Origin of the sequence: Pseudomonas sp. nanlin1 (assembly GCF_045571515.1) — a bacterium.
Classification (GTDB): Bacteria; Pseudomonadota; Gammaproteobacteria; order Pseudomonadales; family Pseudomonadaceae; genus Aquipseudomonas.
In genome coordinates, this window is sequence record NZ_CP124218.1 from 5,268,575 (window position 1) to 5,324,764 (window position 56,190).

Here is a 56,190-nt window from a genome sequence, read left to right on the forward strand (position 1 = left end):
GCAGGTTCACCGGTAGCGTGCAGGTGTTGCACAGTGTGGAAATCTCGGCAGGTGTGACCATGCCGGCGGCGAACAGGCCGTTGGCGCCTGCTTGTGCGTAAAGCGCTGCACGCCGGATGATTTCATCCAAACGCTGGGCGGCGGGCACAAGGTTTTTGAGATAGACATCACTGCGCGCATTGATGAATAGATTGATGCCATGCTTGTTGGCTACTTCTCGAGCAACTTCAATTTTGCGCACAAGTACTTCTGGTGATGCGGTACCGTCTTCGATGTTGATACCCACGGCACCTGCGGTGATAACCGTTTCGACAACGCTGGCGACGTGCTGGAGATCGTCGGAGTAACCTGCCTCAATGTCTACGGTCAGGGGGACGCGCAGTATTCGCGTCATAGATTCAACGCTGGCCGCCAGCCGCGTAAGGGGCAGTTGGTTGCCATCTGCATAACCCTGCGCCCACGCCATGCCCGCACTGCTGGTGGCAATCGCGGCGGCCCCCAATGACTCTACGACTTTTGCCCCGCCTGCATCGCTGACATTGGCCAGGATCAAAAGACCATGGTTGTGTAACTCATGAAAATTATCGTCCCGTGATTTCATAACACTTTCCTGTCTGAAATTTGCCACCTAATGACCGCAGGCAAGCGACTGGAGATAGAAAGCCTGCCTTCGGAGTAGCTGCGTTAAATCGTCAAGCGTCCACGCTAGGAGACCACCCCAATAGGCGCTTGGCTTTTTCGTTGCTGACGGTGGGGCTGTCCTGAGTGATATTGAAAATACCACTTTGCTCTGTTTGCAACGCTAGCAGCGTGGCGCGTGCAGCGGCTTCTACGTGCACCGGGCTGGGGCCCGTCGGCTCGTCAGTGCCAGTGTCGGGCCCGTATAACTGGCCATAGCGCAAGACGGTTGCGTTCAATGTAGGCTCGCTCAGCACTTGCTTTTCCAAGGCCGCCACACCCCCCACGCTTATGCCACGGCTGCCTTGTGCCTCCAGGTCCAGAGGAGAGGTTTCGAGATAAGGGGTGTCGCCTGGACGGTAGGCCCAGGCGATGCTTTGAGCTATCAGACGGGTAACGCCAGCAGCTCGAGCGGCGGCTACCAGATTACGCGTTCCTTCTGTACGGATACGTGCGTTGTTCTCGACTGCTTTTGCCATCAATTCGGGACTTAGGCCACGGGGCAGATCTGTCAGTTGATGAATAACAGCCCATGGCTGTATGCGGACCAACTCTTCGTTCAAACGCTCGGCGTCATAGACATCGACCACTACTGCCGTAGCACCTGCGGCCTCAATGTCCTTCACTTTTTCGGCGCGACGGGTAGCGCCATATACGCGGTAGTCCGCAGCCACCAAGAGCTTGAGCAGCGCTCTGCCGATTACACCGGATGCGCCGGGTACAAAAACTTTACGCGACATTGCACTCATCTCCTTGAGGTTTCTTTGGGACGCAAGCAGGCCGAAGACCAAGACTTCGCTCAAGCATCTTAGCCGCTTCCCCTAGGAGCCAAAACGCATAAAACAGATCGTGACAAGAGTGCAGTGACCTGGACTACCTGGCTGCCGCCGCACCACGCATCGTTGAACCGGCCGCGGCATATCAGATTTGGTGTGGGTAGGAGGGGGCCGGGCGGCGCTCCGCTTGCCCCCGATCTTTTGCCTTTCTGTAATGAAAATGTAATATTCGCATTCGAACTATAAAAATAAGACCGGAGTCTGCCCAATGTTTGCCTTCTTCCGCCCCGCGCCCCATCGCGCGCGCCTGCCCGCCGAGCAAATCGATTCAACCTACCGCCGCCTGCGCTGGCAGATTTTCGCCGGTATCTTCATTGGCTATGCGGGTTACTACCTGCTGCGCAAAAACTTCTCCCTGGCCATGCCGTACCTGATCGACGAGGGCTATACCCGAGGTCAACTGGGTGTGGCGATGTCAGCAATCGCGATTGCCTACGGCTTGTCGAAATTCCTCATGGGGCTGGTGTCGGACCGCTCCAACCCGCGCTACTTTCTGCCCTTTGGCTTGCTGGTCTCGGCCGGGGTGATGTTTATCTTCGGTTTCGCGCCTTGGGCCACGTCCAGTGTGACCATGATGTTTATTCTGCTCTTTATCAACGGTTGGGCCCAAGGCATGGGCTGGCCGCCGAGCGGGCGCACCATGGTGCACTGGTGGTCGCAGAAAGAGCGTGGTGGAGTGGTGTCTGTGTGGAACGTCGCCCACAACGTCGGCGGTGGCCTGATCGGCCCATTGTTTCTGCTGGGCATGGGCCTGTTCAACGACTGGCACGCTGCGTTCTATGTACCTGCCGCTGTGGCATTGCTGGTGGCACTGTTTGCCTTTATGACCATGCGCGACACCCCGCAGTCGGTTGGCCTGCCGCCGGTAGAGGAATACCGCAATGACTACCCGGCCGGCTACGACGCCAGCCACGAAGAAGAATTCAGCACCAAGGAAATCTTCATCAAGTATGTACTGCGCAATAAGATGCTCTGGTACATCGCCCTGGCTAACGTATTTGTTTACCTGCTGCGCTATGGCGTACTGGATTGGGCGCCCACCTATTTGAAAGAAGCCAAGCACTTTACGGTGGACACGACTTCCTGGGCTTACTTCTTTTATGAGTGGGCAGGGATCCCCGGTACGCTGTTATGCGGCTGGATGTCGGACAAAGTCTTTCGCGGCAACCGGGGCTTGACCGGGGTGGTGTTTATGGCGTTGGTCACAGTGGCCACCCTGGTGTACTGGCTTAACCCACCGGGCAACCCGACTGTGGACTTGATCGCGCTGTTCTCTATCGGCTTCCTGATTTACGGGCCGGTCATGCTGATCGGCCTGCAAGCCTTGGAGTTGGCACCGAAGAAAGCTGCCGGCACGGCCGCTGGTTTTACCGGTTTGTTCGGTTACCTGGGCGGTTCGGTCGCTGCCAGTGCGGCAATGGGCTACACCGTTGACCACTTTGGTTGGGACGGCGGGTTTGTCTTATTGATCGGTGCTTGTCTGTTGGCCATTGCGTTCTTAGTGCCTACGCTGTGGCACAAGCACCAGGTCAGTAACGCGCGCTAACTTAATAAACAACCCACTCACTTAATAACAAGCACGCGTACGTTATTAAGTGAGTTCCATACCCGATTCACCCGGGCACCCTGTGGTGGAATGACAGCGTTTGATACGCGCTTCCAAGTTACGGTCGGGCATTTCATGGGTGCGCAATGCACTAATGGTTTGCTCTACGTATTCCCGAGTGCTGCCAAAGCGCCCACTTGCGCTGGCCAATACTTGGGTCAGCAGGTTGTCTGGCAAGTTGCCGGCGTAGCTGGGTAAATGCCGCTCCAGGACAAAGCCTAGGGCCTGAACCTTGGTGCCGTCTTCAAGCCGGCAGTTCAGCCAGTGGGGGCGATAAGAGGGGTACGGCATCTCGCGCTTCCACAAGGCCAGCAAGGAATCTTCGAGCTGGTCTTCCGGCAAGCGATAAGCAAAGCCGCTGCAGGAGCCGCCGCGGTCCAGCCCAAACACCAGGCCAGGGCACTCCGGCGTGCCGCGATGCTCATGGGACCACAGATAAAGCCCGCGGTGATAACCATGTACCCGCGCGCGGCGGCGCTCCACAGCGGTGCATTCGGGGCGCCAGATGAGCGAGCCGTAGGCGAACAACCAAACCGGGCCGCCTTTGTGGCGACGCATGGTTTTATCCAGCGAGTGGAGCAGTTGCTCGTGGGTCAGCTGCGGCCCGAGGTCAAGCGTGGGCGGGTAGATAACATTCAAGTCTGCAATTTCGATAGCCGACATAAGCAGTCGCCTGTATTCCCCGTGAATTCACAAGTGCGAACTCACTCTAACCGATAAGCCAATATCTATTTATACCGTACGGCAGATGGCACCGGGAAAACAAGTTTTTTATTTTGCTTATAATCGCTAAAGTTTTGATTGGTTATAACGCCCCGAAGTTGCACAGGGCGTTAGCTGACGCACCAAAGTTAAACGCTTGCGCCCCAGCTATCGGCAAAGTGAGGCAATGGGCTCAAGATCGCGGCTCAAGAGCGGGGCTCATGAGCGCGGCGCATAGGCAAACACATCGGCGCGCATTTGGTGGGCGCTCATACCGGCGGCGACCAGGGCATCGAGGGTGGCATAGACCATATTCGGCGAGCCGCTGGCATACACGTACACACTGGACAGATCAGCCATGTCCTCACAAATGGCCTCGTGTAACAGCCCGCAGCGCCCTTCCCAACCACACAGGTCGCTGACCACTTTATGCAGGTGCAGGTTGGGAATCTGCGCCCACTGTTCCCACTGCTCGATCTGGTAAAAATCTTCAGGGCGCCGCGCACCCCAATAGAGGTGCACCGGATACGCAAAACCGCGGGCCCGGCACTCTTCGATCAGGCTGTGCATCTGCGCCATTCCGGTGCCTGCCGCGATCAGCACCAACGGCCCCGCTGGTAGTTCGGCCAGGTGTGTATCGCCATAGGGCAAGTGCACCCGTGCCATACCGTCGCGCTGCAACTGGGCCAAGAGGCTTTGCGCGCTGGCCTCACGGACCAGCACGTGCATTTCCAGCTCGCGGCCCGAATGCGGGGCCGAGGCCAAGGAGAACGCCGACTTTTCGCCATTGTCCCGCTCGATCATCAAATACTGCCCTGCGTGATAGCGCGGCGCCTTGCCAGCCGGCGCCCGCAAGCGCACCCGCCAGACATCGCCGCCCACCTCGACGCATTCGCTGACCTGGCACGCCAGGCTACGCACCGGCAGCTCGCCCAAGGCCAGCACGCCGTCCCAGAGCAGCTCGCAGGGCTCCAGAGGCTCGGCGATGCAGGTGTACACCTCGCCGTGATCGAGCACTTCGCCGCCCTGCTGCACCCGGCCAGTCACCAACAACGCCGAGCACACGTGGCAATTGCCGTTGCGGCAGCTCTGCGGGCACTCATAGCCCAGGCGCTGGGCAGCCGCCAGAATTCGCTCGCCCGGCAAGGTTTCCAGCACCGCGCCGCTTGGCTGCAAGGTCACACGCATCAGTCTATTCCCAGCTGGTTCCACAGTTCATCGATACGGCGCGTTACCGCCTCGTCCTTGACGATCACCCGGCCCCACTCGCGAGTAGTTTCACCGGGCCATTTATGGGTGGCGTCCAAGCCCATTTTCGAACCCAACCCCGACACCGGTGACGCGAAATCCAGGTAATCGATGGGTGTGTTGTCGATCATCACCGTATCGCGTTTGGGGTCCATGCGCGTGGTGATCGCCCAGATCACGTCGTTCCAGTCTCGGGCATTGATGTCGTCGTCCGTCACGATCACGAATTTGGTGTACATGAACTGACGCAAAAATGACCAGACCCCGAGCATCACCCGCTTGGCATGCCCTGGGTATTGTTTCTTCATGGTAACGATCGCCATGCGGTAGGAACAACCTTCCGGTGGCAGGTAGAAGTCAGTGATTTCCGGGAACTGCTTTTGGAGGATCGGCACGAACACTTCGTTCAATGCAACCCCCAGAATCGCCGGCTCATCCGGCGGCCGGCCGGTGTAGGTGCTGTGGTAGATAGGTTTGACCCGGTGCGTCATGCGCTGCACGGTGAATACGGGAAAACTGTCGACTTCGTTGTAGTAGCCGGTGTGATCGCCGTAGGGCCCTTCGGGCGCCATTTCACCCGGGTGGATCACCCCTTCGAGGATGATCTCCGCTGTGGCCGGCACCTGCAGGTCGCTGCCGCGGCACTTCACCAACTCGGTACGATTGCCCCGCAACAGACCTGCGAAGGCGTATTCGGACAAGCTGTCGGGCACCGGCGTCACCGCGCCAAGGATGGTCGCGGGGTCAGCGCCAAGCGCCACGGCCACCGGAAATGGCTGGCCAGGGTGCTTCTCGCACCAGTCGCGGTAATCCAGCGCGCCACCGCGATGGCTCAGCCAACGCATGATCACCTTGTTGCGGCCGATCACCTGCTGGCGGTAGATACCCAGGTTCTGGCGCTCTTTGTTCGGCCCTTTGGTGACGGTCAAGCCCCACGTGATCAGGGGCGCAACATCGCCCGGCCAGCAGTGCTGGACCGGCAGCGAGCCCAGGTCGACATCTTCGCCTTCGACCACGACTTCCTGGCACGGCCCATCCTTGACCACCTTGGGGGCCATGGAAATGATCTTTTTGAAAATGGGCAGCTTGGACCAGGCGTCCTTGAGGCCCTTGGGCGGCTCGGGCTCTTTTAAAAACGCGAGCAATTTGCCGATTTCGCGCAACTCGCTGACGGCTTCGGCGCCCATGCCCAACGCGACACGCTGCGGTGTGCCAAACAGGTTGCCGAGCACCGGAATATCGAAGCCGGTCGGCTTTTCGAACAGCAGCGCCGGGCCCTTGGCCCGCAACGTGCGGTCGCACACCTCGGTCATTTCCAGAATCGGAGAGATGGGTACCTGAATACGTTTGAGTTCGCCACGTGCTTCCAGGCCGCGAATGAAGTCGCGCAAATCGCGATATTGCATGAATGAGCCTCGTGTTCGCCGGGGTTGGCAGTGTACCCCGCTTGCCAGACAGCAAAAAGCCGGGTTTCCCCGGCTTTTTGAATAGCGCGTGTGTTACTTGCGCTTCATCGACAAGAAGAACTCGTCGTTGGTTTTGGTTTGCTTGAGCTTGTCGATCAAGAACTCGATGGCCGCCACTTCGTCCATCGGGTGCAGCAGCTTGCGCAGGATCCACATGCGTTGCAACTCATCGTCAGCGGTCAACAGCTCTTCGCGGCGGGTGCCCGAGCGGTTGATGTTGATCGCTGGGAAGACGCGCTTCTCGGCGATCTTGCGGTCCAGGGGCAGTTCCATGTTACCGGTACCCTTGAACTCTTCGTAGATCACTTCATCCATCTTCGAGCCGGTCTCGACCAGCGCGGTGGCGATGATGGTCAGCGAGCCGCCTTCTTCGATGTTACGCGCGGCGCCGAAGAAGCGCTTTGGCTTCTCCAGGGCGTGGGCGTCGACACCACCGGTCAATACCTTGCCGGAGCTCGGGATCACGGTGTTGTAGGCACGCGCCAGGCGGGTAATGGAGTCGAGCAGGATGACCACGTCTTTTTTGTGCTCGACCAGGCGCTTGGCCTTCTCGATGACCATTTCGGCCACTTGCACGTGACGGGTGGGCGGCTCATCGAAGGTCGAGGCAACCACTTCACCGCGTACGGTGCGCTGCATCTCGGTCACTTCTTCAGGGCGCTCATCGATCAGCAGAACGATCAGGTGAACTTCCGGGTTGTTACGCGTGATGTTCGCTGCGATGTTCTGCAGCATGATGGTCTTACCGGCTTTCGGCGGTGCGACGATCAGGCCACGCTGGCCTTTACCGATCGGCGCGCACAGGTCGATCACGCGGCCGGTGATGTCTTCGGTAGAGCCGTTACCGGCTTCCATCTTCATGCGCACATTGGGGAACAATGGCGTCAGGTTCTCGAAGAGGATTTTGTTCTTCGCGTTTTCTGGACGGTCGTAGTTGATCGTGTCGACCTTCAACAGTGCGAAGTAACGCTCGCCTTCCTTGGGAGGGCGGATCTTGCCAACGATGGTGTCGCCAGTGCGCAGGTTGAAGCGGCGGATCTGACTAGGCGAGACGTAGATGTCATCGGGGCCAGCCAGGTAGGACGCATCAGCCGAACGCAGGAAGCCGAAGCCGTCCTGGAGAATCTCCAGCACGCCATCACCGGAGATTTCCTCGCCACTTTTGGCGTGCTTTTTCAATAGGGAGAAAATCACATCTTGCTTGCGCGAACGGGCCATATTTTCTATGCCCATCTGTTCGGCCATTTCGAGCAGATCGGTAATCGGCTTTTGCTTGAGTTCAGTCAGATTCATAAGGGAATGACGTAATCATGTATGGAGGGGAGAAATTAAGCTTTGGGCTTAATGAGGCCGCGCCGCAGAGAAGGCGACAGGATCGCGTACAGTTCGAGTAGGAGTGCGTCGGCGACGGCGTGCAGGGGGCAGAGGAGGAACCAATGCGAGGCCGAATGTATCACCTGGATTTCTGAGAGTCTAGTAGGCCGCAATGGAAAAATTCGGCTTTTTAGTTCGTCAGAACCCGCACAGGGGCAACGGTGTAGACCGCCAGCCCCTTAAACCCCGCTAAGCGCGGGGTCGACCCGCATCAGATGTTGGCGTCGAGAAACGCGGCCAGCTGAGACTTGGAGAGTGCGCCGACCTTGGTCGCTTCGACGTTGCCGTTCTTGAACAGCATCAAGGTAGGGATACCACGCACGCCGTGCTTGGCGGGGGTTTCCTGGTTTTCATCGATATTGACCTTAACCACGGTCAACTTGCCCTTGTAGGTCTCGGCAATTTCGTCCAGAACCGGTGCAATCATTTTGCATGGGCCACACCACTCGGCCCAGTAGTCGACAAGCACAGCGCCGTCAGCCTTGAGTACATCGGCCTCGAAACTGGCGTCGCTGGCGTGCTTGATAAGGTCGCTGCTCATGGAGTGTCTCCGTCGTCATATGCTTAAAAACGTTGCCTATCATAGTCGCACCGGCCCCCTACAGGAAGCCAGTGGCTATTGATGATAACTATGACCGCACGTGATACAGATAATTACCGAACTATGGCGCAACAAATGCGATGCCTGTGCGCAGCGCTGCACTGCGCACATGTTCCTGCATGGCTTTCTGCGCCGGTGCCGCCGAGCGCCGCGCCATACCGCGCAGAATCCGCTTGTGTTCGTGCCAGGTTTCCATGGCGCGCTCGGCGCGAATGAACGGCAGTTTCTGGCTTTCCAAAAAGATATCGGCACTGGAATGTAAAATACTCGCCATCGCCTGGTTGCCGCTCGCCAGGAGGATATGCCGATGAAAATCGAAATCCAACCGCGCGGCGGCTTCGAAATCGCCCGCGCGCAGCTCTTGGCGCATGGCTTCTACGTTGTCCTGCAAGGCGTCCATGGCATCGGCGGTCAAGGTTAACGCGGCCAGGCCAGCGGCAAAGCCTTCCAAGGCGTAGCGCAACTGAAAGATATCCGCAGCGGTGGCCTGCGCCGCGAACGGCCAGACCAACCCGCTAGGCCTGGCAGGGCTGTCGCTCGACGCCTGGACGAATACGCCTTTACCGGGCTGCACACTGACCACCCCCAAGGCGCTGAGCGTCGATAGTGCCTCACGTAATGAGGCACGGCTGACCCCCAACAGCTCGGCCAAGTCACGCTGGGAAGGCAGCACATCGCCCGCGCCGTAGCCACGCTCGGTAATCAATTGCCGAATGCCGTGCAACGCCATTTCGGGTACTGCGCGAATAATTGAAGTCATCACTGTTCAGGCGGGTCAGTCCAGTTCAAACCTCAGTTTTATAGCGAATAGTCACACACTGCAAGCCATGCACAGATGTGGTTCAAGCCCGTAATCACTGCGCAAAAACGGTGCGGGGCAGCTTGCCAACTGTTCAGACCAGTATGACCGTACGCCCCCGTCGTGCGTGCTCCCAGCCGATTATCCACACACTGGCATGGGCTGTGCACAGCTTGGACATCCATCACGAACATCAATGATTCGGAGTTTCGCCATGACAAAGCGTTGCAGCGCCCTGCTTACTGCCCTGCTGGCCAGCCTGATGCTGTGCCAGGCACCCGCCCATGCCAGCGGCCTGGACGATATTGTCGAGCGCGGAACCCTCAAAGTGGCGGTGCCCCAGGACTTCCCCCCATTCGGCTCGGTCGGCCCGGACATGCAGCCGCGCGGCCTGGATATCGACACGGCGCAACTGATCGCCAACCAGTTGAAGGTCAAGCTGCAATTGACCCCCGTCAACAGCACCAACCGCATTCCTTTCTTGACCACGGGTAAAGTCGACCTGGTCATTTCCAGCCTGGGCAAAAACCCCGAGCGCGAGCAGGTCATCGACTTCTCCAGCGCCTACGCCCCCTTCTACCTGGCCGTGTTCGGCCCACCGGACGCCAAGGTCGCCACCCTGGATGACCTGAAAGGCAAGACCATCAGTGTTACCCGCGGCGCCATCGAAGACATCGAGCTGAGCAAAGTGGCCCCCGAAGGCGCCACCATCAAGCGCTTCGAAGACAACAACTCGACCATCGCCGCTTACCTGGCCGGCCAGGTCGACCTGATCGCCAGCGGCAACGTGGTGATGGTCGCGATCACCGAGCGCAACCCCAAGCGCGTGCCAGCTCTGAAGGTCAAGCTCAAGGACTCACCGGTTTACGTGGGCTTGAACAAGAACGAACCCGAACTGCTGAAGAAAGTGAATGAGATTTTGGCCACCGCCAAAACCGACGGCAGCCTGGAAAAGAACTCGCAGACCTGGCTCAAGCAACCTCTGCCCGCCGATCTCTAAACGACGAGACCTGATATGGCTTATAAGTTCGACTTCGTCCCCGTCCTGCAAAGCGCCGACCTGTTGCTCAAGGGTGCCTTGTTCACCCTGGAGCTGACGCTGATCGGCGCGGTACTCGGCGTGGCCCTGGGCATCGTCGGGGGCGCCGTGCGGGCATGGAACATCAAACCGTTCTCGGCCATCTTCGGGGTTTATGTCGAGTTGATCCGCAACACACCCTTTTTGGTGCAGTTGTTCTTCATCTTCTTCGGGCTGCCATCGCTGGGTATTCAGATCAGCGAATGGCAGGCCGCTGTCTTGGCCATGGTGATCAACCTCGGCGCCTACTCCACGGAAATCATCCGCGCGGGCATTCAGGCCATCAACCGTGGCCAGCTGGAAGCCGCAGCGGCCCTGGCGATGAACCGTTTCGAGGCGTTTCGCTATGTGGTGCTGGTGCCGGCGCTGGGCAAAGTCTGGCCAGCGTTGAGCAGCCAAATCATCATCGTCATGCTCGGCTCGGCGGTTTGCTCACAAATCGCTACCCAGGAATTAAGCTTCTACGCCAACTTCATTCAGTCGCGTAACTTCCGCTCCTTCGAGACCTACCTGCTCACCACGCTGGTCTATCTGGTCATGGCGATCCTGATCCGGCAGTTGCTGAACTGGCTCGGCCGGCGCTTCATCACGAGGAATGGCTGATGGATTTCACCTTATGGGACATCATTCGCAACCTGTTGGTGGGGTTGCAATGGACACTCGCCCTGAGCCTGGTGGCTTTCATCGGCGGCGGCGTCATTGGCCTGCTGGTCATGACCCTGCGCATCGCCGATAAGCGCCTGCCCCGGGTAATCGGCAAGCTTTACATCGAACTGTTCCAGGGCACGCCTTTGCTGATGCAGCTGTTTCTGGTGTTCTTCGGCGTTGCCCTGCTGGGGGTCGATATTTCCCCGTGGGTAGCCGCCGCCCTGGCCCTCACGCTGTTTACCAGCGCCTACCTGGCCGAGATCTGGCGCGGCTGTGTCGACTCGATCAGCAAAGGCCAGTGGGAAGCTTCGGCCAGCCTGGCCCTGACCCCTTACGAGCAGTTGCGCCATGTCATTCTGCCGCAAGCCCTACGCATAGCCGTGGCCCCCACCGTGGGGTTTTCCGTGCAGGTGGTAAAGGGCACAGCGGTCACCTCGATCATTGGTTTCACCGAACTGACCAAGACCGGCGGCATGCTGGCCAACGCGACGTTCGAACCCTTCATGGTCTATGGCCTGGTCGCCCTCGGCTACTTCGCGTTGTGTTACCCCCTGTCAATCAGCGCTCGCTACCTGGAAAGGAGACTGCATGCCTCTGCTTAGAATTTCCGCCCTGCATAAGTACTACGGCGACCACCACGTGCTCAAAGGCATCGACTTGACCGTCGAGGAAGGCCAGGTAGTAGCGATCATCGGCCGCAGCGGTTCGGGCAAGAGCACCCTGTTGCGCACCCTCAACGGCCTGGAGTCGATCAACGACGGGGTGATCGAGGTCGATGGCGAATACCTCGATGCCGCCCGTGCCGACCTGCGCAGCTTGCGGCAGAAAGTCGGCATGGTGTTTCAGCAGTTCAACCTGTTCCCCCATCTGAGCGTCGGCGAAAACGTCATGCTGGCGCCGCAGGTGGTGCAGAAGGTGCCCAAGGCCAAGGCCGCCGAGCTGGCCCGGCAGATGCTCGAACGGGTCGGCCTGGGCGAGAAATTCGATGCCTACCCCGACCGCCTCTCTGGCGGCCAGCAGCAACGCGTGGCCATCGCCCGGGCCCTGGCCATGTCGCCCAAAGTGCTGTTGTGCGACGAAATCACCTCGGCCCTCGACCCAGAGCTGGTCAGCGAGGTACTCAGCGTAGTCCGCAAGCTCGCTGAAGACGGCATGACGTTGATCATGGTGACCCACGAAATGCGCTTTGCCCGCGAAGTCGGCGACAAACTGGTGTTCATGCACCACGGCAAGGTCCATGAAGTGGGCGACCCGAAGGTTCTGTTCGCGAATCCGAAGACGCCCGAACTGGCGAATTTCATCGGCCTGCAGCAAGACTGAGGGCAGACCCGGGGGCCAGGCTTCGATCTTTTAGCGCTTCGCGTTGGCGTCAGGGGCTTATCGTGGCACGATGTTGCGGTTATCGACTGAGATCCAGTGACCATGCCGCAAATCAAAGCCAAGAATCTTTCCCTGATCGCCGCCATCGACCTGGGCTCGAACAGCTTTCACATGGTGGTCGCCAAGGCTCACGCCAGCGAAATCCGTATTCTCGAACGCCAGGGCGAAAAGGTTCAGCTGGCGGCCGGGATCGACGAAAACCGCATGCTCAACGAGGAGTCGATCCTGCGCGGGCTCGAATGCCTGAAGCGCTTCGCCCAGCTGATCAACGGGCTGCCCATGGGCGCCGTGCGTATCGTCGGCACCAATGCCCTGCGCGAAGCCCGTAACCGCGGCGAATTCATCCGCCGCGCCGAAGAAATCCTCGGCCACCCGGTGGAAGTCATCTCCGGCCGTGAAGAAGCCCGCCTCATTTACCTAGGGGTCTCGCACACCCTGGCCGACACACCGGGCAAGCGCCTGGTGGCCGATATCGGCGGCGGCAGTACCGAATTCATCATTGGCCAGCGCTTCGAGCCCCTGCTGCGCGAGAGCCTGCAGATGGGCTGCGTGAGCTATACCCAGCGCTATTTCCGCGACGGCAAGATCACCCCGGCCCGCTACGCCCAGGCCTACACCGCCGCGCGCCTGGAAATCATGGCCATCGAAAACGCCCTGCACCGCCTGTCGTGGGATGAAGCGATTGGCTCATCCGGTACCATTCGCGCCATTGGCCTGGCCCTCAAGGCCGCCGGCCAGGGCTCGGGCGAAGTGAATGCCGAAGGGCTGTCGTGGCTCAAGCGGCGCCTGTTCAAGCTGGGTGATGTCGACAAGATCGACTTCGACGGTATCAAGCCTGACCGACGCTCGATTTTCCCGGCCGGGCTGGCCATTCTTGAAGCGATTTTCGATGCACTGGAACTGCAGCGCATGGATCACTGCGAAGGTGCCTTGCGCGAAGGCGTGCTCTACGATCTGCTGGGCCGCCATCACCACGAAGACGTGCGTGAGCGCACCCTGGGCTCGCTGATGGAGCGCTACCATGTCGACATGGAGCAAGCCGCCCGCGTCGAGCGTAAAGCGCTGCATGGGTTCGACCAGGTTGCCGCCGACTGGCAACTGGACGACGGGGTTTGGCGCGAACTGTTAAGTTGGGCGTCCAAGGTCCACGAAGTGGGCCTCGACATCGCCCACTATCATTACCATAAACATGGCGCCTACCTGATCGAGCACTCTGACCTGGCCGGCTTTTCCCGGGAAGACCAGCTGATGCTTGCGCTGCTGGTGCGTGGCCACCGGCGCAATATCCCCAAGGACAAGTTCGCCGACTTCGGCGACGACGGCATCAAGCTGATCCGGCTGTGTGTGCTGCTGCGTTTTGCGATCCTGTTCCACCACATCCGTGGCACCCAGGAAATGCCGCAGGTGCAGTTGCACGCCGAGGCCAACAGCCTGGACGTGGAGTTCCCCAGTGGCTGGCTGGAAGAAAACCAGCTAACCCGCGCCGACTTCGCGCAAGAGGCCGAATGGCTGACGCGCGTTGGGTTTGTGCTTAACGTTCGCTAAAAGATCGCCCACCTGTAGGAGGGGCCTTGGCCCCGATCTTTTGCTTCGGCAATCGAATCGGCGTCGCGTTTGAAACCGGCCGCGTGGCGGCCTCTCGGGGCCAAGGCCCCTCCTACAGATCACAGGCTGCCACGGCGCCGGTTCAATCGTTAGCGCACCGACAGAATCGGGTTGCTCAGGCGCTCAAGCAGCGTGTCCTGGGCGCTGCGTGGGTTCTGGTTGCCCGTCGGGGTGTTGCGTATATAGCGGCCGTCTGACTGCAGGATCCAGGAATGGGTATTGTCGGTCAGGTAACCTTCCAGCTCCTTCTTGACCCGCACGATCAGCTTGCGGCCTTCCACGGGGAAGCAGGTCTCGACCCGTTTATCGAGGTTGCGCTCCATCCAGTCGGCACTGGACAGAAACATCTGCTCGTCCCCCCCATTGAGGAAGTAGAACACCCGCGTGTGCTCAAGGAAGCGGCCGATGATCGAGCGCACATGGATATTGTGCGACACGCCGGCAATACCAGGGCGCAGGCAGCACATGCCACGCACCACCAGGTCGATGCGCACACCGGATTGGCTGGCCTTGTACAACGCGCGGATGATCTTGGGATCGGTCAACGAGTTGAACTTGGCGATGATGTGCGCAGGCTTACCCTCGACTGCGAACTGGGTCTCGCGGGCGATCATGTCGAGCATGCCCTTTTTCAGTGTGAACGGCGCGTGCAAGAGCTTCTTCATGCGCAGGGTCTTGCCCATGCCGATCAACTGGCTGAACAGCTTGCCGACGTCTTCGCACAGGGCGTCGTCTGAGGTCAGCAAGCTGTAGTCGGTGTAGAGCTTGGCATTGGCCGCGTGGTAGTTACCGGTGCCCAAGTGCGCATAGCGCACGATTTCGCCGGCTTCGCGGCGCAAGATCAGCATCATCTTGGCGTGGGTCTTGTAGCCCACCACGCCGTAGATCACCACAGCACCGGCGGCCTGCAGGCGGCTGGCCATCTGCAAGTTGGACTCTTCATCGAACCGTGCACGCAGTTCGATAACGGCCGTCACTTCCTTGCCGTTACGCGCGGCATCCACCAGCGCATCGACAATTTCTGAGTTCGCCCCACTGCGGTAGAGGGTTTGCCGCACGGCGAGCACGTGGGGGTCCTTAGCTGCCTGGCGGAGCAGGTCGACCACCGGCGTGAAGGATTCGAAAGGGTGCAGCAGCAAGATATCCTGCTTGCTCACCACGCTGAAAATGTTTTCGCTGTTCTGCAGCAACTTGGGGATATGCGGCGTGAACGGCAAATATTGCAGTTCGGGATGGCTGTCGAGCCCGGTAATGCTGAACAGCCGGGTCAGGTTGACCGGGCCGTTGACCTGGTACAACTCAGACTCGCTCAGGCTGAATTGCTTGAGCAAGTAATCGGACAGCTGCTTGGGGCAGGTGTCGGCCACTTCCAGGCGCACCGCATCGCCGTAGCGCCGCGAGAACAGCTCGCCACGCAGCGCCCGGGCCAGGTCTTCCACGTCCTCGGTGTCCACCGACAGGTCGGCGTTACGGGTCAGCCGGAACTGGTAGCAGCCTTTGACCTTCATGCCCTGGAACAGGTCATCGGCATGGGCGTGGATCATCGACGACAGGAACACATAGTTGTCCCCTGGGCCGCCGACCTCCTCAGGCACCCGAATGATGCGCGGTAACAGACGCGGCGCAGGGATGATCGCCAGGCCGGAATCGCGACCGAAGGCGTCGATACCTTCGAGCTCGACGATAAAGTTGAGGCTTTTGTTCACCAGCAAAGGGAACGGGTGCGTCGGGTCGAGGCCGATCGGCGTAATGATCGGGGCGATTTCGTCGCGGAAGTAGCGGCGCACCCAGGTTTTCAGCTTGGTGGTCCAATAGCGGCGGCGAATGAAGCGCACCTGGTGCTTTTCCAGCTCGGGCAACAGGATGTCGTTGAGGATCGCGTACTGGCGGTCGACATGGCCGTGCACCAACTCGCTGATCCGCGCCAGGGCCTGGTGCGGCTGCAAGCCATCGGCACCGGCCTGTTCGCGGGCGAACGTGATTTGCTTTTTCAGGCCCGCGACGCGGATCTCGAAGAACTCGTCGAGGTTGCTGGAAAAGATCAGCAAAAACTTCAGCCGTTCCAGCAGCGGGTAGGATTCATCCAGCGCCTGCTCCAACACCCGAATGTTGAACTGCAGTTGGGAAAGCTCACGGTGGATATACAGGCTGCTGTCGTCCAGGCCAGGAATGACCACCGCCGGGGCGGCAGGCGCTTCATGAGCGGGCTCGGGCACGAGCACCGCGTCCGGCGATTCGGGCAGGGCATCGACAATAGGTTCCATCACGGGCAGGGCTTCCTTCACGGCGATTTCGTTCAATCCTTCATTGTGGTTCATCTGGCGTTCCTGGAGGGCGCTACCGCCCTTTCATCAGTTTAGCGGCATGAATAGCAAAATAGGTGAGGATGCCGTCGGCTCCCGCACGTTTAAAAGCGGTGAGCGACTCTAGAATGACGGCCTCGTTTAACCAGCCTTTTTCAATAGCAGCCATGTGCATGGCGTATTCACCGCTGACCTGGTAGACAAACGTCGGCACTTTGAATTCGGCTTTGACCCGCGCCAGGATGTCGAGGTACGGCATGCCGGGCTTGACCATGACCATGTCGGCACCTTCGGCCAGGTCGGCGGCCACTTCATGCAGGGCTTCATCGCCATTGGCCGGGTCCATCTGGTAGGACGACTTGTCAGCCTTGCCCAGATTACTCGCCGAACCGACGGCATCCCGAAACGGCCCGTAATAGGCGCTGGCGTACTTTGCCGAATAGGCCATGATGCGCACGTTAACGTGGCCGGCCAGTTCCAACGCCTCGCGAATCGCCTGAATACGGCCATCCATCATGTCCGAAGGCGCCACCACTTGAGCGCCGGCTGCCGCGTGGGACAGTGCCTGGCGTACGAGGGCATCGACGGTAATGTCATTCTGCACATAGCCGTGCTCGTCAAGAATGCCGTCCTGGCCATGGGTGGTGAACGGGTCCAAGGCCACGTCGGTGATCACCCCGAGTTCAGGGAAGCGCTCACGCAACGCGCGGGTCGCCCGTTGCGCAATGCCCTGCGGGTTCCACGCTTCGCTGGCGTCCAGGGATTTGCGCTCGGGCGCAGTGACCGGAAACAACGCCAGGGCAGGAATGCCCAGGGCCACCCACTGCTCGGCTTCCTGCAACAACAGGTCAATGCTCAGGCGCTCCACGCCGGGCATGGACGCCACGGCTTCGCGGCGGTTGTCGCCGTCGAGGACGAAGACCGGCAGGATCAGGTCGTCGACCGTCAATACGTGCTCACGCACCAAACGCCGCGAGAATTCGTCGCGGCGGTTACGGCGCAAGCGGGTCGCGGGGAACAGACGATTGGCAGGGGTAAAGCTCACGGCAGACTCCTGGGCCCGCGTCAAGCAGGCAAGCGCGACAGTTATAATCAGACATTATGACGGTTGAATGACAACTCAAAGCACGCCGCTCAGACGCGGATGTTTCAATATATGTTCACGTCATGACACATTTGGACACTTTCATACACGAGCGCGAAGGGTTAGGCTTCGCGTTCACTTCGCCAGCATCCCTAAAATGCTCCAACAATTCCTACATGACTTCGGCTACCTGGCCCTCTTCCTCGGGACATTTTTCGAAGGCGAGACGATCCTGGTCCTGGCCGGCTTTCTGGCGTTCCGCGGTTACATGGATATCAACCTGGTGGTGGTGGTAGCTTTCTTTGGCAGCTACGCCGGCGACCAGTTGTGGTACTTCATGGGGCGCAAACATGGGCGTAAATTGTTGGCCCGCAAGCCGCGCTGGCAGCTACTTGGCGACCGCGCGCTGGAGCATATCCGCCGGCACCCGGACATCTGGGTCCTGAGCTTTCGTTTCGTCTATGGTTTGCGCACCGTTATGCCCGTTGCCATTGGCCTGTCGGGCTACCCGCCACGTCGCTACCTGATACTCAACGGCATCGGCGCGGCAGTATGGGCTGCGGCCCTGGGCGCGGCCGCTTACCACTTCGGGGCGATCCTTGAAGGCTTGCTGGGTAATGTCAAAAAATACGAACTGTGGGTACTGGGCGCGCTGGTACTGATCGGTGCCGTGCTGTGGATCCGTCGGCGCATCAAGGCCGCACGTGTGGAGCGCCAGCGGCTCAAAGAAAAGAATGAAAGCGACGCCGCTAACGAGTGAACACCCCGGCCTAATTGCGATCCATCTAAACAAGGGTTCAGCGTTCAACGATGGGCCTAGCCAATGAAGGGGAGCAAGACATGACTAAGAAAATCGCCGTGATTCTGTCCGGCTGCGGTGTCTACGATGGCACTGAGATTCAGGAAAGCGTGATCACCCTGCTGCGGCTCGATCAACGTGGCTGCGAGGTACAATGTTTCGCGCCAAACATCGCGCAACTCCACGTCATCAACCACCTCACCGGCGAGCAAATGCCCGAAGCGCGCAACGTGCTGGTTGAATCGGCGCGCATTACCCGTGGCGCTGTCAAAGACCTCGCCCAAGCGAACGTTGAAGACTTCGACGCCTTGATCGTGCCGGGTGGTTTTGGCGCGGCGAAGAATCTGTCCAACTTCGCGACCCAAGGCGCCAACTGCACGCTGCTGCCTGAAGTACAGGCATTGACCGAAGCGTTTGCCGAGTCCGGCAAGCCGGTTGGCCTGATCTGCATTTCCCCCGCCCTCGCGGCGAAAATCTACGGCCCAGGCGTGACCTGCACGGTGGGCAACGATAGCGACACCGTCGCCGCCATCGAAAAAATGGGCGGCACCCACACCGATTGCGAAGTGACCGACATCGTCGAAGACAGCGCCCGCAAACTGGTCAGCACCCCTGCCTACATGCGGGCCAAGACCATTGGCGAAGCGGCAGCGGGGATCAACAAGCTGGTCGACCGGGTGATCGAGCTGACCCAGGACCAGGAATAGGGCATTTACGGTTGGCGCGCCAGGCGCGTGAGGATGCGGTCCAGGCTATTGGCGAAGGCTTGTTTGTCTTTGTCGCCATAGGCCCCCTGCCCGCCGCCGGCCTGGCCTTGCTCGCGCAAATCGGTGAACAGGTTACGCACCGCTAAGCGCTCACCCATATTGCGCTCATCGAACTCGCGCCCCCTGGGGTCGAGCGCCGCCACACCGTTTTTTACCAGCCGGTCAGCCAACGGCACGTCGCTGCAAATCACCAGCTCACCGGGCACGGCATGCTCCACCAGGTAGTCGTCCGCCGCATCGGGCCCTGCGGGCACCACGATCAATTTGACCAGAGCAAACCCTGGCTTGATCTGCGGCTGCCCGGCCACCAGCACCACTTCGAACTGGCGCTTGAGGGCGAACTTGACGACTTGCTCTTTGGCCGCCTTAGGGCAGGCGTCGGCATCTATCCACACGCGCATGGCTTAAATACCCTTACGCAACGGGGACCCGACGCAATGTCGCCAAGAACGCCGCCGCGCCCAGGAAAAGCCCGGCGAAGGTGCGGTTCATGCGTGTTTGCTGGCGAGGGCTGCGCAGCAGGCGTAGCACTTTAGAGGCCAGGCCGGTGTAGCCGGCCATTACGATCAAGTCCACGGTAACCATGGTCGCGGCAATCGTCAGGTACTGGGCCAGGAGCGGCGCGTGGGGGTCGATAAACTGCGGTAGCACCGCCAGCATGAAGATCAACGCCTTGGGGTTGCTGACGTTCACCAGGAAGCCGCGCACCAGCAGTTTCATGGGCTTGCCCGTGGGCCGAGCCAAGTCGCCGCTGTCCACCTGGGCAGGGGCCGCGCGCCATTGACGGATGGCCAGGTAGACCAGGTAACCCACGCCAAACCATTTGATCAGAGTAAACGCCATGGCAGAGGCGGCCAGCACCGCACCGACGCCTGCTGCAACGATAAAAATCTGCAACAGCAGGCCAAACTGCAACCCCAGCGCATTCCAGTAACCACGCCAGAAACCATGCTGCAGCCCGGCCGACATCGACGCAATCGCGCCCGCCCCGGGCGACAGGCTGATGACCCAGCACGCCGCAAAAAAGCCCAACCACATTTCCCACGCCATCAAACACCCCCTCTTGGGATCGCTACGTTACACCGGTGGCCCTGTACGCTCGGGCGGCGTGCCGTCGGTGCCACGCCAGCGCCGCACGGACTTTTGGAAGAACTGACTGTTGGGCACCTGCACCAACGCACCACCCACCTCGGCAGGCTCGATCAGGGTGGTGAACAGCAGGTTGATCGCGATCACCCGGCCCTTGATCCCGGGCTTGTCTGTGGTGTCGACCAGCTCCACCACATCACCGATACGAAACGGCCCCACGGTGAAAATCAGCACGGCACACAACAGGTTCGACAATACGCTCCATATGGCAAAGAACGCTACCGCTGCGACGGCGACGAAACCGGATAAGGCGGTCCAGAGGATCGTCGCCGAAACGCCCAAGCGCTCCAGCACGAAAATGAACGCACTGCCCATGATCAGCCAGCGTAGCCCGCCGCGCAGCGGTACCAGCAGCTCCTGCGGCAGCGGGTAGCGTTCGCCCAGGCGGGTAAGAAAACGCGTGACCACACGCTGCAGCACGAAAGCGACGCCCAAGATCAGTAGAATCTGCGCACCTAGCAGGAACGGCGCCAACCATTGCTCCGGTAGCGGCCATGGCAGTGTTGGCATCAGGACAGCGCCTCCAGGTCCGCTTGCAGGGTCTCGAGGGTTTCCAAGGCCTCCATCCAGGCTTCTTCCAGCGCACCTTCCGCGCTTTTGAGCTTGGCCTGACGCGCCAGCAGGTCGCGCAGTTCGTCCTTGCGCGGCGCCTCGTAGAGGGCGCTGTCGCCGAGGGCGGCCTCGACCTTGGCCAGCTCTTGGTGCAGGTTGCCCAGTTCGCGCTCCAGGCGGTCGGCCTCACGCTTATGCGGGGCCAACTGCTGGCGCAGCACGGCCGCGGCCTGACGCTGGGCTTTCTTGTCGGTTTTGTCCGGGTTGACGCTGCCTTGGCTGGCGGGGGCGTGCCGTAGGCGGTAGTCGACTAACCAGCGGGCATAGTCTTCCAGGTCACCATCGAAGGGCTCTACCTTGCCGTCGGCCACCAGCAGGAAGTCGTCGGTGGTGCTTTTCAACAAGTGTCGATCGTGGGACACCACCAACACGGCGCCACTGAATTCCTGCAGGGCCATGGTCAGGGCCAGACGCATCTCCAGGTCCAAGTGGTTGGTCGGCTCATCGAGCAGCAACAGGTTGGGCCGCTCCCAGGCGATCAGGGCCAGGGCCAGGCGCGCTTTTTCGCCCCCGGAGAAGTTCAGCACTGGCTCGTCGATACGCGCACCGCGGAAGTCGAACCCCCCGAGAAAGTCGCGCAGCACCTGCTCACGCTCGCTGGGCGCGAGGCGTTGCATGTGCAGTAACGGGCTGGCCTTGCTGTCCAGGGAGTCCAACTGATGCTGCGCGAAGTAGCCGACCGTGAGGTTCTCGCCGCGCACCAGGCGCCCGCTCAGGGGTTGCAACTCGCCGGAAAGGTTTTTGATGAGGGTCGATTTGCCCGCCCCATTGGGGCCCAGCAGGCCTATACGCGCGCCCGGTGCCAACTGCAGTTTGACCTTGTCCAGAATCGCTTTGTCGCCGTAGCCCAGGCGCCCTTCGGAGAGATCCAGCAGGGGGCTGGAGATTTTTACCGACTCGCGAAACACAAAATCGAACGGTGAGTCGACGTGAGCGGCCGACAGTTCTTCCATACGCTCCAAGGCTTTGATGCGGCTTTGCGCCTGGCGCGCCTTGGTGGCCTGGGCCTTGAAGCGGGCGATGTATTTTTCCATGTGCGCGCGCTGCGCTTGCTGCTTGTCGTAAGCCTGTTGCTGCTGCGCCAGGCGCTCGGCACGGGCGCGCTCGAAGGCACTGTAGCCGCCCCGGTAAAGGGTCAGCTTGCATTGCTCGACATGGGCGATGTGATCGACCACTGCATCGAGGAAGTCGCGGTCGTGGGAGATCAGCAACAGGGTGCCGGGGTAGCTTTTGAGCCAGTCCTCGAGCCACAGAATGGCGTCCAGGTCCAAGTGGTTGGTGGGCTCATCGAGCAGCAGCAGGTCGGATGGACACATCAGGGCCTGTGCCAGGCTCAGGCGCATCCGCCAGCCACCGGAGAAGTCACCGACCTGGCGGTCCATCTGCTCGTTGCTGAAACCCAGGCCGGCGAGCAACTTGCGCGCCCGCGCGTCGGCGGTGTAGCCGTCGGCGCTGTCGAGTTCGGCGTGGGCCCGTGCCAGGGCGCTGCCATCCTGGGTGGCCTCGGCGGCCGCCAGTTCACGCTGAACCTCGCGCAGGCGCTCATCACCGTCGAGTACGTAGTCGACGGCAATGCGCTCGAGCGTGTCCACTTCCTGGCGCATATGGGCAATGCGCCAATCGGCGGGCAGCTGGCAATCCCCGGAGTCCGGGGACAGCTCGCCACGCAGCAGGGCGAACAGGCTGGATTTGCCGGCGCCATTGGCACCGATCAAGCCGGCTTTCTGGCCGGCGTGCAGGGTTAGCTCGGCGTCTTCTAGCAGACGTTGCGGGCCACGCTGTAAAGTCAGGTTCTGAATTCGGATCATAATGGCGGCGAAGTCTACCAGCTTCCCCGATAACTGGCGCGAGTACGACATGCACAATGATCTATGGAGTTTCGCCTCGGCCTTGTATGCCCAGCCCGGCGTGGCGCCCAGTTGCCTTGAAGCACAAGCGCAGGGGGCTGACGTTTGCCTGCTGTTGACGGCCGCCTGGCTAGGCGCACGTAAAGTCGCGTTCAGCGAGCCGCGTTTCGATCAACTGAACCAGGTAGCGCAGCCCTGGCAGGCGCAGGTGGTCGCCCCACTACGGTCTCTGCGGCAACAGTGGCGTGGCCCTGCAGCGGCCGACGCGGCATTGAATCAATTGCGCGAAAACCTGAAACAGCTGGAGCTGAACGCAGAACGCCAGTTACTCGAACGCTTAGAGCTGATTGCCGGGCAATGGCCCAGCGCTGGGTCGGCCACGGTAGAACCCTGGCTACGCCGGGCGGTGCCAAAAACGCTGTGGCAAAAAGGCGACACGCTCACGCCACTGCGTGCCGCCCTACGTGGGCTTTAGGACGCCGAAGGCGTACCGCTGCCGTCATTCGCCGGGGGTGTTGCAGGCGCTGAGGCAGGCTCGCTCGGCACGGCTGCAATGGCTTTGGCCTTGGGCACAGGTGGCCGCTTGGCGGCAGGTTTATTCGCTGGCTTGGCCGCCGGTTTGGCGATCGTCTTACTAACAGGCTTGGGCACCGCTTTAACGGCAGGCTTGGCCACCGCTGCGCTGGTGGGTTTAGCGGGCGACTTACCGGCCACGGTGCGCGCGGTTGTAGGCTTGGCTGCGGCGGCAGGCTTCGCCGCCGCGGGCTTGGCGGGCGCTTTGCCGGCTACCGTTTTAGCCGTGACGGGCTTGGCAGCGGCATCAACGGTGGTGCTACTAGCGGCAGCCGCCTTGCGCGGGGCTGGCTTGCGCGCCACCGGCTTGGCCGGGGCTTTGCTCAGAGGCTTGGCCGGTGCGCTACCGGCAGTGGTTTTGGCGACCACGGGCTTAGCGGCTGCAGCCGGCTTGCTAGCCCGCTCGGCCAACGCCTTGCTGGCCGCTTCGCTGACTTTGCCCACGCCTTGCGCCAGTTTCAGGCTTTCATGAGCATCGCGCTTGAGCTGCACGATGTAGGAGCGGGTCTCGGTCTGCCGAGCTTTCAGAGCATCCAGCAATTCTTCCAGCTCGCCCACGGCAGTCTTGGCCTTGGCTTGCGCCTTGGCCTTGCCGAGGGCGGCAGCGTCCTGCAATTTGGTACGCGATTTGTGCAGTTTCTCTTGCGCCTTGCCGCGCTGTTTCTCGAGCTTGGCGAGCAGCTTTTCGGCATCGGTCATGGCTTGGGTGCAGGCACTTTCCAGATGTTCGAGCAGGCTGCTGGACAATTGTTGGAGCAAGTGCAACGGGGTACTAACGGGCTTTTTGTTAGCCGACATGGGTTACCTCCTGTCTGACGTGGTTGCGGCTCATACTAGACCTGTGCCACGCGCGCCGCCAGACCCCAAATACAGCGAAAGCCCCTGGGTAAAATGGCCCACCGGGCTTCTTGCCCAGGGGCATCCACAACCACGCTCACGCTGGCATAATCCAGAGACCCACCCAGAGGCTGTTCTTTATGTCGCGCTACCTGCTGTTTTCGTGCTGTTTCGCCATGAGCCTGGCCCACGCGGGCGATACGGGGCCGGCCGCGACACCTCACGAACTGTCCTATAGCCTAGGCGCGAGCCTGGGCGAGCGCCTACGCCAGGAGATGCCCGACCTGGAGGTCCAAGCCCTGATCGACGGGCTCAGCCAGGCCTATCGGCAACAACCTCTGGCATTGACCGATGCGCGCATGGAACAGGTGCTCAAAGCCCACGATGCCCAAGCCGGGCAGCAAGCCCAGGTCAATGCCAAAGAAGAGGCAATCGTCCGCGAGCGGCGCTTCATGGCCGGTGAGCGGGCCAAGTCGGGCGTGCGCGAAGTGTCTGAAGGGGTCCTGGTTAGCGAGCTCAAGCCAGGCAATGGTGCGAAGCCGACCCCGAGCGGCCGGGTGCAGGTGCGATACAAAGGCATGCTGCCCGATGGCACTGTATTCGACGAAAACCAGCAAGCTCAGTGGTTCAAGCTCGACAGTGTGATTCAAGGCTGGCAAGCCGCCTTGGTGCAGATGCCCATGGGCGCGAAGTGGCGGGTAGTGATCGGGTCGGCACAGGCGTATGGAGAAGAAGGGGCAGGCGATGTGATCGCCCCCTACACTCCCCTGGGCTTTGAAATCGAATTGCTGGGCACTGCCGATTGATCAAGGCAGTGCAGCATTTGCCGACGGTCAGGCCTGAACGGCGTCGTCTTGCTTGTGGGCTGTGTGCAGCACTTCGATGAGGCAGTCTTCAAGTTCGAAGCGCTCATGCATCAGGCCGCCCACACCTTTGAGTTTTTCCATGATTACTTTCATATCAGAGCAGTCGCCTTTATCGCAGTATTCATCGAATGCCAGCAGCTTCTCGGTGATTGCATCGAGGCGAGGGTAGATCGTTTTGGCAAACTCTAAGCCGCGCTCGTCCTCGAAGGCCTTGGCCTCGCTAGTCAACTGGTCGTAGATGCCAAAGTGCCCGGCCGAGACATAGTCGACCAGGACCTCACAAAATGTTTGCAGCGTTTTACGATCAGCTGCCAAGGCCTCGGGGGTTTCACCCAGATCGTCGAACGCTTTGATCAATTGAGTGCGTTCCTGCAGCCAACGGTCGATCAGCTTGTGCACCCCGCCCCATCGCTCTTGGGCATTCTGACAACTTTCCAACATGGTGATTTCTTCCCTTGTGCGCCGCGCCGCCGTTACCCGCTCCTTATCGCAAAGACCGGGGCCTGAACCAAACAGGCAGCCTGCAGCAACCTGACTTCGATTATGCGTGTTGGCAGATTATGCCCGCACGCCAAGCGCTTCAAGGTACGTAATCGATAAAATTCATACAAGTGTTTGTTCTTTCAATCCCCGCGCCGATAGCTCAGTAACCATTGCACGATGGCAAACACTGCCATCACCGAGAAAGCCAACAAGCTCCATTCAGCGACACTCATGCCTAGCAGCTTGAAATTGACCCGGGCGCACTCCGGGCTACCCCATACCAGCATCCGCGCAGCGTCGGGGAGTGGTTGAGTCTGCAAGAGGTACTTCAGCCCGGGCTTGCAGGCTTCGGGCGCGACGGTGCCATGGATCTGCAGCCACAACTGGCGGGAGGCCGCTGCCGCGCCAGCCACCGCCAAGGCAACGCCACCGGCCGAATAACGGCGCACGCCGATGCGGCCCGGCCCGTGAACAGCGGCAGCCAGGCACAACAGGCTGAAGGCGAGCATAAAGCAACGCTGAGTGAGCGACAGTGCGCAGGGCTTGAGCCCCACCCCATATTCCAGATACCAGGCCGTACCCATGGCTGACATCGACCCGACAAACGCCAGCAGGAAATAAACGCGGGAGCCAGTCCAAGACATGACGTATCCAGTTCCAGGAATTCAGCGCCAACGGTAGAAGATCGGCTGGCGCTGTTTCGCTAGGAAACGTCCGAAATACAGGGTGCTTAAGCTAATTAACACCTGCAGCGCACCGCCCTGAACGGGCGATGCGCCGCTGGGCTTAGCTGCGCGCCAGTTGCGGCAGCGGCGCTGACAGCAAGCGCTCGTCAAGCAGGCCGAGGCCCTCTTGAAACAGATCGTTGCTACGCTCGGTATCGCCCAGTCGCGCCAATAGCCGTGCCAACTCGGCGCAGGCTTCTGGGTTGCGCTCAAAGCGCAGGCTGGCATCCAGGTAGTCGCGGGCCTTGCCCCACAGGCTGGCCTGAAGGCACAGCCGGCCCAGGGTCAACAGCAGGCTCGGGTCGTTGGGGTGTTGTTGCAACCAACCTTCTGCAGCTTTCAGCTGCTTGTTTTGGTCAGCGCCTTTGACTAAACCGTACAAGCGCGCGAGGCGGCTGTCATAGCTGCGCTTCAAAGCGCCTCTGAGGATTTCCTCGGCCTGGGCCTGTGCGCCCAGTTGACGGAGCTGGTCGGCGTAGGCCAGCACCAGCGGTAACTCCTGGCGCTGCGCCGAGGAGAGCTGCTGCCAGGCGCTGTCCAAGGCCTGCAAGCCCACCTGCTCGCCGTCTTCGCGGTGCGCTGCCAGAGCCAGGTTTTGCCCCCAGGCGCGCCGCTCCAACTCGGACAGCTCGCTGGCAGGGAGCACTTTGTCTTTACGCAATTCGGGCAGCAACCTGACCACCGCCGCCCAATCTCCGCGCTGCTGATGCACACGCTGTAATTGGCGCAGCACCTGCGGGTTGTGTGGGTGCTGGGCGTACATGGCCTGCAAGGTGTCGAGGGCGCCGGCCGCGTCGCCACGGTCCATCTGCAACTGCGCGTGGCTCAACGCAATGGCCAGTTCCGCATCCGGCTGCCGCTCAAGGGCACGTTCGAGCAAGGCGTCGCTTTCTTCAGTCAGGCCCTGCTCGTTCGCCGCACGCGCCGCGCCGAGGTAGTAGAGCAAGGGTTGCCGCTCGGCTTCGGCGGCACGGTGCAAGTGCCGCTGCGCACTGGCCCAGCGACCCTCGGCGAGATCGAGCTGACCGCGCTCGATGGCCACTTGCACGCGGCGCCCGCGATTGCGCCGTGACCAAGGGTTGACCACCCCTCCGGAGGCGCCCAGCAAGCCTACAATCAGGCGAACCACCCATACCAGGATCACCACCAGCAGCAGCGCCAGTAACGTGGACCACAGGCCCGACTCGTAGCGGAACACGTGGGGGTAGTCGATCAGCACGTAGCCAGGGCTTTTAGCGACCCCGACCCCCATTGCCACTGCGATGGCGATGGCCAGAAACACCCCGATATACAAGCGCTTCATGGGTTAGGCTCCTGCGCCGGCTCGGCCTGCAGACCCGGGTCGGGCGTGTGTCGACGTTCCAGGTAAGCCTGCACGGCCCCCAGGCTAGCAGCCAGGTCAGGGGTCACCACCGATACCGGTTGCCCTTCCAATGCCTTGAGCTGGGCCAACACGCCAGCGCTTTGCTCGTTGTCTTGGTTGAAACTGCCCACCAGAATGCCGCGCGCCTGGCTCAGTGCTTGCCCATAAACCTGCGCCTGACCGTTGAGCGCAGCCCACTGCGCTTGCTCCAAGGCGAGGTTGAGCGCCAAGCGAACCTGGTTCAGACCCTGGCCTGCCAGCAGTGGGCGTACTGAGTCGTCGGGGTTGAAGTCAACGCGGAAATAGCTGCCGATCTTGTCAGCCCACTGCCGCCAGCGGCTTTGCGCAGAGTCTGCCTGGGCCCTGGCGAGTTCGCCTTCGCTCTGGAACTGCGGGGCCAGCGCGGTCAGTTGCGCCGACTGTTCGCGCAAGGCTCCAAGCTTTAGGTACAAGCCGGTGCGATCGGGTTGCCGCGTACTGCGCAGGGCGGCCAGGCTTTTGGCCAGTTGCTCGCGAGCGGCGAATGCACCAGGGTCGTCTTGTTCACGAAGGATCTCGTCAGCCCCTTCTACCAGCGCTGCAGCGCTGGTGATGTCCTGCAAGGCCGACAGGCGCAAGCTCGCCAGCCTCAACAGGTGCTCGGCCTCGGCCAGGCGCCAGTCTTTGCGGCTGGCGCCAAGCACCGACTCCAGGCGTTGACCCAAGCGCTGCTGGTCGCCCTGCAGTTGCGCCACCAGGCGGCGGCGGTCTTCCAACTCGCCGGGGGGCGGGAGCTTCTGCAGTTGCGCAGACAGTTGCTGCTCACTCTGCTGCAACTGGCGATTCTCGCTGCTCAGGGCTTCGAGACGCGCCGACTGCTGCTGGTGGCCGGCGATCAGGCTGCGTACTTGCCACACGCCCCACCCGCCTGCCGCCAAGCCTACGGCCGCAACCAACAAGGCACAAACGGCCAGGCCATTGCCAGCACGTTTTGACGCAGATAGCGGGGGCTCGTTGACCACTTCGGGCGCGGGCTGAAGGTCATCTTTAGGCAAGGCTGTTTCGCTCACGTATCCATCCTTTGCAGAGAAGACGGCCTATTCAAAGGAGGCCGTCCTGGTTCGACGGCGCGGACGTTTCACGCAAGGCCGTCAGCAAAGCCGCGGCGTTAGCGCCCCGGCAATCCACAACTGTAGCAACCCCGGCAGCGCGGGCCATCTCGGCCACTCGCGGGCTGGGTACGAACAAAGGCAACTGGGCCAGCCCTGGCCAATCGGCGCCCGCGAGCGAGCGCAGATGTTCAAACCCCTGCCCACTGCTGACCACCAGCCCGTTCAAGCGTTCCAATCGGACACGCTCGGACAATGCACGCCCAGCATATTTCGGCAGCCGCCGCCGGTATAGCTCCAGGTAATCGACCTCAGCCCCCAGCTCGCGCAAGCGCTCGGCCAATAGCTCGCGGCCGCCCTCGCCACGAACGATCAGAACACGGGGGAGAGGCCCCTGCAATGCAGCTTGAAGGTCGGGCAGTGCCAGCAGTGCCTCACTGTCGTCGCCAGCAATCGGAAAGCCGACGCTCAGGCCACGCTCTTCCAGCACGGCTGCCGTGGCGGCGCCGACACTGAACCAGGCCTGGCGGGAACACAGCGGGCCGGCGAAACGTTCGATCAGCTCCAGTACCAGCCGGGCCGCCGGTTTGCTGATGGCGATAACCGCGCAGTAGTGGCCCAGCCCTTCGATACAACGCCTTTGCGCGGCGGTGACGGGTAACGCTTCGATCTCCAGCAGCGGCATGCCGCAGGCGTAAATACCATTGCCCGCCAGCTCCTTGACCAGCAATGCCGTTTCCTCGGCAGGCCGCGTCAACAGTAGCCGCCAGCCGCTCATGGCTGCTCAGGCTCGCCGTAGATGGCGCGTAGAATCGAGCCCGCGCCTTGGCTCAACAATTGCTCTGCGACCCGCACACCCAGGGCTTCAGGGTCTGCCATGGGGCCACGCGCCTGGGCATTGAGCAGTACCGTACCCGATGGCTCACCGACCAGCCCCCGCAGCCAAATTTGTTCGCCTTCGAGCACGGCATAACTGGCAATCGGCACCTGGCAGCCACCGTTGAGGTGTTTGTTCAGCGCACGCTCGGCCTTGACCCGCACAGCGGTTGGGGCATGGTTCAAGGGTTCGAGCAGGGCGTGGATGGCCGGGTCAGCGGCGCGGCATTCGATGCCCACCGCGCCCTGCCCGCCCGCCGGGAGGCTGTCGTCGACACTGATGCTGGAGCGGATACGGCCTTCGAAGCCCAAACGAATCAGGCCTGCCGCAGCGAGGATGATCGCCGCGTATTCACCGGCATCGAGCTTAGCCAGGCGCGTGTTGACATTGCCCCGCAGAAAACGGATTTCCAGGTCGGGGCGGCGGGCCAACAGTTGGCTCTGGCGGCGCAGGCTGGAGGTGCCGACTACCGCGCCCGGGGGCAAATCGTCGAGGGTCTGGTAGGTGTTGGACACAAAAGCATCGCGGGGGTCTTCCCGTTCGCAGATGCAATACAGGCCCAGGCCTTCGGGGAAGTCCATGGGCACGTCTTTCATGGAGTGCACAGCGATGTCGGCTTCGCCCGCCAGTAGGGCGTTTTCCAGCTCCTTGACGAACAAACCTTTGCCGCCGATTTTTGCCAGGGGTGAATCGAGCAGTTTGTCGCCGCGGCTGACCATCGGCACCAGGCTGACCACCAGCCCCGGGTGGGCCTGCTCGAGCCTGGCCTTGACGTACTCGGCCTGCCACAGGGCCAAAGCGCTCTTGCGCGTAGCGATGCGAATCTCGCGAGAAAACATGTAGACATCCAAGCTGAGTGAATGCGGCCCATCATAACAGTATCGGGCCCAGCGCAACCCCGGCGCGGCAGCAGCGGATGTGGCGAGGGACCGCGGTTAGAGCTGCTGCATCATTTTGCGCACCCCAGCCACATGCCGCCGGCTGACAATCAAAGCGTCGCCATTGAGGCCGCGCAAGAACAGCTGAAAGTGCCCCAGGGGCGTGCGCTGCAGCCGTTCGATTCGCTCACGCGCCACGAGTGCGTTGCGGTGGATACGCACGAAGCGATCACCAAACTCGTCTTCCAAGGCTTTGAGGGGTTCGTCGAGCAAAACCTCGCCGCCTTCGTGGCGTAGGGTCACGTACTTGTGGTCGGCAATAAAATAGATGACTTGGTCCAGCGGGATCAGCTCGATACCTTTGCGGGTCCGCGCGCTGATGTGGGTACGCGGGCCGCTGCCGGTCTCGGCGGCCGGGCGAGTCAGGGCTGCCAGTTGCACCCGATTAGGCCGTTCGGCTTTTTTCAGGGCTTCGAGCAAGTGTTCGGGGCGTACCGGTTTGACCAGGTAGCCGACGGCACTGACTTGAAACGCCTCCAGGGCAAACTCGTCATGGGCGGTGCAAAACACCACCGCTGGCGGCGCCTCGCGCTCACACAGACGGGCCGCCACTTGCAGGCCGTCGAGCCCTGGCATGCGGATATCCAGCAACACCACATCAGGTTTGAGACTGTCGATCAGGCTCAATGCCTCTTCGCCATTGCTGGCGCTGGGCTCTAATACCGAATAGCCCTCGAGGTCGCCGACCAATCGGCTCAGGCGCTCGCGGGCGAGGGGTTCGTCATCAACGATCAGGACATTCATATAGCGCTGGATTCCTGCGTGAGTCTCGCACAAGGATAACGTAGACACGTGAAATGGCGACCGTCACGACGCTCCACGCTGAGACTCGCGCGCGGTCCAAAAAGTGCCGTAAGACGGGCATCAATATTCGCCAATGCCTGCTGTGTACCGCCTGAAGCCAAACGTACGGCGGCTTCATCATAGGGATTGCTGACACACAAAATAAACTCTCCCCCTGCATAGTCGGCTTCGACGTTCACCCATGAAGGCTCGATTCGTGGAGCCACCCCATGGATCAGTGCGTTTTCCAATAACGGTTGTAAGGTTAGCTGGGGGATCGGCAAGTCATCGGGAATTGTTTCGACCCTCCAGTGCAACTGTAGACGCTCGCCGAGGCGATATTGCTCAATCGATAAATAACGTTTAGCCAGTTCCAGCTCGTCTTTCCACGTTACCAAGTGGCCAGGGCGCGCCAGACTGGCGCGAAACAGGTCGGAAAGGTCCAGTACCGCCTGCTCGGCTTTGACTGGGTCGATCACCACCAGGCTGGCGATGCTATTGAGGCTGTTGAACAGAAAATGCGGCTGGATACGCGCTTGCAACGCTTCGATACGCGCTTGCAGCTCAGCCTGCTGTTGCTTGCGCCATTGGCTTTGCAGGTAAAAATAACGCAAAAGTAATGCCGACATGATCAGTGCGATGAGACCGTGGCGCAGGTAACGTTTGACCTCTACCACGGCCCCGCCCGGCACGCCCAGGCCAAAGGCATCCGCCACGGCGGTACAGGCCAGCGTCAAGGCGACCACGATCGCGCAGCAAGTGGCCGCCGCTACCCAGCGTTTCAAGTGCGCCAGCCAGGGCCGCAGCCCGCAAAGCACGCCGGCCGACAACAGCACTACCCACTGCACGAACAGCGAGGTCAGCGCTAGCTTTACCCAGTTGAAGCCGGGCCGCATCGGCTCCGACAGCACCAGCACCAACACCAGCAGTTCAGCCAGCAAGATGAGGATGAACAACGCATGGGGCTGGCACAGTTCCGGTACGAAAAAATCGGGCGTGCGCTGCTTGGGCGTGCTTGTGGGTGATTGCCGCATTGAGTGGATCCCTGGCTTGGCACCGATTGCCGCCTGCCTCAGACAGTATCGCGTGGCCCTGTTATTATTGCTGGCAAATTCCCGATCACGCCTTCAACGAGCCCATTCATGAGCACTGATAAGACCAACCAGTCCTGGGGCGGCCGCTTCAGTGAACCCGTCGACGCTTTCGTCGCGCGCTTCACCGCCTCTGTCAACTTCGACCAGCGCCTGTACCGCCATGACATCATGGGTTCCATTGCCCATGCAACGATGCTGGCAAAGGTCGGCGTACTCACCGAAAGCGAGCGTGACACTATCATCGATGGTCTGCAGAGCATCGAAAAGGAAGTGCAAGCCGGCACCTTCGAGTGGCGCGTAGAGCTTGAAGACGTGCACATGAACATTGAGGCGCGGCTTACCGATCGTATCGGCGTGACCGGTAAAAAACTGCACACCGGGCGCAGCCGTAACGACCAGGTGGCCACCGACATCCGCTTGTGGCTGCGCGATGAGATCGACCTGATCCTGGGCGAAATCACCCGCCTGCAGCAGGGCCTGCTGGCGCAGGCAGAGCGTGAAGCGGCGACCATCATGCCCGGTTTCACCCACCTGCAAACCGCCCAGCCGGTCACCTTCGGCCACCACCTGCTGGCCTGGTTCGAGATGCTCAGCCGCGACTACGAGCGCCTGGTCGACTGCCGCAAGCGCACCAACCGTATGCCCCTGGGCAGCGCCGCGTTGGCGGGCACAACCTACCCAATCGACCGCGAACTGACCTGCACCCTGCTGGGCTTCGAAGCCGTGGGCGGCAACTCGCTGGACGGCGTGTCCGACCGGGATTTCGCCATCGAATTCTGCGCCGCCGCCAGCATTGCGATGATGCACCTGTCGCGGTTCTCCGAGGAGTTGGTGCTCTGGACCAGCGCGCAATTTCAGTTCATCGAGTTGCCTGATCGGTTCTGCACCGGCAGCTCGATCATGCCGCAAAAGAAAAACCCCGACGTACCTGAGCTGGTGCGCGGCAAAAGTGGCCGCGTGTTTGGCGCACTGATGGGCTTGCTGACCTTGATGAAGGGCCAGCCGCTGGCCTACAACAAGGACAACCAGGAAGACAAAGAACCGCTGTTCGACGCAGCCGACACGCTGCGCGATTCCCTGCGCGCCTTCGCCGACATGATCCCGGCCATCAAACCACGCCACGCCATGATGCGCGAAGCGGCCCTGCGCGGCTTCTCTACCGCCACCGACTTGGCCGACTACCTGGTGCGCCGCGGCCTGCCTTTCCGCGACTGCCACGAAATCGTTGGGCATGCGGTTAAGTACGGCGTCGAGCAGGGTAAAGACCTGGCCGAAATGAGCCTCGACGAACTGCGCCAGTTCAGCGACCAGATCGAGCAGGACGTATTCGACGTACTCACCCTCGAAGGCTCGGTCAACGCCAGGGACCACGTAGGCGGCACGGCGCCAGCGCAGGTCAAGGCAGCAGTAGCCCGCGGTCAGGCGCTGCTGGCCAGCCGCTAACTGCCTAGACGAACGCGCCAGCGGATCACCGCTGGCGCCCGCCCACGAATTGGAGCCGCACCATGAGCGAGCATGACCAGAACGAAGAAGACTTCGTCGAAGACACCCTGACCGAAGCCGTCGAAAACCAGATAGAAAGCGACAACCCGCCAGCCGCCAAGGCCACATTCAACAAGCTGACCCTGGTGGGCTACGAGCGCGAAGAGATCCTCAACCTGATGGCCCACGTGTTGGCCATTGAAATCGACGCCATGCTGGAAGAAGACCGACCCTTCAATAGCGATTGGTATGAAGCGGCCCTGCGCGCCTTACCCACACTACCTGCGGAAAAACCCTGAGCCAGCACAGGCGCGTTCGCCAGACTCTTACTACACTGGGAAAACCCCGCTGCCGCTGAACGCCGGGGGAACACGCCCGGCGCTGTCTATGGCGCCAGCGACCTTCCAAGAAAAGTCTGGAGTCCCTATGTCGTACACACCCGAGTTGGTTGCCGAACTGGAAATCCTTGCGCTGTTCAACCTGAGCAATGCCCGCGAAGGGCTGAAAGTCCATCACACTGCCACGCCCGAGGCCATCGCCGCCGCGGGGCGCCTGTTCGACAAGGGCCTGATCACTCAAGCCGACGGTGGCTACCTCACCAGCCTCGGGCTGGAGTCGGCCCAGCATGCGCAATCGCTGCTGACCATTCTCAACGTCACCCAAGCCGCCTGATCACCCTGCGGTGCGGGCCGCCACGCTCGCACCCAGCTCCCCGCCAAGATAAATCCCGGCGGCACACTAAAACTTCCCCGCCCCACGCCGATAGCCTGCTGTAGCGCCCGCCTCGCCTAGCTCATAACACCCTGGCTGGTTTGAATCGTAGATGACCCGCACCCATGAAATCCGTCCGGATCTGGACCAAGGTATCGACCGCCAGGTCCTGGCGCAATTGCGCGCGCGCTTCCTGAAACTCAATCAGGCCCGCCTGAATCGAGCCAATGAAGGCTTGTCGATCCGCCAGCAGGCGGTGCTGCGGCTGCTGCCTTTGTTTTTTCACGTAAACCACCCGCTACTGCCCGGTTACGTGTCGAGCAGCACACCCGCCGGGTTATCGAACTACGAGCCCGACCGACAGACCCTGGCCGAAGCGCAACGGCTGACCCGCTCGTTTTCCTACAAGACACGCCACGGCAAACCGGCGCAGCCCATTCACGGGCTGTTCCTCATGGGCAGCCTGGGCACCCTGGCCCAGGCCGAGCAGAGTGACTTGGATGTCTGGGTCTGCCATGCGGCGGATTTGCCTGGGCACGCTCTTGATGAGCTACGGCGCAAATGTCAGCTACTGGAGGCCTGGGCCGAGACCCAGGGCGCCGAGGCGCATTTCTTTCTGATCGACCTGGAGCGCTTTGCCTCAGGCGAACGGGACGCCAAGCTGAGCGCCGAGGACTGCGGTTCGACCCAGCACTACCTGCTGCTCGACGAGTTCTACCGCACTGCCATCTGGCTCGGCGGGCGCACGCCCTTGTGGTGGCTGGTGCCGGTGTATGAAGAGCCGCACTACGCCCAGTACACCCAGACCCTACTGAGCAAGCGCTTTATCCGCCCGGACGAACACCTGGACCTGGGCCATATGGCGCAAATACCCGCCGGTGAATTCGTCGGCGCCGGCCTTTGGCAACTGTTCAAAGGCTTGGAGTCGCCCTATAAAACCGTGCTCAAGCTGCTCTTGACCGAGGTCTATGCCAGCGAGCATCCCACCGTGCATTGCCTCAGCCTGCGCTACAAACAGGCCGTGTTCGCCAACCAATTCGACCTCGATGAGCTCGACCCCTACATCGCGGTGTACCGGCGTATCGAACACTACCTGTTGGCCCGTAATGAGCCCGAGCGCTTGGAGCTGGTGCGCCGTAGCCTCTACCTCAAGGTCAACAAAAAAATCTCGAACCTGGGCCGCAACCGCCAGCCCGGTTGGCAATACCAAGTGATGCAACGCCTTACCCGCGAGTGGGGCTGGAGTGAGCGCCAGTTGGCCTTGCTCGACAGCCGCAGCCAGTGGAAAGTCCGGCAAGTCAGCAGCGAGCGGCGCGCGCTGGTCAGCGAGCTCAACTTCAGCTACCGCTTCCTCACCCAATTCGCGCGGCAACAAAATATTGAAACCCTCGCCGATCGGCGCGAGATGAATATCCTCGGCAGGCGCTTATACGCCGCCTTCGAGCGCCGCGCGGGCAAGGTCGAGTTTATTAACCCGGGGATTGCCCCCGACTTGGCCGAAGACACCCTGACCCTGATTCAAGCGCCCAACCGGCGCGAACCCGGCCAGACCTGCTGGGCGCTTTATAACGGTAACCTGAGCACCCAAGAGTGGGAGCAATTTTCCCCCCTGCGGCGCAGCCGGGGCCTGCTTGAACTGCTCGCCTGGAGCCATCGCAACGGCGTGATCGACAGCAGCACGCGGCTGGCGCTGCACCCGGGCGACAGCGATCTGAGCGAATTCGAACTGTTCAACGTGCTCGGCAGCCTGCAGCAAAGCGTACCCTTGCCGCTGCCCAGGATCGAAGAAGAAGACCTGTTGCGCCCGGCCGTGCCGCGTGAGGTATTGCTGTTGGTGAACATCGGTATCGACCCGCTGCGCCATCATCGGGATATGAATATCCTGATGACCACCGAGCGCACCGATGCCTTGAGTTACGCCGGGGCCCGCGAGAACCTGATCCTGACCCTGGATCAAGTGATGCTCAATAGCTGGAATGAACTGCAAGTGTGCCGCTTCGACGGCCCCTACGCGCTGCTGGACTGCCTGCGCGCCTACTTGCAAAACCTGCCACGCGAGCAGCCCGCGCCGCGCCTGAGCGTGCGCTGCTTCTGCCACAACCGTGCCCCGGCCATCGCGCAGCGGGTCGAGGCGCTGCTGTCGACCGCCCAGGACCTGCTGCAGCAGGGCCTAAACCACCGCTACCTGATACAAGTACAAGAGCACTATCACGTGCTAGAGCTGAACCGTGGGCAGGTCCAGCACGTTCCGCTGAACAGCACTGGCGCGCTGCTCGACTACCTGAGCCGCGAGCTGAGCCGTTACAGCCCGCTGTACCTGGACGCCAACGCGCTGACCGAGCACGACCTGGCGCTGATTCTGCCGCAAGGCCAGGCCCGCTGCATTCAGGTGTTTTACCGCCTGCACGAGGGGTCGGCCGAAGTGTATGTGCTCGATGAATTCAATGCCCTGTGGCATCAGCGCCTGCCGTTGCACGACGAGCAGAGCCTGTTGCTGCCTTTGCAGCGTTTTTTCCAATGCCTGCTGTACCGACGCTCGGCGTTGGCGCCGCTGGGGGATGGCACCGCCCTGGCGCAGATCGAGGTGCAGTACTACCAACTGCTGGGTACAGGCCGGGCTCGGCGCTTGGAGCTGCGCCCAGCCCCTCGGGTCACTGCGGACAAGCCCTTCTACGACGTGCAGGCGATCTTCAGCCGCACCGCTGGCGAGCCGCAGGTCAGCCTGTATTGCGATCAGCAGGAGTTTTCTGAATTGGAGTACGGCGACGAGCTGTTTAGCGTGGTCGCCCGCCATATTGTCGAGCGGCGCCAGCAGGGGCAGCATTACCGCTGCTACATCACCGACCTGGACCTTTCGGCGCTACCGGCCACTGGATTCGGTTCGATGCAACGTTACCTGCGCTACAAGACAGAACTGGAAAACGCTCTGAATACCGCGTTGGGCACGTAGGAGGGGGTCTTGCCCCCGATAGGCCGCCACGCGGCCGGTTCCAGGCGCGACACGAATTCAATGTCGAGAAAAAGATCGGGGGCAAGCCCCCTCCTACAAGGCGGCGCGGCGCTCGGCGGCTTGGGCGCAGATTTGCCGGCGCCGGGCGTCGTCGGCCGAGCGCCATTCGCGGATGTCTTCGACATGGCGAAAGCAACCCCGGCACACCTTGGCTTCGTCCAACCGGCATAAACTGATGCAAGGCGACGCCACGGCCGGGCTCACGTTGCTGTACAGCGGCTTGGGCGGGCGCGCGGGCGGCGTAGGGTTATCCACGGGCTGGGTCATAGTTAGATCTCGTCGAAGTCCAAATCCGCCCCGGCCTGGGCCTGGGTCGAACGCTTGAGCATCTCGCCGAGCAGTTCCTCGGACTTGTCGCACATCCACTGGCTGTTTTCTTCGTCGTAGTCGAAATGGAAACCGCCGGCCTTGCACGCCAACCACAGCTGGCGCAGGGGCTCCTGGCGGCTGATGATCAGTTGGCTGCCGTTGGCGAACTCGATTGTGAGCACGCCGGCAGACAGCTCTAGGTCGACGTCCAAGCCACTGTCCTCAAACACGTCTTCCACGTTTTGCTGAGTTTCATCGACAAGGTCGTGAAAGCGGGCTTCGGTCAAACTCATTGCAGGAACCTCGAAAAATGTCTGCGGCACGATACGAGCAGCACGCCACGAATGCAAAGCATACCGCGAAAACCCCATGCGCCAATGCTCTGCCGCCCCAGCGGTAGCGCATCGGGTCGGCGCGAATAGGCAACTCGGCGGGTGGCCGGTATACTCGGGCGCAACTACTGCTTATACAAAGGATTTCGCCATGAAGCGCCTGATTTCCTCCCTTGCCGCGCTTGTTGCGGTGGCCTGCCTGGTCTCGGCATGCGGTCAAAAGGGCCCGTTGTACCTGCCCGACGACAGCAAGTCGCCCGAAGAACAAGCCAAGTCGCAATCGCACAAGCACTGATAAGGGACCCCCATGGACGCTTTCAACGACCGCGGCGGTGAGCTGTTCGCGGAGGGTGTGGCTTTGTCTTCCATCGCCGAACGCTTTGGCACCCCGACCTACGTCTACTCGCGCGCCCACATCGAAGCCCAGTACCGCGCCTATGGCGATGCCTTGGCCGGTACACCGCACCTGGTCTGCTTCGCCGTCAAGGCTAACTCCAACCTCGGCGTGTTGAACGTACTGGCACGCCTGGGCGCCGGCTTCGACATCGTCTCCGGCGGTGAGCTGGAGCGGGTTCTGGCCGCCGGTGGCACCCCTGATAAGGTGGTGTTTTCTGGGGTCGGCAAGACCCGCGCCGACATGCGCCGCGCGCTACAAGTGGGTGTGCATTGCTTCAATGTCGAGTCCGTGGACGAGTTGGAGCGCCTGCAAGAAGTCGCCGCCGAGCTCGGCCTGCGCGCACCGGTGTCGTTGCGGGTCAACCCGGATGTCGACGCCGGCACGCACCCCTATATTTCTACGGGCCTGAAAGAAAACAAATTCGGCATCGATATCGCCGCCGCTGAAGACGTCTACATTCGCGCCGCGCAACTGCCCAACCTGGAAGTGATTGGTGTCGACTGCCATATCGGCTCGCAGCTCACCAGCCTGCCCCCCTTCCTCGACGCCCTCGACCGCCTGCTGGCGCTGGTCGACCGTTTGAGCGAATGCGGCATCTACCTGCGCCATCTGGACCTGGGCGGTGGTTTGGGGGTGCGCTATCGCGATGAGCAGCCACCCCTGGCTGGCGACTATATCCAGGCCGTCCGTGACCGCCTGGAGGGCCGAGACTTGGCGCTAGTGTTCGAACCGGGCCGTTTTATCGTGGCCAACGCCGGTGTTTTGCTCACCCGCGTGGAATACCTCAAGCACACCGAGCACAAAGACTTCGCCATTGTCGACGCGGCCATGAACGACCTGATCCGCCCTGCCCTTTATCAGGCCTGGATGGGTGTCAGTGCGGTACGCCCGCGCGCCGGCGAGAGCCGCCCCTACGACATCGTTGGGCCCATTTGCGAGACCGGCGACTTCCTGGCCAAGGACCGCCCACTGGTACTGGCTGAAGGCGACCTACTGGCGGTGCATTCCGCTGGGGCCTATGGTTTTGTTATGAGTTCGAACTACAACACCCGCGGGCGTTGCGCCGAAGTGTTGGTCGACGGTGATCGAGCCTTCGAAGTGCGTCGCCGCGAAACGGTGGCTGAATTGTTCGCTGGCGAAAGCCTACTGCCGGAGTGATCCCATGCTATTGCGCTTTACCAAGATGCATGGCCTGGGCAACGACTTCATGGTGCTCGACCTCGTCAGCCAACACGCGCATATCCTGCCCAAGCATGCCAAGCAATGGGGCGATCGCCACACGGGTATCGGCTTCGACCAACTGCTACTGGTCGAGGCCCCCAGCAACCCTGAGGTGGATTTTCGCTACCGCATTTTCAACTCCGACGGTTCGGAAGTGGAACAGTGCGGCAACGGTGCACGCTGCTTCGCCCGCTTCGTGCTGGACAAACGCCTGACCGCGAAAAAATGCATTCGGGTGGAAACCAAGAGCGGCATAATAGTGCTCAACGTGCGCAACGATGGCCAGATCAGCGTCGACATGGGCCCACCGGTGCTGGCGCCGGCGGACATCCCGTTCCAGGCTCAAGCACAGGCCTTGAGCTACGACCTGCAGGTCGATGGCGAGTCGTTGTCCATGGCCGCCGTTTCCATGGGCAACCCGCACGCCGTATTACGCGTGCAGGACATCAACCAAGCCCCCGTGCACCAGCTGGGGCCAAAAATTGAGCACCACCCGCGCTTCCCGGCTCGGGTCAACGTCGGCTTTTTGCACGTCGTCGACCGCCAGCGCGCGCAATTGCGCGTGTGGGAGCGCGGTGCCGGAGAGACCCAAGCCTGTGGCACCGGGGCTTGCGCCGCGGCGGTGGCCGCCATCAGCCAGGGCTGGATGGATTCACCCCTGCTCATCGATCTTCCTGGCGGGCGCTTGTCGTTGGAATGGGCAGGCCCTGGCCAACCCGTGATCATGACTGGCCCCGCCGTGCGCGTCTACGAAGGTCAAGTCCGTTTATAAGTGAGCGATTTTGATGACCGATCAGCCTCAGGTTCCAGCCAGCCACACCGACGCCGAAGCGGCGGCGGTGGCCGAGTATTTGCGCAAGAACACTGGTTTTTTCGTCGACCACGAAGAGCTGCTGACCAGCCTGCGTTTGCCCCATCAACGCGGAGACACCGTGTCGCTGGTCGAACGCCAGGTCAAAGTGCTGCGCGAGCGCAATATCGAAATGCGCAATCGCTTGTCACAGTTGATGGACGTTGCCCGGGACAATGATCGACTGTTCGAGAAAACGCGTCGGCTGATTCTCGACCTGCTCGACACCAGCAGCCTGGAAGAAGCGGTGATCGCCGTCGAGGACAGCTTGCGTCAGGAGTTTCAGGTGCCGTTCGCTAGCCTCATTCTTTTCGCCGAAACCCCCACTCCCGTAGGGCGCTCGGTGACCCTGGCCGAGGCCCAAAAGGCGATTGGTGGGTTGCTGACGGAGGGCAAAACCCTGTGCGGCACCCTGCGAGACCACGAACTGGACTTTCTATTTGGTGAAGACCAGCGCAAGCAGATCGGCTCCACGGCCGTGGTTGCCCTGAGTTACCAGGGGGTGCTGCAGGGCGTACTTGCGGTCGGCAGCCGCGACCCACAGCATTACAAGAGCTCATTGGGGACGCTATTTCTCAACTACATCGCTGAAGTGCTCAGCCGCGTCCTCCCGCGCTACACCAACCTTTTGCGCCCGGTGCGCTAGCTATGTTGGCCCAGCTCGAGGCTTATTGCGCGCATTTGCGCACCGAGCGCCAGGTCTCCAGCCATACGCTGGAAGCCTACCGCCGCGACTTGAACACGGTGCTGGGTTTTTGCGAAAAGGAGCAGCTGTCGAGCTGGGCGGCGCTGGATATCCAGCATCTGCGCCGGTTGATCGCTCGCCGCCACCAACAGGGCCAATCTTCGCCAAGCCTGGCCCGGCTGCTATCTGCAGTGCGGGGCTTTTATCGTTACCTCAATCGCGAAGGCCTCTGTAGCCATGACCCGGCCAACGGCCTGGCACCGCCCAAGGGCGAGCGGCGACTGCCGCGCACGCTGGACACCGACCGCGCGCTGCAATTGCTCGAAGGCGCGGTGGAGGACGACTTCCTGGCCCAACGTGACCAAGCCATGCTGGAGCTTTTTTACTCCAGCGGGCTGCGCTTGTCGGAGCTGACCGCCCTTAACCTGGAGCAATTGGATTTGGCCGATGGCCTGGTGCAAGTGCATGGTAAGGGCAGTAAAACCCGCGTCCTGCCCGTCGGGCGCAAAGCGCGTGAGGCGTTGCAGCAATGGTTGCCGCTGCGGGCCCTGAGCAACCCGGCCGACGATGCCGTATTCGTCAGCCAGCAGGGCCGCCGCCTGGGCCCGCGGGCCATTCAGCTGCGGGTCAAGGCTGCCGGCGCACGCGAGCTGGGCCAGAATCTGCATCCGCACATGCTGCGGCATTCATTCGCCAGCCACCTGCTGGAGTCCTCCCAAGACCTGCGTGCCGTGCAAGAAATGCTCGGCCACGCCGACATCGCTACCACCCAGATTTACACCCACCTCGACTTTCAACACCTGGCGACGGTGTACGACAGCGCCCACCCCAGGGCCAAACGCAAAGGCGGCGACACATGAGCATCCAATTGATCACGTTCGACCTTGACGATACCTTGTGGGACACCGCCCCTGTCATCATCAGCGCTGAAAGCGCATTGCGTGAGTGGCTGAACGCCCATGCCCCGCGACTGGGCCCGCTGCCTGTGGAGCAGGTGGCAGAGATCCGCAAGCGCATGGTCGACGCGGACCCCAGCTTAAAATACCGCATCAGTTTTTTACGCCAGCGAGTGCTGGCCCACGCCCTCGCCGAGGCCGGCTATGCCCAACCCGAAGCTGAGACGTTGGCTGAACAGGCATTCGCGGTGTTCCTGGAGGCCCGGCAGCAGGTCGAGGTGTTTCCCCAGGCGCAACCTGCCCTGGCGCTGCTTGCGCAAAGCTATACCTTGGGTGTGATCACTAACGGCAACGCAGATGTGCACCGTATCGGGCTGGGCGAGCATTTCGCCTTTGCCTTGTGCGCTGAGGACATGGCCATCGGCAAGCCTGACGCGCGGCTGTTTCAGGAGGCGTTACGCCGAGGTGGGGTGCCGGCCGGCGCAGCCGTTCACGTTGGTGACCACCCCGGCGATGACATTGCCGGCGCGCAGGCTGCAGGCATGCGCGCGATCTGGTACAACCCCCGCAGGCTGCCCTGGCAAGGCGATGGCCGGCCAGATGCCGAGGTCGCCAGCCTGAGCGAGATCGCCGAAGCTGTGCGCGCGCTTTGAGGGGTGCAAGAGATCGGGGGCGAGCCCCCTCCTACACATGACGTAGGAGGGGGCTCGCCCCCGATCTTCTGCCCTAAATAGGGCGGCTGCCGTATTTGTTGTCCGGCTTCTTGGGTGGGTCGGCCACCACATTCGCTTCGACCTCCTGCACTTTGCCGCCACGCGCAAGAAACTCTTCCATGGCCCGGGCCAAGGCGTCGCGTTCCTTATTTTTGGCTTCAATGCTGGGAAGCTCGTCTACGGAGACAGCGGCCTTGGCCTTGCCTTTGGCGGCAGGGGCTGGTGAATCGCCACCGTCATCTTCCGCTACCTCCTCAGGGCCGGCCTCGAGGGACTCCTCGGTTTCGTCATCCTCTCCGACTTCAAGGTCGTCTTGTTCCAGATCATCGTCGCTCATGTTCTACCTCATGACTTGCGAAAGCAGATTATTTATGGCCCAGCTCACCCTCTATCGACGGCAACCGGAAAAAATTCACATCCACTGTTAACCAGCGGTTTAAAAGCGCTCACCTTGTAGCGTCGCGAGCACCCTGCGAGCGCCGCCATGATCGCGGTGTTCGCCTAAGTAAACACCCTGCCAAGTGCCCATCGCCAACCGTCCATCCGTGACCGGCAGGCTAAGTTGGCAACCCAGCAGGCTGGCTTTGAAATGCGCCGGCAGATCGTCAGGGCCTTCATCGTTATGCTCAAAACCATCGACACCTTGCGGAGCGATAAAGTTGAAAAAACGTTCGAAATCTCGACGAACAGCCGGGTCGGCGTTTTCGTTGATGGTCAACGAGGCCGACGTGTGTTGCAGCCACACGTGCAGCAACCCGATGCGACAATCACTCAACCAGGGTAACCCGGCCACCAACTCGTCAGTGACCAGATGAAACCCTCGGGGCCTTGCCCGCAGGGTAATCAGTTGTTGCTGCCACATACTGTTCTCCGCACATTCGGGGCGCATTCTAGCGCGCTCTGGGGAAAAGCAAAGAGGTGGATGTAGAACAAAAGCTGTCGGAAACCACCCCCGGTTTTGCCCGCCCTCAGTGCAGTGTCGAGCAGGCCCCGAACAAACGCCCTGCCCCTGAATCAAGTGACAAACGCCAGGCAAAAAAATGCCCGGCGAACCGGGCATTTTTTTTGGAACGCGATTACAGGTTGTAACCACGCTCGTTGTGCTGCGCCAGGTCGAGGCCTACGGCTTCTTCCTCGTCGGTGACACGCAAGCCCATGATCGCATCCAGCACCTTCAGGATGATGAAGGTGACCACAGCGGTGTAGACCACGGTAAAGGCAACGCCTTTGAACTGAATCCAGACCTGCGCCGGGATGTCGGTCACGGTGCCGAAGCCGCCCAATGCTGGGGCTGCGAAAACACCGGTGAGTATCGCACCGACAATGCCACCGATCCCGTGCACGCCGAAAGCGTCCAGGGAGTCGTCGTAGCCCAGCTTGCGCTTCAGGCTGGTGGCGCAGAAGAAGCAGATCACACCGGCCGCCAGGCCAATGATCAGCGAGCCCATCGGGCCGACGGTACCGGCCGCTGGTGTGACTGCCACCAAGCCTGCAACCACACCCGAAGCGATACCCAGGGCGCTGGGCTTACCGTGGGTCAGCCACTCAGCGAACATCCAGCCCAAGGCCGCAGCTGCGGTAGCGATCTGGGTGACCAACATCGCCATACCGGCAGTGCCATTGGCCGCTGCGGCGGAGCCGGCGTTGAAGCCGAACCAGCCTACCCACAGCATGGCCGCGCCGATTAGGGTGTAGCCCAGGTTGTGCGGCGCCATCGGGGTGGTCGGGAAGCCTTTACGCTTGCCGAGCACGATGCACGCCACCAGGCCAGCAATACCGGCGTTGATGTGCACCACGGTGCCGCCCGCGAAGTCCAGTACGCCCCAGTCCCACATCAGGCCACCATTGCCCGACCACACCATGTGAGCGATCGGCGCATATACCAGGGTGAACCACACACCCATGAACACCAGCATCGCGGAGAACTTCATGCGCTCAGCGAAGGCACCGACGATCAGGGCAGGCGTGATGATGGCGAAGGTCATCTGGAAGGTGATGAACACCGCTTCCGGGAACAGCGCCGTGGCGGAGGTCAGGCTGGCGGGGGTGACACCGCTCAGGAAGGCTTTGGACAAGCCGCCCACGAAGGAATTGAAGTTAACCACGCCTTGTTCCATACCCGTGGTATCGAACGCCAGGCTGTAGCCGTACACCATCCACAGGATGGAGATCAGGCCGGTGATCGCGAAACACTGCATCATCACCGACAGGATGTTCTTGGAACGCACCATGCCGCCGTAAAACAAAGCGAGGCCGGGGATCGTCATGAACAGCACGAGTGCGGTAGCGGTGAGCATCCAGGCGGTGTCGCCGGAGTTGAGGACGGGGGCTGCCGCCTCCTCTGCCATGGCCAGGCCTGGCAAAGCGAGGGACAACAGGGCTCCTAGCCCTGCGAATTGACGCAGAGTCATATTGTTTTCTCCTGGGGCTTTGAGTATGGAAGGTTAGATCGCGTCGGTATCGGTTTCGCCGGTACGGATACGAATCGCCTGTTCCAGATTGACCACGAAAATCTTCCCATCACCGATTTTGCCGGTGTTGGCGGCCTTGGTGATCGCTTCGATAACCCGGTCCAGGTCTTTGTCGTCAATGGCGACATCGATCTTCACCTTGGGCAAGAAATCGACCACGTACTCGGCGCCACGGTACAGCTCGGTGTGACCTTTTTGCCGGCCGAAGCCTTTCACTTCAGTAACGGTGATGCCCTGCACGCCGATCTCGGACAGCGACTCGCGCACGTCATCCAATTTGAACGGCTTGATGATGGCAGTGACTAGCTTCATGAAACTTTCTCCCGAATTTGGTGGACTTGCCCCAGGAAAACAAACCCGACTCAAGTCTAAGCGCAGTGTCTGGCTTTGTAACGCATCGTCGATCATGGCATCCGTTGACCGACACCAGAAAACCGCTCCTGACGAAAACACTTCCCGCGGAGCTCTGCACGGCATTCGTCACAGCGACTGCTTCAGTGCGTGGGTCAATTGCCAATAAGCAGAAAGCTTGCCATGTCGCCCCAATCATCAAATTAAAGGGGATAAACCCGGCCTTTGATCAGGAAACAACCAGCCGCAGAAATGTCGCGCACCCAATCGGTGCGAACGCCCGGCCTAGCGCGCACAAAAACCGTGCAACGCTTGGGCGCCATCGAGCCCGGGCCCTGGCGTGCTACACTGCCCACCTTCAATTCAGGAGCCCGCCCATGCTAGCGCCCAAAGCCTTTCTCGACGCCCTGAGCGACCAAGCTTCGCGTCTGTTCAGCGGTGACACCACGCAGCCCCGTGCCGAACTCGAAAGCCAGTTCAAAGCCCTGCTGCAAAGCGGCTTCAGCAAGCTCGAACTGGTCAGCCGAGAAGAATTCGACAGCCAGATGGTCGTATTGGCGCGCACCCGTGCGCGATTGGAGAGCCTGGAAGCCCAGGTCGCAGCACTCGAAGCCAAGCTCGCTGCACCTGCACCATAACGTACCGCGCAAGCCGCTGGACGCCGCTGCAAGCCCTCCTTAAACTCCATCGACGTATCTGATGGATCGGTGTCGATGAACCGCAATGAACTGCGCAAGGCCGATATAAACCTGATGGTGGTTTTCGAGACCCTGATGCAGGAGCGCAACGTTACCCGCGTCGCCGAGAAGCTTTTTCTCGGCCAACCCACCGTCAGCTCTGCGCTCAACCGCCTGCGTACTTTATTCAACGACCCGCTGTTCATCCGCGTGGGCCACCGCATGGAGCCTACCGCCCGCGCCGAAGAGCTCATCAAGCACCTTTCGCCGGCGCTGGATGCCATGTCCATTGCTCTGAGCCTGAGCCACGACTTCGACCCGGCTAGCAGTAATATGACCTTTCGCATCGGGCTCTCCGATGACGTCGAATTTGGCTTGCTGCCGCCCTTGCTGCGAGCGTTGCGCCTGGAAGCGCCCAAGGTGGTGTTCGTGGTGCAGCATGTGGACTACTGGCGTATTCCCGATCTGCTTGCATCCGGTGATATCACCGTAGGCATCAGCCAGACCCGCGGGCTACCCGCCAATGCCAAGCGCAAGTTGCTGCGACGCATGCGGCCACGGGTACTGCGCGCCGACAAGTCCGCAACCCCGCTGACCCTCGACGAATACTGCGCACGCCCCCATGTGCTGGTGTCACACACGGCCAACACCAGTGGCATCGCCGATGAGTGGCTGCACGAAATCGGGCGCTCGCGCCATGTGGTGCTGTCGGTCCCGCAATTCAGCTCGCTGCCCGCGCTACTGGCGGGCACTGACCTGCTCGCCGGCCTGCCCGATTACACCGCCGACGCCATGGCCGCCGCCGGCAATCTGTTCGCTGAACCGCTGCCATTCGATACCCCCAGCCTCGACCTGTCCATGGTCTGGCTGAGCATCATGGACACCGACCCCGCCGAACGCTGGTTACGCGCGCGGCTGGAGGCCTTTATGGGTGACCTGCCACCGCCCGTGCCCTTGTAAACACAACGCCTACCGCCTGGGGTATCCTTTCGGCCCTCGATATGCTCAGAGCCCGAAGTCCTGATGTCTGCGTTTGCCCCTGCCACCGCTCTACACTCGCCCTTGCCCGCCGTACTGGTGGGCCCACTGCTACGGCGCCTTGAACCCCAACGGGTGGTGCTCTGGCTGGTGGCATCGAGGCGCTTGAGCCTGCAATTGCAGTTGCATAGCCCCGGGGCACAGGTGGCGACCTTCGCGCTCAATGAGGAACATTGCCAGGTGGTTGCCATTGGTGTGCACGCGTTCGTGCACCTGGTCGATGTCAAATTGGGCGCTCCCCTGCCCTTCGACCAGTCCATCGGTTACGACCTGCTAATCGATGAGCCCGGCCCAGGCCAGCAAGGCATCGCCCAGTGGGCCCCTCACTTGCTGTATGACGGTGCACAGCGGCCCAACTTCGTGCTGCGCGAGCGCATCGACCAGATCCTCCATGGCTCTTGCCGCAAGCCGCACCACCCGGCAGCCGACGGCCTGCTCTGCGTCGACCGCCTGCTCGCCGCCTGCGAGCAACCGCAACAGCGCCCGGCCCTGCTAATGATGAGCGGCGACCAAGTGTATGCCGACGATGTGGCCGGGCCGATGCTACGCGCCATCCACTGCCTGATAGAGCGCCTCGGGCTGTACGACGAGCAGTTGGAAGGTGCCGTGGTGGACGACAGCGCCGCCTTGTATACCCACGCCGCCAGCTATTACCGGCGCGCTGACTTGCTGCCCGCTTTGAAAAGCAACGATACCCTACGCGAGCGTTTTTTCGGCGGCACGCGTAAACCGATTTTCACCAGTAGCAGTGCCGACAACCACTTGGTCACCCTGGCCGAGGTGCTGGCCATGTACCTGTTGGTCTGGTCGCCAACCCCCTGGCAACTCATCGCGCCGCAACCGCCCGCCTTGGCACCCGAGCAGCAAGCTCGCTACGCCGAAGAGAGCGTTTGCATCGACGGCTTCCGCGACGGCCTGGGCGCCGTGGCCCGCGCCCTTGCGCACTTGCCGTGCCTGATGATTTTCGACGACCACGACATCACCGATGACTGGAACCTGTCGGCGCAATGGGAAGAAACCGCCTACGGCCACCCCTTCTCCAAGCGCATCATCGGCAACGCCTTGATCGCCTACCTGTTGTGCCAGGGCTGGGGCAATAACCCCGACGCATTCGGTGCCCCCTTGGCCAAGCTTCAGGCGCTCAGCGCCAGCGGCCGTGATACCTGGTTCGACAAACCCGTGCAGGACGACCTGATCACTGACCTGCTGCAGTTCCACCAATGGGAGTACGTGCTGCCGACCAGCCCCTCCCTGGTGGTACTCGACACCCGCACCCGGCGCTGGCGCAGCGAACTGAACCTCAAACGCCCCTCGGGCCTGCTCGATTGGGAAGCCCTGAGCGAACTGCAGCAGAAATTGCTCGACCACCCTTCCGCCATCGTGGTGTCTGCGGCGCCGATCTTCGGGGTAAAACTGATCGAAACCGTACAAAAGGTATTCAGTTGGTTCGGCCAGCCGTTGATGGTCGACGCCGAAAACTGGATGGCCCACCGAGGCGCCGCCCAAGTGATCCTGAACATATTCCGACACTCCCGTACGCCAAGGGACTACGTGATCCTGTCCGGAGACGTACACTATTCATTCGTCTATGAAGTAAAGATCCGCTACCGCGAACGCGGCCCCACCATCTGGCAGATCACCAGCAGCGGCGTCAAAAACGAATTCCCTCGTGGCCTGCTGGAGACCTTCGACCGCCTCAACCGCTGGCTCTACGCCCCTTGGTCGCCGCTCAACTGGCTCACCAAACGCCGACGCATGGAAGTCGTACCACGCGTACCGCAACCCCGTGAGGCGGGCGAACGCCTGTGGAACGGCTCGGGGGTCGGGCAGGTGTTTTTTAACGAAAAGGGGCAGCCGAGTCGGATTTTTCAGTTGAATGCGAATGGGCATGAGGCGACGGAGTTTTTGCCGTTAGAGCGGTAAAGGATTGCTGTATGGACAAAGCGGGATGAATTATCAAATCTGGTAAAACAGACAGGACTGCAGGTTGGCGAGCGATAACTCCCAATATGAACAGAAAATATAACTGCAACCAATTAGATATCATAAAATATCGACCTTTACGCGTTCAGATTTCAGTTGCTCGCTTAAAGTCCGCATTGATTTCACCCAGAAGTTGATTGATAAAGATGAGGTTAGAGATTTGATCTCATGAAACCAACCTTCAGGCAAAAAAAGGATATCTCCTGGTTTCAAATTAACCTCAATAAAAAGGACCTGTTCCGCCTTAGGGAATGCGGTATAGTCGGGCGCTGTGGGCTTGAAATCACAGCCTTCCAAACCGCCGTTCAGTGACGTTGACCAACAGCCCAGAGCCTCGCGATTGTGAGGCGCTGCTAGGAGAACCGATTTTTCTCCCCACACTTGGGCAAAAATGTTGTCGACATCATCTCTGTGTAATGGAGTAAGGGTGCCTTCAGGGCCTAGCCAAAAGCGCGGCGTGTGATATAGAGAACGATCAAAAAAATTAGGAAATTTGATGAATTCAATCAGCCTCTCAGGCAGAATATTATTACCCATATACGCTGGCAGCTCATCAGAACTCTTACGGGGCATGTCATCAATATTTGCAATAAATTCTGAAATAGAAGAAACCCTAAACTCCCGCTCAGTTGAGAAAGCCTTATCGACATATGCACCATGACGAGTAATACCCTGTAAATTCGAAAATATTTCTTGAACAGAATCCCTCGACATACTGAATAACGGCCAATCTCTCAGCCCTTGAGAAATTACAACTGGAATTCCTTTCAAACGATGGTTAACAGTAAATTCTTTACGAGACAAATCATCTGCTGGAATTCGCATGACTCCATTGTCAAAACTTAAACGTTCTGATACATCTTCACTAAAACGAGGCAATGCGGGATATCGCTTATTCATCACGACCTCAATCGCACCAGAGTTTTTTCTGTCGATCGCCCGTATCAGATCGGGAATTAAAGTTGCCCGACCAAGGTCACCAACTATTTTCAACCTACCTTCAGAAAATAATTGCTCAATGTCAGCTTCGCCTTGCACCACCTTGTAAAAAAAATATTCCAGTATGTGGATAGTAACGTCAGGGAAAGCATGCATACCACACTGAGCAGTCTTTGATTTGGGAGCATTTATCCAGTAGCGATCAGAGTCTGAAAAAACAAACTGAAAAACTCCTGAAACACCTACCAAATCAGCATTGTAAAACAATTCAGAAACCTTGTTTATTAAGCACATATCTAACTCCGAGCCACCCTTAATATATACAAATCCGGCGCACAATATAATTTCTAATGATCGTTCAAGGCAGCCGCCCCCCCTGAACATTCAATCAAAACTTTATCAATATCTAACAAACGCTGAGTAGTTGCTTTCCACGCTGCTAATCGCTCGTATGCACTTATGAACCAACACAGGTTTTCGCACAAATTGCCGAAAGCCGAATTTATCTGCATAATATCGCCAAAACTTAGGCTGCCCGCAAAAAACCGAGGTACTGCCAGCATGCTGCTGAAAATTAGGCAAAACTTGTTATAGCTTATGCTAAATAGGGTCAAGCGACTTTTAACCATAATTACCTGGCGCATGTTCGTGAGACTCACTTCTAATTTTTTCATAACAGATGCCTTTCTAGAACAGTTTATTTTCTCTATACGCTGCATTAGAGAATTACTTCGAAAGGAGACAAGTTCAAATCGGAGATCAGCCTCAGATCGTTGTTGATCATTACTTAACAGAACCAAACTAGAGCCTATCCTTTGGCAAATATATGTACCGAAAAAAGCGTATAGAATGGCAGCCCAAAACATATGAGCCGGCACCGTAACGCCCCATACAGAAGCCTCGCCGGAAATTTCGACTAATACGAAGCTAAATGAGATGATGCTTACAGCCGTATAAATCAGCCCGCACAAAAGATCTAACGATTCAAAGGTGAATTTCTTGATATCCTCTGCGATTCTCTGATCAGGGTTGTCAATAATCCATTCAATCTCATGTGCCCGAGCGGAAGCAGAGCCCCATTTAGAAATATAATAGCGAGTTAACCAGCGCCTCCATTTGAGCGCAAGCAAATCGACAAGGTAAGTAACGGCAACGAGCCTAGCGACGCAAAAGATGGAAATCCCGACAAAAAACCCAATTAAACTATAAAAGCCCCGCACGTCGCGATCTTGGATGGCATTGTAAAAATTTTTATACCATTCATTGATAGCCAGAGCTGATACCACCCCCAAGATCGAAAGAGCGAGCAACGTAAGAATTGCAAACCAAGCAAAAGCACGCTCTTGGCTGCCCCAATAGAGCGAGATGATAGGAATCAAAGACTTAAAAAAACAATTACTTTCAACTTTTGATACTTTATTGCGATACGCCATGTATCCTTCACCCGCAGTATGCATCATAGCATTTGTAAGATTATCTCGGTTAACTGGTGGTATCGCTAAATCGACCAGAAGCCTAACTTTCCCAAACTAGAGCCAAGTCGGAGACGCGCGATTTGCCAGTTTTTCATCGTGTCAATGTGTTCCTGATTGGCAGCAGAGGAGGCAGACAAGGCATTTAACAACTCAATCATGCTGCCGACTCCGGACTGATAGCGTCCCCGTTCAATATTTAATGATTGACTTGAAAACTCTACCCATTTATCTGTGGCGTCTAACGAGTCCGTTGCAGATTTAAGATCTTGGACATTTGACCAGACATCTAATGCAACTTGTAGTTCTTGACCTAAAATTTCGGCTTCGCGCTGTTCCAGCCGTGCTTGGGCAGCGCGTGCGTTAGACCGCCCTTCGAAACCATCAAACAAAGGAATAATTAATTGAATGCTAATGCTATTATCTTGGATATAGCTCCTCCCACTCGGTTGTACAGATTGATCAGTTCTGACGTTGCTATGACTAACTTTCAGATTAATTCTCGGCATTGTCTCCGCACGCTGCACCTCAATGGCCGCTTTTTGGGCGTCTCTTACAGAATTTGCAAAAATCATGGAAGGATGATCTCGCTTGGCTTGTTCGATGAGCTCATTGACGCTTTCAGAAAATTTGATACCTGGATTTCGGCGTAAATTCACCGCTAGTTCTAAAGGAGTTTCAGGTGGGAGCCCCATGCGCAACGCGATTAGTCCCTTAGCTTTAAGGAGTGTTCTTTGGTGATGGCCCCTGTTAATTTGAGCCTGGGAATAAGCGGTCTGGGCCTGGAGACGATCTGAAAGCGCGGCCGCACCTGATTCATACTTAGCGGTCGCCACTTGAAGATATTCAGATGCGTAGGCAGAAACTTGGCTTGCCGCGACAAATCTATGATGTGCCGCAACTGTATCGTAGAATAGTTGTGAAGCATGTAAAAACACATCCTGCAGATGATTGTCTTGGCCAGCGTTTGCTGCAATGAGTAAATGTTTTGCATTTCTAAGATTCGCATCCCTGTGACCGAAGTCAAATAGCACCCAACTCAAACTCAGTCGGTTGTGAATTTGCCGCAGATACCCATGTGTAGAAAGGTTATACCGCTGATCGTATGCGATGTCCTTGTCACTACCGGTAACAGCAACGATGCCATCGAGGCGTGGCAGATAAGCTGACTTTCTGACCTCAACAGCTTCGGCTTGAGCTTTGGAAATAGCCAATCCCCGCCGAACCTGAGGATCATTACAAAAAACTCGTTCGACCACGTCTTCCAAAGTCAAGACCTTCGGCAATACATTGCTATGACAAGCGATGGGTAGACTACCAAAGCGATGTATATCACTACTGTACATACTAATCGGAGTTAGTGAGCCCGCAGCATCCGATGCTCCGACAGAGTTTGAATAGACCAAGTATAGAAAGCATGTGATGTGAGTTATAAATTTCTTTAGCATTTTTTAACGTCCGCAGCCGGACATATTGACGCGATCATCCACAACTCGACCAGCATGCAACGAAACCACTCGATTTGCAGTAGCTATAGTCTCGGGGCGGTGCGCAACAAGAATCCTAGTTATTTGAAGAGATTGCAGAGCAAGATTTACTTGGCGCTCACATGCTAGGTCAAGATGACTTGTTGCCTCATCAAGTATAAGAATGTCCGGTTTTTTATAGAGCGCCCTTGCCAGAAGCACGCGCTGCTTCTGCCCCCCAGATAAAACAGTGCCCATATCCCCAACGAGTGTATTGTAACCCATCGGCAGTGCCTGAATTTCATCGTGAATTGAGGCCTTCCGGGAACACTCTATGATCCAGTCCAAGTCAGGACTAGTATCAAAAAAAGCGATATTATCTGCAAGTGAACCAGCAAAAAGACAATCATCTTGCATAACGGTGCCGATTTGGCTGCGAAATTTATTCACATTTAAATGGCGGAGATCTTCACCGGCTATTTTTATCTTTCCTTCCGTAGGGGTTAAGATCCCCAATAACAGCCCAATGAGAGTACTTTTACCACTACCAGAAGCGCCGGCGATCGCAACTAACTCCCCATAAGCAATATGCAGGTCTATACCCTTTAATACATAATCTTCATGCGCCGAATAACGATACTTTAAACCCTTTATATCAATATCGCCAAAGAGAGCAGGATCTCTATCTTCAAACTCCTTGATATCTTCAGGGGGAGAGGTAACAATATCTGCCAAACGCTCAGCCTGTAATCTAAGCATATTAAGTGCAAAAATGCTGTCTATTAAACTGGATACACGACTCATAAACTGAGTTTTATACGCTATAAATGCCATCAGCACACCGACAGTGAATTCACTATTCATAACCATTGAAGCACCAAACCCGACTGCAATAATACTTTCAGCGCCAAAAATCAAGCTATTCAATTGCGTATATGTCAGCTGTAGTTTGTGGGTTCTTAAACCGGCGTTGATCTGCTGGACCAGTAACGCGAGCCAAACTGACCGCCTCTCAGCGTCACGTTGAAAAAGCTTAATTGTACGTATGCCTCGTACAGTTTCGAAAAAATGACTTTCTTGTCGAGCAGTATGAGTGATTTGCTCCTCACTTGCCCGGCGTAATGGAAGGTACCATGCCCATCTAAAAGCTGCGTAGGCAACAATGGCGGCCACACTTACCAGTGAAAGTGGTGGACTATAAGCAAACATTAGAATGAGCGTTGCTATGGTCATTAATCCATCAAGCAGAGTGGAAAAAAAAGCAGCCGTCAGTGTTTTCTGTATTTCGCCAATAGCGCCGAATCTTGAAACGATGTCACCTAAATGGCGCTTTTCGAAATACTGAACGGGTAAGCGGAGAAGATGAGTAAATACGTTGGCACGCCACTGAACACTTAATAAGGTAGTCATGTGAATCATGACCAAAGCAAGTGTAAAACTAACCGCTTGCTGCATCACTAATAATATAGAAAATCCTATTATTAACATATGCAGCAGATCGCGATCCTGGGTAATCAATACATTGTCGAAGATCCATTGTAAAAAAAATGGACCTATCAGTGACATGGTCTCCAGCACAAGCGCCAATATTAGCACTTGCGTTAAACTCCGATATAGTCCGTGGACTCTGCCTACGATATCTGCAATTTTTATCTCCGACTTGGCCTTCTTTTTTTCAAAACCGTTGTCCGTCCATAATTCAACAGCTATACCAGTGAAAGATAGGCTGACTTCAGATAGACTTAACTTACAGTTGCCTTTTGCGGGGTCATGCAAGACTACATACTCTCCCTGTATGGCTTTTAGAACAACAAAGTGGTTGAAGTTCCAGTGCAAAATGCACGGCAAGCTGAGCTTCCCTATATCTTCAAGCTCAAGCCTGACAGATCTTGTACCCAGCTTGAGAATTTTAGCTGTTGTAATCAGCTGCTTCAGATTCATTCCTTTGAGGGACACACTAAATTGACGGCGTAAATCCATAAGTGATACGTGGTATCCGTGATAACATGAGATCATTGCTAAGCACGCCAAACCACATTCGGTAGCTTCCGTTTGGAGAATCAATGGTAGCCGTCGGCCAATCCGAAACGCTAACGAATCTAAGTAACTCATTTAATTTCCTTCAGAATTTTTCTGTCAGACTATAGATAGGATTGATCACCCATTCATATAGATGGCGACTTTCCTGCAAGATGTCTGCTTCAACCAACATGCCAGCACGAAGCGGACGAGATTCTCCATTAGCCATCACGAATTGGTCCTCGATTTCAACGCGAACTTGATATACTTGCTCCCCACCAACTTCGAGCCCGGGCACGGTTCCAGACACAGAAGCTAATTCATGTGCAGACAAAGCAATTTTTGTAATGCTTTTGATCTTTCCGGCGTGCTGACCAAATTTTTGATAGGGGAAGGAGTGATATCGCATCATCACAACATCCCCGACGTCAATAAATCCGACAGCTCTACCTGGAGCATATAGCTCAACTAGGAGAGAAGACCCTTCCGGTAAAACAGTCATCAACGGCCGATTATAGTGTATGGTTTGACCTGGCTCGGCTAAGATAGCCGTTACCAAACCCGCCTGCGGAGCAATCACTATTTCTGTACGCTGGGCCTCGCTTTCAATAAACTCCTGCTCTACATTGAGCAGCGCACGTTGAATAGCGGCTTCTTGATTTTGATGTATAGCCGAAAGCTGCGAGCAATAACGTGTCCGCTCTGTAAACTCGTAATCTAGGACCTGGGCCTCTCTAGCTAGCATCTGGAGCTTTTGCCGCTGACCCAATAGTTCCGCTTGGCGTTGCTGTAATTGGTCGATCGATATGTAACCTTTTTCCCTGAGACCTTGATAACGATTGCTTGCGTCCGCGGCCAGTTGGACCAGCCTTCTTTGGTCCGCTATCTGCTCGCTTAATGCCTCTAACTGATGCTTGAGACTTTTTAGCTTGCTTTGAATACCAGACGTCTCCTCAGCC

Annotated in this window: 56 protein-coding genes and 1 pseudogene (2 of these 57 only partly in view); 23 read left to right on the forward strand and 34 right to left on the reverse strand. The window is 59.1% G+C overall.

The genetic code is table 11. The annotated features are described in order from the left end of the window. Nucleotides 1-601: the 5' portion of an isocitrate lyase/phosphoenolpyruvate mutase family protein gene (locus QCL65_RS24285; RefSeq protein WP_407313426.1), read on the reverse strand. The gene continues 215 nt to the left of window position 1, outside the view; 601 of the gene's 816 nt are visible here — the first part of the coding sequence; its start codon is at nucleotides 599-601; its stop codon lies off the left edge, out of view. Nucleotides 602-692: 91 nt separating this feature from the next. Beyond that, nucleotides 693-1,418, reverse strand: coding sequence for an NAD-dependent epimerase/dehydratase family protein (locus tag QCL65_RS24290; protein WP_407313428.1), 726 nt, complete (start codon nucleotides 1,416-1,418; stop codon nucleotides 693-695). 304 nt (nucleotides 1,419-1,722) lie between these two features. Here QCL65_RS24290 and glpT point away from each other — a divergent pair, with 304 nt between their 5' ends. Then, nucleotides 1,723-3,060 carry a glycerol-3-phosphate transporter gene (glpT, locus tag QCL65_RS24295; protein WP_407313430.1) on the forward strand — a complete coding sequence of 446 codons (1,338 nt, stop codon included), beginning with the start codon at nucleotides 1,723-1,725 and terminating at the stop codon, nucleotides 3,058-3,060. A gap of 45 nt (nucleotides 3,061-3,105) precedes the next feature. Here the strand turns inward: glpT and QCL65_RS24300 are convergent, their stop codons facing one another. The 6 genes from QCL65_RS24300 to QCL65_RS24325 form a co-directional block, all read right to left on the reverse strand. Further along, entirely contained in the window at nucleotides 3,106-3,783 is a 678-nt protein-coding gene (locus QCL65_RS24300; RefSeq protein ID WP_407313432.1) for a gamma-glutamylcyclotransferase, read from the reverse strand. Nucleotides 3,784-4,041: 258 nt separating this feature from the next. Continuing rightward, nucleotides 4,042-5,010, reverse strand: coding sequence for a CDP-6-deoxy-delta-3,4-glucoseen reductase (locus tag QCL65_RS24305; RefSeq protein ID WP_407313434.1), 969 nt, complete (start codon nucleotides 5,008-5,010; stop codon nucleotides 4,042-4,044). Then, on the reverse strand, nucleotides 5,010-6,476 hold the full coding sequence (gene ubiD, locus QCL65_RS24310) for a 4-hydroxy-3-polyprenylbenzoate decarboxylase (protein ID WP_407313436.1): 1,467 nt from the start codon (nucleotides 6,474-6,476) through the stop codon (nucleotides 5,010-5,012). The genes QCL65_RS24305 and ubiD overlap by 1 nt, the downstream gene beginning before the upstream one ends. A 93-nt stretch (nucleotides 6,477-6,569) precedes the next feature. Further along, nucleotides 6,570-7,829 (reverse strand): transcription termination factor Rho, encoded by a 1,260-nt coding sequence (rho, locus tag QCL65_RS24315; protein ID WP_407313438.1) that lies wholly within the window; start codon nucleotides 7,827-7,829, stop codon nucleotides 6,570-6,572. A 292-nt stretch (nucleotides 7,830-8,121) separates the two neighbouring features. After that, a complete protein-coding gene (gene trxA / locus QCL65_RS24320) occupies nucleotides 8,122-8,451 on the reverse strand; it encodes a thioredoxin TrxA (protein WP_407313440.1) in 330 nt (109 codons plus the stop codon). Nucleotides 8,452-8,572: 121 nt separating this feature from the next. Beyond that, nucleotides 8,573-9,271: a FadR/GntR family transcriptional regulator gene (locus QCL65_RS24325; protein ID WP_407313442.1), complete on the reverse strand. Its 699-nt coding sequence runs from the start codon at nucleotides 9,269-9,271 to the stop codon at nucleotides 8,573-8,575. Nucleotides 9,272-9,524: 253 nt separating this feature from the next. Between QCL65_RS24325 and QCL65_RS24330 the strand changes: the two genes are divergently transcribed. From QCL65_RS24330 to ppx, 5 genes are all read left to right on the forward strand, one after another. Beyond that, the gene (locus QCL65_RS24330) at nucleotides 9,525-10,310 is read left to right on the forward strand and encodes a transporter substrate-binding domain-containing protein (protein ID WP_407313444.1); all 786 of its coding nucleotides are present in this window, start codon (nucleotides 9,525-9,527) and stop codon (nucleotides 10,308-10,310) included. A gap of 15 nt (nucleotides 10,311-10,325) precedes the next feature. Further along, nucleotides 10,326-10,991: an amino acid ABC transporter permease gene (locus tag QCL65_RS24335; RefSeq protein ID WP_407313446.1), complete on the forward strand. Its 666-nt coding sequence runs from the start codon at nucleotides 10,326-10,328 to the stop codon at nucleotides 10,989-10,991. After that, on the forward strand, nucleotides 10,988-11,638 hold the full coding sequence (locus QCL65_RS24340) for an amino acid ABC transporter permease (protein WP_407317009.1): 651 nt from the start codon (nucleotides 10,988-10,990) through the stop codon (nucleotides 11,636-11,638). The genes QCL65_RS24335 and QCL65_RS24340 overlap by 4 nt, the downstream gene beginning before the upstream one ends. Continuing rightward, nucleotides 11,625-12,356, forward strand: a complete 732-nt coding sequence (locus QCL65_RS24345) for an amino acid ABC transporter ATP-binding protein (protein ID WP_407313448.1) — start codon at nucleotides 11,625-11,627, stop codon at nucleotides 12,354-12,356. Before QCL65_RS24340 ends, QCL65_RS24345 begins: the two co-directional genes overlap by 14 nt. Before the next feature lie 102 nt (nucleotides 12,357-12,458). Continuing rightward, a complete protein-coding gene (gene ppx / locus QCL65_RS24350) occupies nucleotides 12,459-13,961 on the forward strand; it encodes an exopolyphosphatase (protein WP_407317011.1) in 1,503 nt (500 codons plus the stop codon). A gap of 149 nt (nucleotides 13,962-14,110) precedes the next feature. On the opposite strand, the gene ppk1 is transcribed toward ppx, so the two are convergent. Both ppk1 and hemB read right to left on the reverse strand, forming a co-directional pair. After that, nucleotides 14,111-16,339 carry a polyphosphate kinase 1 gene (gene ppk1, locus QCL65_RS24355; RefSeq protein ID WP_407313450.1) on the reverse strand — a complete coding sequence of 743 codons (2,229 nt, stop codon included), beginning with the start codon at nucleotides 16,337-16,339 and terminating at the stop codon, nucleotides 14,111-14,113. A 19-nt stretch (nucleotides 16,340-16,358) separates the two neighbouring features. After that, a complete protein-coding gene (gene hemB / locus QCL65_RS24360) occupies nucleotides 16,359-17,369 on the reverse strand; it encodes a porphobilinogen synthase (protein ID WP_407313452.1) in 1,011 nt (336 codons plus the stop codon). Between the two features lie 196 nt (nucleotides 17,370-17,565). On the opposite strand from hemB, the gene QCL65_RS24365 reads away from it, so the two are divergent. Further along, entirely contained in the window at nucleotides 17,566-18,168 is a 603-nt protein-coding gene (locus QCL65_RS24365) for a DedA family protein (protein WP_407313454.1), read from the forward strand. Nucleotides 18,169-18,248: 80 nt separating this feature from the next. Continuing rightward, nucleotides 18,249-18,914 (forward strand): isoprenoid biosynthesis glyoxalase ElbB, encoded by a 666-nt coding sequence (elbB, locus tag QCL65_RS24370; protein ID WP_407313456.1) that lies wholly within the window; start codon nucleotides 18,249-18,251, stop codon nucleotides 18,912-18,914. A gap of 5 nt (nucleotides 18,915-18,919) precedes the next feature. On the opposite strand, the gene QCL65_RS24375 is transcribed toward elbB, so the two are convergent. From QCL65_RS24375 to abc-f, 4 genes are read right to left on the reverse strand one after another with little or no spacing between them, the layout of a single operon-like run. Continuing rightward, entirely contained in the window at nucleotides 18,920-19,375 is a 456-nt protein-coding gene (locus QCL65_RS24375) for a YaiI/YqxD family protein (protein ID WP_407313458.1), read from the reverse strand. 13 nt (nucleotides 19,376-19,388) lie between these two features. Beyond that, on the reverse strand, nucleotides 19,389-20,024 hold the full coding sequence (locus QCL65_RS24380; RefSeq protein WP_407313460.1) for a LysE family transporter: 636 nt from the start codon (nucleotides 20,022-20,024) through the stop codon (nucleotides 19,389-19,391). 27 nt (nucleotides 20,025-20,051) lie between these two features. Next, nucleotides 20,052-20,633 carry a mechanosensitive ion channel domain-containing protein gene (locus QCL65_RS24385; protein ID WP_407313462.1) on the reverse strand — a complete coding sequence of 194 codons (582 nt, stop codon included), beginning with the start codon at nucleotides 20,631-20,633 and terminating at the stop codon, nucleotides 20,052-20,054. Continuing rightward, entirely contained in the window at nucleotides 20,633-22,543 is a 1,911-nt protein-coding gene (gene abc-f, locus QCL65_RS24390) for a ribosomal protection-like ABC-F family protein (RefSeq protein ID WP_407317013.1), read from the reverse strand. Before abc-f ends, QCL65_RS24385 begins: the two co-directional genes overlap by 1 nt. A gap of 49 nt (nucleotides 22,544-22,592) precedes the next feature. On the opposite strand from abc-f, the gene QCL65_RS24395 reads away from it, so the two are divergent. Next, nucleotides 22,593-23,057: a TIGR02444 family protein gene (locus QCL65_RS24395; protein WP_407313464.1), complete on the forward strand. Its 465-nt coding sequence runs from the start codon at nucleotides 22,593-22,595 to the stop codon at nucleotides 23,055-23,057. Nucleotides 23,058-23,059: 2 nt separating this feature from the next. Here the strand turns inward: QCL65_RS24395 and QCL65_RS24400 are convergent. Next, nucleotides 23,060-23,953, reverse strand: a pseudogene (locus QCL65_RS24400) (AlgP family protein); the annotation flags it as partial. A gap of 179 nt (nucleotides 23,954-24,132) precedes the next feature. Here QCL65_RS24400 and QCL65_RS24405 point away from each other — a divergent pair. Next, nucleotides 24,133-24,798: an FKBP-type peptidyl-prolyl cis-trans isomerase gene (locus QCL65_RS24405; RefSeq protein WP_407313466.1), complete on the forward strand. Its 666-nt coding sequence runs from the start codon at nucleotides 24,133-24,135 to the stop codon at nucleotides 24,796-24,798. Nucleotides 24,799-24,825: 27 nt separating this feature from the next. Here the strand turns inward: QCL65_RS24405 and rsd are convergent, their stop codons facing one another. The 8 genes from rsd to QCL65_RS24445 form a co-directional block, all read right to left on the reverse strand. Next, nucleotides 24,826-25,299: a sigma D regulator gene (rsd, locus tag QCL65_RS24410; RefSeq protein WP_407313468.1), complete on the reverse strand. Its 474-nt coding sequence runs from the start codon at nucleotides 25,297-25,299 to the stop codon at nucleotides 24,826-24,828. A gap of 182 nt (nucleotides 25,300-25,481) precedes the next feature. Continuing rightward, nucleotides 25,482-25,985: a disulfide bond formation protein B gene (locus tag QCL65_RS24415; protein ID WP_407313470.1), complete on the reverse strand. Its 504-nt coding sequence runs from the start codon at nucleotides 25,983-25,985 to the stop codon at nucleotides 25,482-25,484. Nucleotides 25,986-26,127: 142 nt separating this feature from the next. Beyond that, on the reverse strand, nucleotides 26,128-27,369 hold the full coding sequence (locus QCL65_RS24420) for a heme biosynthesis HemY N-terminal domain-containing protein (RefSeq protein ID WP_407313472.1): 1,242 nt from the start codon (nucleotides 27,367-27,369) through the stop codon (nucleotides 26,128-26,130). Further along, the gene (locus QCL65_RS24425; RefSeq protein ID WP_407313474.1) at nucleotides 27,366-28,478 is read right to left on the reverse strand and encodes a uroporphyrinogen-III C-methyltransferase; all 1,113 of its coding nucleotides are present in this window, start codon (nucleotides 28,476-28,478) and stop codon (nucleotides 27,366-27,368) included. Before QCL65_RS24425 ends, QCL65_RS24420 begins: the two co-directional genes overlap by 4 nt. A gap of 31 nt (nucleotides 28,479-28,509) precedes the next feature. Beyond that, nucleotides 28,510-29,295, reverse strand: a complete 786-nt coding sequence (locus QCL65_RS24430; protein ID WP_407313476.1) for a uroporphyrinogen-III synthase — start codon at nucleotides 29,293-29,295, stop codon at nucleotides 28,510-28,512. Beyond that, entirely contained in the window at nucleotides 29,292-30,233 is a 942-nt protein-coding gene (hemC, locus tag QCL65_RS24435) for a hydroxymethylbilane synthase (RefSeq protein WP_407313478.1), read from the reverse strand. Before hemC ends, QCL65_RS24430 begins: the two co-directional genes overlap by 4 nt. 96 nt (nucleotides 30,234-30,329) lie before the next feature. Continuing rightward, complete coding sequence (locus tag QCL65_RS24440) at nucleotides 30,330-31,076, reverse strand: LytR/AlgR family response regulator transcription factor (RefSeq protein WP_407313480.1); 747 nt, start codon at nucleotides 31,074-31,076, stop codon at nucleotides 30,330-30,332. Continuing rightward, nucleotides 31,073-32,149, reverse strand: a complete 1,077-nt coding sequence (locus QCL65_RS24445; RefSeq protein ID WP_407313482.1) for a sensor histidine kinase — start codon at nucleotides 32,147-32,149, stop codon at nucleotides 31,073-31,075. The genes QCL65_RS24440 and QCL65_RS24445 overlap by 4 nt, the downstream gene beginning before the upstream one ends. A 108-nt stretch (nucleotides 32,150-32,257) precedes the next feature. Here QCL65_RS24445 and argH point away from each other — a divergent pair, with 108 nt between their 5' ends. From argH to QCL65_RS24465, 4 genes are all read left to right on the forward strand, one after another. Next, nucleotides 32,258-33,652 (forward strand): argininosuccinate lyase, encoded by a 1,395-nt coding sequence (gene argH / locus QCL65_RS24450; protein ID WP_407313484.1) that lies wholly within the window; start codon nucleotides 32,258-32,260, stop codon nucleotides 33,650-33,652. 62 nt (nucleotides 33,653-33,714) lie between these two features. Next, nucleotides 33,715-33,990 (forward strand): hypothetical protein, encoded by a 276-nt coding sequence (locus tag QCL65_RS24455; protein ID WP_407313486.1) that lies wholly within the window; start codon nucleotides 33,715-33,717, stop codon nucleotides 33,988-33,990. Between the two features lie 127 nt (nucleotides 33,991-34,117). Continuing rightward, on the forward strand, nucleotides 34,118-34,363 hold the full coding sequence (locus tag QCL65_RS24460) for a TIGR02647 family protein (RefSeq protein ID WP_407313488.1): 246 nt from the start codon (nucleotides 34,118-34,120) through the stop codon (nucleotides 34,361-34,363). Between the two features lie 151 nt (nucleotides 34,364-34,514). Further along, entirely contained in the window at nucleotides 34,515-37,352 is a 2,838-nt protein-coding gene (locus tag QCL65_RS24465) for a class I adenylate cyclase (RefSeq protein WP_407313490.1), read from the forward strand. Nucleotides 37,353-37,445: 93 nt separating this feature from the next. Here the strand turns inward: QCL65_RS24465 and QCL65_RS24470 are convergent, their stop codons facing one another. Both QCL65_RS24470 and cyaY read right to left on the reverse strand, forming a co-directional pair. Continuing rightward, complete coding sequence (locus QCL65_RS24470; protein WP_407313492.1) at nucleotides 37,446-37,679, reverse strand: DUF1289 domain-containing protein; 234 nt, start codon at nucleotides 37,677-37,679, stop codon at nucleotides 37,446-37,448. A gap of 2 nt (nucleotides 37,680-37,681) precedes the next feature. Next, nucleotides 37,682-38,014, reverse strand: a complete 333-nt coding sequence (gene cyaY, locus QCL65_RS24475; RefSeq protein ID WP_407313494.1) for an iron donor protein CyaY — start codon at nucleotides 38,012-38,014, stop codon at nucleotides 37,682-37,684. A 190-nt stretch (nucleotides 38,015-38,204) separates the two neighbouring features. Between cyaY and lptM the strand changes: the two genes are divergently transcribed. From lptM to QCL65_RS24505, 6 genes are read left to right on the forward strand one after another with little or no spacing between them, the layout of a single operon-like run. Continuing rightward, a complete protein-coding gene (lptM, locus tag QCL65_RS24480; RefSeq protein ID WP_407313497.1) occupies nucleotides 38,205-38,348 on the forward strand; it encodes an LPS translocon maturation chaperone LptM in 144 nt (47 codons plus the stop codon). A 12-nt stretch (nucleotides 38,349-38,360) separates the two neighbouring features. Further along, nucleotides 38,361-39,608: a diaminopimelate decarboxylase gene (gene lysA, locus QCL65_RS24485; RefSeq protein WP_407313499.1), complete on the forward strand. Its 1,248-nt coding sequence runs from the start codon at nucleotides 38,361-38,363 to the stop codon at nucleotides 39,606-39,608. A gap of 4 nt (nucleotides 39,609-39,612) precedes the next feature. After that, a complete protein-coding gene (dapF, locus tag QCL65_RS24490; protein WP_407313501.1) occupies nucleotides 39,613-40,443 on the forward strand; it encodes a diaminopimelate epimerase in 831 nt (276 codons plus the stop codon). A 13-nt stretch (nucleotides 40,444-40,456) separates the two neighbouring features. After that, nucleotides 40,457-41,167: a DUF484 family protein gene (locus QCL65_RS24495; protein ID WP_407313503.1), complete on the forward strand. Its 711-nt coding sequence runs from the start codon at nucleotides 40,457-40,459 to the stop codon at nucleotides 41,165-41,167. A gap of 2 nt (nucleotides 41,168-41,169) precedes the next feature. Further along, complete coding sequence (gene xerC / locus QCL65_RS24500; protein ID WP_407313505.1) at nucleotides 41,170-42,066, forward strand: tyrosine recombinase XerC; 897 nt, start codon at nucleotides 41,170-41,172, stop codon at nucleotides 42,064-42,066. Continuing rightward, nucleotides 42,063-42,755 carry an HAD family hydrolase gene (locus QCL65_RS24505; protein WP_407313507.1) on the forward strand — a complete coding sequence of 231 codons (693 nt, stop codon included), beginning with the start codon at nucleotides 42,063-42,065 and terminating at the stop codon, nucleotides 42,753-42,755. Before xerC ends, QCL65_RS24505 begins: the two co-directional genes overlap by 4 nt. Nucleotides 42,756-42,828: 73 nt before the next feature. Here the strand turns inward: QCL65_RS24505 and sutA are convergent, their stop codons facing one another. From sutA to glnK, 4 genes are all read right to left on the reverse strand, one after another. Then, a complete protein-coding gene (gene sutA, locus QCL65_RS24510; protein WP_407313509.1) occupies nucleotides 42,829-43,152 on the reverse strand; it encodes a transcriptional regulator SutA in 324 nt (107 codons plus the stop codon). A 99-nt stretch (nucleotides 43,153-43,251) separates the two neighbouring features. Next, the gene (locus tag QCL65_RS24515; protein WP_407313511.1) at nucleotides 43,252-43,677 is read right to left on the reverse strand and encodes a secondary thiamine-phosphate synthase enzyme YjbQ; all 426 of its coding nucleotides are present in this window, start codon (nucleotides 43,675-43,677) and stop codon (nucleotides 43,252-43,254) included. Nucleotides 43,678-43,891: 214 nt separating this feature from the next. Further along, complete coding sequence (locus QCL65_RS24520; protein WP_407313513.1) at nucleotides 43,892-45,226, reverse strand: ammonium transporter; 1,335 nt, start codon at nucleotides 45,224-45,226, stop codon at nucleotides 43,892-43,894. A gap of 33 nt (nucleotides 45,227-45,259) precedes the next feature. Next, the gene (gene glnK, locus QCL65_RS24525; protein ID WP_002555808.1) at nucleotides 45,260-45,598 is read right to left on the reverse strand and encodes a P-II family nitrogen regulator; all 339 of its coding nucleotides are present in this window, start codon (nucleotides 45,596-45,598) and stop codon (nucleotides 45,260-45,262) included. 416 nt (nucleotides 45,599-46,014) lie between these two features. Here glnK and QCL65_RS24530 point away from each other — a divergent pair, with 416 nt between their 5' ends. From QCL65_RS24530 to QCL65_RS24540, 3 genes are all read left to right on the forward strand, one after another. After that, nucleotides 46,015-46,275, forward strand: a complete 261-nt coding sequence (locus QCL65_RS24530) for an accessory factor UbiK family protein (protein WP_407313555.1) — start codon at nucleotides 46,015-46,017, stop codon at nucleotides 46,273-46,275. Between the two features lie 75 nt (nucleotides 46,276-46,350). Then, complete coding sequence (locus tag QCL65_RS24535; RefSeq protein WP_407313557.1) at nucleotides 46,351-47,274, forward strand: LysR substrate-binding domain-containing protein; 924 nt, start codon at nucleotides 46,351-46,353, stop codon at nucleotides 47,272-47,274. A 63-nt stretch (nucleotides 47,275-47,337) separates the two neighbouring features. Further along, nucleotides 47,338-49,275, forward strand: a complete 1,938-nt coding sequence (locus QCL65_RS24540) for an alkaline phosphatase family protein (protein WP_407313559.1) — start codon at nucleotides 47,338-47,340, stop codon at nucleotides 49,273-49,275. Nucleotides 49,276-49,395: 120 nt separating this feature from the next. On the opposite strand, the gene QCL65_RS24545 is transcribed toward QCL65_RS24540, so the two are convergent. From QCL65_RS24545 to QCL65_RS24565, 5 genes are all read right to left on the reverse strand, one after another. Continuing rightward, entirely contained in the window at nucleotides 49,396-50,568 is a 1,173-nt protein-coding gene (locus tag QCL65_RS24545; RefSeq protein ID WP_407313562.1) for a cupin-like domain-containing protein, read from the reverse strand. A 53-nt stretch (nucleotides 50,569-50,621) separates the two neighbouring features. Beyond that, a complete protein-coding gene (locus QCL65_RS24550) occupies nucleotides 50,622-51,707 on the reverse strand; it encodes an SbmA/BacA-like family transporter (RefSeq protein ID WP_407313564.1) in 1,086 nt (361 codons plus the stop codon). 65 nt (nucleotides 51,708-51,772) lie between these two features. Continuing rightward, a complete protein-coding gene (locus tag QCL65_RS24555; protein ID WP_407317014.1) occupies nucleotides 51,773-53,005 on the reverse strand; it encodes a TolC family protein in 1,233 nt (410 codons plus the stop codon). Nucleotides 53,006-53,197: 192 nt separating this feature from the next. Then, nucleotides 53,198-55,324: a peptidase domain-containing ABC transporter gene (locus tag QCL65_RS24560; protein ID WP_407313566.1), complete on the reverse strand. Its 2,127-nt coding sequence runs from the start codon at nucleotides 55,322-55,324 to the stop codon at nucleotides 53,198-53,200. Nucleotides 55,325-55,334: 10 nt separating this feature from the next. After that, on the reverse strand, nucleotides 55,335-56,190 hold the 3' portion of the coding sequence (locus tag QCL65_RS24565; protein WP_407313568.1) for an HlyD family secretion protein. It continues 278 nt past the right edge of the window; only the last 856 of its 1,134 coding nucleotides appear in the window; its start codon lies beyond the right edge, outside the window — the gene reads right to left on this strand; its stop codon occupies nucleotides 55,335-55,337.

Coding starts and splice junctions, on each gene's coding strand:
- trxA (WP_407313440.1), bottom strand. CDS start 8,451: ATGAGCAGCGACCTTATCAAGCACGCCAGCGACGCCAGTTTCGAGGCC.
- hemC (WP_407313478.1), bottom strand. CDS start 30,233: ATGTTTTCTCGCGAGATTCGCATCGCTACGCGCAAGAGCGCTTTGGCC.
- dapF (WP_407313501.1), top strand. CDS start 39,613: ATGCTATTGCGCTTTACCAAGATGCATGGCCTGGGCAACGACTTCATG.
- QCL65_RS24380 (WP_407313460.1), bottom strand. CDS start 20,024: ATGGCGTGGGAAATGTGGTTGGGCTTTTTTGCGGCGTGCTGGGTCATC.
- QCL65_RS24385 (WP_407313462.1), bottom strand. CDS start 20,633: ATGCCAACACTGCCATGGCCGCTACCGGAGCAATGGTTGGCGCCGTTC.
- QCL65_RS24415 (WP_407313470.1), bottom strand. CDS start 25,985: ATGTCTTGGACTGGCTCCCGCGTTTATTTCCTGCTGGCGTTTGTCGGG.
- QCL65_RS24420 (WP_407313472.1), bottom strand. CDS start 27,369: ATGAAGCGCTTGTATATCGGGGTGTTTCTGGCCATCGCCATCGCAGTG.
- QCL65_RS24470 (WP_407313492.1), bottom strand. CDS start 37,679: ATGACCCAGCCCGTGGATAACCCTACGCCGCCCGCGCGCCCGCCCAAG.
- QCL65_RS24290 (WP_407313428.1), bottom strand. CDS start 1,418: ATGTCGCGTAAAGTTTTTGTACCCGGCGCATCCGGTGTAATCGGCAGA.
- argH (WP_407313484.1), top strand. CDS start 32,258: ATGAGCACTGATAAGACCAACCAGTCCTGGGGCGGCCGCTTCAGTGAA.
- QCL65_RS24540 (WP_407313559.1), top strand. CDS start 47,338: ATGTCTGCGTTTGCCCCTGCCACCGCTCTACACTCGCCCTTGCCCGCC.
- glpT (WP_407313430.1), top strand. CDS start 1,723: ATGTTTGCCTTCTTCCGCCCCGCGCCCCATCGCGCGCGCCTGCCCGCC.
- rho (WP_407313438.1), bottom strand. CDS start 7,829: ATGAATCTGACTGAACTCAAGCAAAAGCCGATTACCGATCTGCTCGAA.
- abc-f (WP_407317013.1), bottom strand. CDS start 22,543: ATGATCCGAATTCAGAACCTGACTTTACAGCGTGGCCCGCAACGTCTG.
- QCL65_RS24515 (WP_407313511.1), bottom strand. CDS start 43,677: ATGTGGCAGCAACAACTGATTACCCTGCGGGCAAGGCCCCGAGGGTTT.
- QCL65_RS24430 (WP_407313476.1), bottom strand. CDS start 29,295: ATGAGCGGCTGGCGGCTACTGTTGACGCGGCCTGCCGAGGAAACGGCA.
- QCL65_RS24445 (WP_407313482.1), bottom strand. CDS start 32,149: ATGCGGCAATCACCCACAAGCACGCCCAAGCAGCGCACGCCCGATTTT.
- QCL65_RS24545 (WP_407313562.1), bottom strand. CDS start 50,568: ATGTGCTTAATAAACAAGGTTTCTGAATTGTTTTACAATGCTGATTTG.
- QCL65_RS24495 (WP_407313503.1), top strand. CDS start 40,457: ATGACCGATCAGCCTCAGGTTCCAGCCAGCCACACCGACGCCGAAGCG.
- QCL65_RS24530 (WP_407313555.1), top strand. CDS start 46,015: ATGCTAGCGCCCAAAGCCTTTCTCGACGCCCTGAGCGACCAAGCTTCG.
- rsd (WP_407313468.1), bottom strand. CDS start 25,299: ATGTTGGAAAGTTGTCAGAATGCCCAAGAGCGATGGGGCGGGGTGCAC.
- QCL65_RS24305 (WP_407313434.1), bottom strand. CDS start 5,010: ATGCGTGTGACCTTGCAGCCAAGCGGCGCGGTGCTGGAAACCTTGCCG.
- elbB (WP_407313456.1), top strand. CDS start 18,249: ATGACTAAGAAAATCGCCGTGATTCTGTCCGGCTGCGGTGTCTACGAT.
- ubiD (WP_407313436.1), bottom strand. CDS start 6,476: ATGCAATATCGCGATTTGCGCGACTTCATTCGCGGCCTGGAAGCACGT.
- QCL65_RS24345 (WP_407313448.1), top strand. CDS start 11,625: ATGCCTCTGCTTAGAATTTCCGCCCTGCATAAGTACTACGGCGACCAC.
- QCL65_RS24395 (WP_407313464.1), top strand. CDS start 22,593: ATGCACAATGATCTATGGAGTTTCGCCTCGGCCTTGTATGCCCAGCCC.
- QCL65_RS24455 (WP_407313486.1), top strand. CDS start 33,715: ATGAGCGAGCATGACCAGAACGAAGAAGACTTCGTCGAAGACACCCTG.
- QCL65_RS24460 (WP_407313488.1), top strand. CDS start 34,118: ATGTCGTACACACCCGAGTTGGTTGCCGAACTGGAAATCCTTGCGCTG.
- QCL65_RS24520 (WP_407313513.1), bottom strand. CDS start 45,226: ATGACTCTGCGTCAATTCGCAGGGCTAGGAGCCCTGTTGTCCCTCGCT.
- lysA (WP_407313499.1), top strand. CDS start 38,361: ATGGACGCTTTCAACGACCGCGGCGGTGAGCTGTTCGCGGAGGGTGTG.
- sutA (WP_407313509.1), bottom strand. CDS start 43,152: ATGAGCGACGATGATCTGGAACAAGACGACCTTGAAGTCGGAGAGGAT.
- ppk1 (WP_407313450.1), bottom strand. CDS start 16,339: ATGAACCACAATGAAGGATTGAACGAAATCGCCGTGAAGGAAGCCCTG.
- QCL65_RS24375 (WP_407313458.1), bottom strand. CDS start 19,375: ATGCGCGTGTGGATAGATGCCGACGCCTGCCCTAAGGCGGCCAAAGAG.
- glnK (WP_002555808.1), bottom strand. CDS start 45,598: ATGAAGCTAGTCACTGCCATCATCAAGCCGTTCAAATTGGATGACGTG.
- QCL65_RS24465 (WP_407313490.1), top strand. CDS start 34,515: ATGACCCGCACCCATGAAATCCGTCCGGATCTGGACCAAGGTATCGAC.
- ppx (WP_407317011.1), top strand. CDS start 12,459: ATGCCGCAAATCAAAGCCAAGAATCTTTCCCTGATCGCCGCCATCGAC.
- cyaY (WP_407313494.1), bottom strand. CDS start 38,014: ATGAGTTTGACCGAAGCCCGCTTTCACGACCTTGTCGATGAAACTCAG.
- QCL65_RS24405 (WP_407313466.1), top strand. CDS start 24,133: ATGTCGCGCTACCTGCTGTTTTCGTGCTGTTTCGCCATGAGCCTGGCC.
- QCL65_RS24300 (WP_407313432.1), bottom strand. CDS start 3,783: ATGTCGGCTATCGAAATTGCAGACTTGAATGTTATCTACCCGCCCACG.
- QCL65_RS24325 (WP_407313442.1), bottom strand. CDS start 9,271: ATGACTTCAATTATTCGCGCAGTACCCGAAATGGCGTTGCACGGCATT.
- QCL65_RS24330 (WP_407313444.1), top strand. CDS start 9,525: ATGACAAAGCGTTGCAGCGCCCTGCTTACTGCCCTGCTGGCCAGCCTG.
- QCL65_RS24560 (WP_407313566.1), bottom strand. CDS start 55,324: ATGAGTTACTTAGATTCGTTAGCGTTTCGGATTGGCCGACGGCTACCA.
- lptM (WP_407313497.1), top strand. CDS start 38,205: ATGAAGCGCCTGATTTCCTCCCTTGCCGCGCTTGTTGCGGTGGCCTGC.
- QCL65_RS24550 (WP_407313564.1), bottom strand. CDS start 51,707: ATGGCGTATCGCAATAAAGTATCAAAAGTTGAAAGTAATTGTTTTTTT.
- QCL65_RS24505 (WP_407313507.1), top strand. CDS start 42,063: ATGAGCATCCAATTGATCACGTTCGACCTTGACGATACCTTGTGGGAC.
- QCL65_RS24335 (WP_407313446.1), top strand. CDS start 10,326: ATGGCTTATAAGTTCGACTTCGTCCCCGTCCTGCAAAGCGCCGACCTG.
- xerC (WP_407313505.1), top strand. CDS start 41,170: ATGTTGGCCCAGCTCGAGGCTTATTGCGCGCATTTGCGCACCGAGCGC.
- QCL65_RS24365 (WP_407313454.1), top strand. CDS start 17,566: ATGCTCCAACAATTCCTACATGACTTCGGCTACCTGGCCCTCTTCCTC.
- QCL65_RS24440 (WP_407313480.1), bottom strand. CDS start 31,076: ATGAATGTCCTGATCGTTGATGACGAACCCCTCGCCCGCGAGCGCCTG.
- QCL65_RS24535 (WP_407313557.1), top strand. CDS start 46,351: ATGAACCGCAATGAACTGCGCAAGGCCGATATAAACCTGATGGTGGTT.